We start from the raw sequence: 57,671 nt of genomic DNA, 5'->3' as shown, positions 1-57,671 counted from the left end.
TGCTGGCGAGCCCTGTGGCCTGGTACGCCATGAACCGATGGCTCGCTGATTTTGCCTATAAGATCGACATCGAGTGGTGGATGTTTGCTCTTGCGGGCATACTTGCCGTAGGGATTGCGCTACTGACTGTGAGTTTCCAAAGTATTCGTGCTGCCCTGATGAATCCGGTGAAATCGTTGAAAACGGAGTAGAAGGAGGAAAGGGAGGAGGGGAAGAGAGGGACGAAAAGATTTACGCATCCAACTTCTTGTCCCTTTCGTCGCTCTACTCCCCTTCCTCCCCTTTTTCCCCTTTCTCCTATCATGCTTCTTAACTACCTTAAAATCGCCTTTCGGAACCTGAGTCGCAATCAGCTGACCACGATACTCAATGTAGTCGGTTTATCGGTTGGGATTGCGGCCTGTCTGGTCATTTATCTGATCGTAGAGTTTGAACTGGGTTTTGACAAACGAGTGCCCGACAGCGAGCAGGTATATCGGCTCGTATCCAAATTCAAGTTCGGGGACGACTTTTACTACAATTCTGGCTTATCGACACCGATTCCGGAAGTGGTACGAACCAAACTGGCGGGCGTCAGAACTGTAGCTCCGTTTCATACAGGCAGTTTTCAGGTCGTTGACGTTCCCCGGCAGGGAGCAGAACCGCTTCAGGTTCGTGCCGGAAAGAACGAGCGGGATTGGATGGTTAGTACGAACGAAGCATTTTTCGAGATTCTGCCGCGCCAGTGGCTGGCCGGTTCGCCTAAAACATCGCTTTCGAAACCCGGCCAGGTTGTGCTTACCGAAAAGCAGGCCCGCTTGTATTTTGGCGACGCCAGCCCGGCTATTGTTGGTCGAACGTTGGTTGGAAAGCAATATAAAGATACCCTGCTGCTTACCGTTTCGGGGCTTGTCAAAGACCTTGATACGCCCAGTGATTTTGATTTTCAGGCATTTGTTTCGCTGGCTACCCAAACATCCAGCAAAAAACGGCGAGACAATCTGGGCTTCGACCAGTGGAACAATACCAACTCATCGTCGCAATGTCTGCTCAAACTGGCCCGCGGAACCGATCCCAAACGTTTTGGCGAGCAGGTTACTAAACTGGTAGCCGCCAACGTACCGCCCAGCGAAGATTCGGGCGACCGCTGGCTGTTGCTCCAACCCTTGTCCGACATTCATTTCAACGCCGATTATGCCAGTGGGCGTCCCATTGCCCATAAGCCTACCCTACTCATTCTGACATTAGTTGGTGGGTTTCTATTGTTGCTGGCCTGCATCAACTTCATCAATCTGGCAACAGCCCAATCGACACAGCGGGCCAAGGAAATTGGTATTCGTAAATCGCTGGGCAGCGAGCGGAGTCAACTAATGGCGCAATTTTTGGGCGAAACGCTGTTGCTTACGCTGTTGGCTGCCAGTCTGTCAACCCTGCTTTCACAGGGCGCTTTAGCCTATCTGGGCAAAATTGTCCCGAAAGGTGTCGTGCTTGACTATTCCCAGCCCAGTCTGTATCTGTTTCTATTGGGTATAGCCCTCTTTACGGCCTTACTGGCTGGTTTTTATCCAGGTGCGCTGCTGGCCCGCTTGTCGCCGATGGCTACCCTGCGGAATCAGACGAGTCAGGCAACGGGCAATGCTCTGTTGCGCAAAGGTTTGATTGTCGGGCAGTTTACGGTAGCGCAGGTGTTTATCATTGGGGCTTTACTGGTTGGGGAGCAACTCCGGTTTATGATCAACGCCGATCAGGGGTTCCAGCGCGAAGCCATCGTTACATTCCATACGCCGACCAGTTCATTTTTTAACGGTGATCATCACGATGTTCGGTTTGTGCTGGCTGATCGAATGCGTAAACTGGCTGGTATCGAGCAGGTAAGTCTGGCGAATCAGACACCCCTTTCGGGTGGCTATTCCACATCCACACTCGAATTTACAGGGAAGAAGGGCAAGTCGGAGGTGAATGTCTACCGCAAGGAAGTGGATACCAACTTCATTGCATTGTACGGACTAAAGCTGTTGGCAGGCCGAAATCTGATGGCTAGTGATACGGCTAATGAATTTGTTATCAACGAGACGCTGGCCCGGCATATGGGGTATCAAAAGCCGTCGCAGGCCGTTGGGAAGATGCTGGCCAAAATGCCGATTGTTGGGGTTATCCGGGATTTCAACCACCGTTCGCTACACAATACCATCCAGCCTACGGCGCTGATGAGCCAGAAAGCGAACCTGCATATCTTCAACGTGCGATTTAGCCGAAGTAGCGCCACGTCGTTCGACCAGACTCTGGCTCAAATCAAAACTCTATGGGTCAATACCTATCCGGGCGAGACTTTTGAACCCAAATTCGTCGATGAATCGATTGCTGATCTGTACGGCAACGAACGGGATCTCGGCAAATTGATTACGCTGGCAACGGGTATCGCTGTATTGATTAGCTGCCTGGGCCTATTTGGTCTCGTTACCTTTACAGCCGAGCGCCGAACAAAAGAAATCGGTATTCGCAAGGTATTGGGTGCCTCCGTCGCCAGCCTGGTCACCCTACTCTCGAAAGACTTTCTCGCACTCATCCTCATTGCCATCGTGATTGCCTCACCGTTGGCCTGGTGGAGCGTTCGTAAATGGCTGGATGGATTCGCCTACCACATCGACCTCTCCTGGGGTATGTTCATCCTGGCCGGACTGCTGGTCATCGGCATCGCGCTGATTACGGTAAGTTTTCAGTCGATTAGATCAGCCCTGATGAATCCGGTCAAATCACTGAAAAGGGAGTAAGGAGAATAAAGGGAAGAGAGGAAGAGAGGAAGAGAGGGGAAGAAAGGGAGGAGGGGGAATAAAGGGAGTAAGGGGAAGAGAGGGACGGAAGGATTACGCGTCCAACTTTTTTTCCCTTTCTTCCCTTTCTTCCCTCTCCTCCCTCTCTTCCCCTTACCCCCTCTCTTCCCCTTCTTCCCCTTCTTCCCTCTCTTCCCCTTCTTCCCTCTCTTCCCCCTTCTTCCCTTCCCTCCTCTCTTTCACCCAATCCAAATCCCGAATCTGACGGTTCAACCAGGTTACCCTTTTTAGCCCCTACGGCAACCATCTACCTTGCTGACTTAACTAATTTAAACAGCAGGTAACATGAACAGATTGTTTATGGGTACCCGATGGAAAGACTGGCTCTATCTGAGCTGGCTCATCGGGAGTGTTTTACTGACAACGGCCACTCAGGCACAATCGGTCAGTAAACAGATTATTGTCGATCAGTTTGGCTGGCGACCATCGGCGAAAAAGGTGGTGGTTTTTGCCAATCCCATAACGGGACAAAATGCCGGAACGCCGTATTCGCCCGGTAGTCAGTTTCAGGTACGTCGGTCGGCCGATCATGTCGCCGTATTTACGGGAAACGTGGTGCAATGGAATGGGGGCAACACGCATACCGACTCAGGCGACAAAGTCTGGCATGGTGACTTTTCGAGCCTGACGACGCCGGGAACGTACTACGTCTATGATCCGGCCACAAACCTTCGGTCGTATGATTTTGAGCTTCGGAACGACATTTACGCGGCTGCGCTCAAGGCATCGACCCGTACGTTCTACTACCAGCGGTCGGGAACGGGCATTCCGGCTCAGTATGGAGCCAACTGGACGCATGCGCCTGCACATATGCAGGATGCCAACGCCTTGCTGTACACGACGTCTGCGCAAGCGGGTACGCAACGAAACGTGACAGGAGGCTGGTACGATGCGGGTGACTATAACAAGTACATCCCGTTTTTGAACCACACACTCTGGAATCTGATGCTCGGTTTCGAACTACGTCCGTCGGCCTTTACGGACAATACCAATATCCCCGAATCAGGGAACGGCGTACCCGACATGCTGGATGAACTGAAGTGGGAACTGGACTGGATGCTGCGTATGCAGGAAAGCAACGGAGGAGTTCACAACCGCGTGACCGTGACCAGCTACGAAAACGGCACCGACGACCCATCGACCGACACTCAGCCCCGTTACTACACCAACGTAACGACCTGGGCAACGGCAACGTTTGCTGCCGTAATGGCCCATGCCGCCCGGCTGTATGGCAGCTACAACGGAGCTTATCCGAACTACGCCAACACCCTACGGTCAGCCGCCGAAAACGCCTGGAATTACCTCGAAGCCAATCCAACCATGCAGCCTGCTTCCGGCAAGGATGGCGCTTCGATGGCGGCTGCCGATGCGGGTTCTGATGTCCGCGACGACAAACGGCGACGGGTAGCTGCGGCTGCCGAACTGTTTGCCACCACTGGAACGAGCAAATACAAGTCGTTTTTTGAAGCCTCGTACAACGACGTTAACGGCACCAGCGAAAACAACTTCCACCCATTTTCGAGCAACTATCTGGATGCGTCGCTTTGCTGGGAGTTGAACCGGGCTTATTATGTTTATGCCAAAGCAGCCGGGGCCAATCCTTCCATTGTGTCGGAGATCAAAACCCGTTATCAGAACACGATGGACTGGTTTATCGAGTCGTATTATAACCAGAAGCTCGATCCATACCTCGGTTTTATGTGGAGCGGACATTACACCTGGGGGTCAAACCTGCAAAAAGCGCTCTGGGCCATGATTCCGATTCTATCCGTGGAACTGGGGGTTAATCCGGGCAAGGCCACTCTGTACAAGGAGATTGCCGAAGAATACCTGCACTATTTCCACGGTCGGAATCCCCTAGCCTGGATTTACCTGAGCAACATGGGCAGCCGGGGAGCCAATGCTGGGGGCGACAATAGCGTCGATGAGTTTTACCACAGTTGGTTTCGGGATGGGTCGGCGCGGTATGACGGAGCCTCGTCGCAGTATGGGCCACCACCGGGTTACATTGTGGGTGGACCGAATCAGAACTATTCTGGGTCAGCTACCCCACCGAAAGGACAGCCGCCGATGAAAGCCTATCGCAACTGGAACACATCGTATCCAGAACCCTCGTGGGAAATTTCTGAACCAGCTATTTACAACCAGGCAGGGTATACCTTCCTGGTCGCCTACTTCACCAGTGCATCGAGCGATACCCCACCTGCCTCGAACGTAACCGTAAGCAGCAACAGTCCGCTATGTCCGGGTCAGACATTGTTCCTAACTGTCAGTGGTGCACCCGCCGGATCGACTTACCAATGGAATGGCCCAAACGGCTTTAGCTCAACGATCGCCAATCCATCACTGACCAACGTGTCAACGACCGCCACAGGCACCTATTCGGTAACGGTAACCATTCCATCGGAAGCGCCCAGAATCCTGAGCGTGAACGTAACGGTTAATCCAACGCCAACGGCTGTAGCGTCAAGCAATACCCCCGTAGCCTCCGGGCAAACGCTGACGTTGAGTGCAGCCGATGCGGGAGCCGGAGCCAGCTATAGTTGGCAGGGGCCAAACAACTACAGCGCCAACAGCCCCAACCAGACTATTCCGAATGTGACTCCGGCAACGGCAGGAACCTATACACTCACCGTAGGACAAAATGGCTGTAGTACCACTACGACTACGGTTGTATCCGTTACCGGGACAACGCCAATCCCCTCAGGCAATTCGCTCATCATTTACGAAGATGTATTGCAAGCCGGGTGGTCCGACTGGTCGTGGAGTACAACCCGGAATTACAGCAACACAAGTCCGGTTTATAGTGGTGCGAAATCACTGGCTGTTCAGTACACGTCGGGTTGGGGAGCGTTGTATCTACATCCGAACGACGCCATTACGCTCAGCCCATACCCATACCTCACATTTTGGGTACACGGTGGCACAACGGGTGGGCATCGGATGCAGGTAGTTATCAACAGCAGTGGTTCGTATGAGTTCAGCACTACTGCCAACCAGTGGACGCAGGTGGTGGTCCCATTTGCCTCGTTCGGTAACCCAACCACATTGCGCGACATCTTCATTCAGGACGTAACGGGCAAAACGCTACCTGCATGGTACATCGACCAACTGATGTTAGCGGCTTCGACGAGCGATACATCCACTCCACCCGTCTCGGTCAGTGCCAGTAGCAATAGCCCGGTCTGTGCCGGTCAGTCGGTTAGTTTATCGGCCGTGACGGCGAATGTAACGAGTGGCGCTACATACAACTGGGTTGGCCCGAACGGGTTTACGGCATCGGTTGCGAATCCGACGGTACCTAATGCGACTACAGCCGACACGGGTTTGTATCGGTTAACGGTCGTGAGCAACGGGCAATCGTACACAGCCAGCGTTCCGGTCAGTGTATCGAACTGTTCTACCACACCCGATCCCAATGCGTACCTGATTTACGACGATGCGCTGAAAGCCAACTGGTATGACTGGTCATGGAGCACAACCCGCACCTACACCAATACCACACCTGTAAAAGTGGGGAGTCGGTCGCTGGCGGTTCAATACACGGCGGGATGGGGCGGGCTCTACCTGCACCCTGAAACCCCGGTCAATCTGTCGGCCTATACCTACCTGCAATTCTGGGTACACGGTGGCGCATCGGGTGGGCAGAAATTCGATGTAATGATCAACGACAATTACAAAACCTATTCGGTGCGACCTACTGTCAATAGCTGGACGCTGGTCAATGTGCCGCTGTCGGCACTTGGCAATCCTGCCACCTTGCGCGACCTGTATATTCAGGATACGGGCGGTGGGTTGAGCACCTACTACATCGATAATCTCCAACTGACAACCCGTACGGCATCGGCCCGGGTAGCTGCGTCCAAACCCGAATTCGAACCAACCGTAGGGCTCTTCCCGAATCCAGTGCGTGGTCAGCAACTCCATCTGCAACTGCTGTTTACTGGTTTTGCGGTCGACGAAGAGGTTACAGTCCGCCTTACGGATTTACAGGGCCATCCGCTTCACCAGCACCAGTTAACGCTAACAACACCGAATCAGGAATTAACGCTGAACAAGCTGGCACCCGGTCTGTATCTGGTAATGGTGCAGAGCCATTCAGCCCAGTTAACCAAAAAACTAGTGGTTGAGTAAGCCGTTACGGCATGCGCGCTCACTACCTGTCCGCAAACGAATGGGCAACCGTCCGTTTGCGGACACTTATGGCCAACAAACAAACATAAATACCTGACAATAAACCCCTTAATTTTATGGTACACCATTTGGGGCTATATAAACCAAAAGAAGATAAGCCAAGAAAGCAACCCTTGTTTCCTTCCTTGCTCTGCTATGCTAAAAAACTATTTCACCACGGCTCTTCGTGCGCTTCGACGCAACTGGAACTATACGGTTATTAATGTTCTGGGCTTAACGTTTGGGCTGGCCTGCTGCCTGATTCTGTTCCTGGCGATCCGGCATGAGCTGAGTTACGACCGACATAATACCAACGCCGACCATACGTATCGACTCGTTTCGTACAATAAAAAATCGGAAGATGAAGGGCGTAACGTAGGTATCCCCTTACCGGCCCTGGCGGCCCTACGCAACGACTTCCCCGAACTGAAGCATCAGGTCACGATGGCGTATGGCCTGTATGACGGTCTGGTCAAGGTGAACGACAAAAAAGCCAGCAAATTTCAGGAGCCTGGTGGTGTGATTGCCTTCATCGAGCCCGAATACTTCCATATTTTCGATTACCAGTGGCAGAAAGGCAATCCACAAACCGCCCTTAAAAATCCGAACACAGTGGTGCTTTCGGAAGCCATCGCGCATAAATACTTCGGTGATGCCGACCCCATGGGCAAAAGCATCCGGGTAGAGAATAAAATGGACTTTACCGTAACGGGCATTATCCAGAATCCACCCGTTACTACAAGTGTACCATTTGACGTGCTGTTGTCCTTTGCATCCCTTAAACAATACGGTGTCAACGGTGGGTGGGATGACTGGGGGTCTACATACAGTGGGGCACATATTTACCTGACGCTACCCAATCAGGTCACCTCAACGCAACTGGAAGCTCAGTTGGTCCCTTTCGTGAAAAAATACATGAAGCCTGAGGAGGCTAGTGAACTCCAATATGAGCTACAGCCGCTAACCAGTATCCATTCCGATACCCGCACGGAGAATGCAGCCGGGCGCACCGTGAGCAAGCAGATGATCTGGGCTATGGCGCTGATTGGCCTGTTTATCCTCTTTACAGCCTGCATTAACTTCATCAATCTGGCTACGGCACAAGCCATTCGACGGGCCAAAGAGGTGGGCGTTCGGAAAGTACTGGGCAGTTCGCGCATGCAGTTAGTACGCCAGTTTCTAAGCGAAACGGGGGTGCTTGCCGTATTGGCTATCGTCCTGGCGTTTGGGGTTGCTTCACAATCGTTGCCCTATGTGTCGGAACTGCTGGACATCAAAGCGGATGCGCTGACGCTGTTCGATCCTACGGTAATTGGCTTCGTTATTTTACTGGCTATTCTGACAACCTTACTGGCTGGTTTTTACCCGGCCTTAGTGCTGTCGGGCTATCAGCCGGTGCAGGCGTTGCGGAGTAAAATTAGTAGGGCAGGTAGCGGGCAGCTCACCCTGCGCAGGAGCCTGATCGTATTTCAGTTTGCCATTTCGCAGATACTGGTTATTGGCACCATCGTCGCCTATAGCCAGATGAAGTATTTCCGCTCGGCCGACCTGGGCTATAATAAAGAGGCTGTACTAACGGTCAACATCCCCGAACGTAAACCGGGGCAACTGGAGCAGCTTCAGTCCGAAATCGCCCAACTGCCGAACGTAAAATCACTGAGTTATGGCATTTCGATCCCATCGGCCGACGGGAACTGGTGGACAGGTATCCGCTACGAAAACGCCGACAAAGATGCTGACTTTGGTGTGGTAATGCGCTATGCCGATACGGCTTATTTCAGTACGTATGGCCTCAAACTGATTGCCGGACGGATGTATCAGCCCGGCGACACCGCGCGGGATTTAATCGTGAATGAGTCGCTGGTTAAAAAGCTGGGCCTCCGCAGCCCGCAACAGATTCTGGGCAAATACATTACCATTGCCGGAGGCAACAACCCCAGAAAACAGGTAGTGGGCGTCGTTCATGACTTTAACACCTTCTCATTGCACCAGGAAACGAACCCCTGCATACTGGCTCCCCGTCGTAGTGCGTATCATTCGCTGGGTATCAAGCTATCGACCCAACAGGGTGGTACAGAAGCCATCAGTCGCTTGATCCGTCAGGTCGAAACCAACTGGAGCGCCGTCTATCCCGACTTTATGTTCAACTACGAATTTCTGGACCAACGCCTGGCCGATTTTTACAAAGGCGAAGAGCGTTTCTTCTCCCTCTTTCGATTGCTGGCGGGTATAGCCATTTTCATTGGCTGTCTGGGCCTGTATGGTGTGGTGGCCTTCATGGCCGAATCCCGCACGAAAGAGATTGGCATTCGCAAAACGCTGGGGGCATCGACAGCGCATATTTTCGGCCTGTTCTCGGTCGATTTCGTTAAACTGGTCCTCGTCGCTTTGGTCATTGCCTCGCCAGTTGCCTGGTATATCATGACGAAGTGGCTATCCGACTTTCCATATAAGATCGACATCGAATGGTGGATGTTCGCCCTGGCTGGTGTGCTGGCGGTAGGCATTGCCCTCGTCACGGTCAGTTTCCAAAGTATAAAAGCAGCCCTGATGAATCCGGTGAAATCATTGAAAACGGAATAGAAGGAGGAAAGGGAAGAAGGGGACGAAAGGGAGAAAAAGACTTCCGTTCAACTCCTTCCTCCCTTTCGTCCCCTTCTTCCCTTTCCTCCTATCTTCCCATGCTTCAAAACTATTTAACCATTACCCTTCGAACGCTACTTCGCTACCGGACGTATAGCCTCCTGAACATTGTTGGGCTGGCGGTTGGCATGACCTGCGGCATCCTGATTTTTCTGGTCGTCGGTTTTCAGCTTAGCTTCGACACTTACCACCAGAAAGCAGACCGGACTTATCGAATCGTCACCGAACTATCGCATGAAAACGTCACCTATTCGCGGGGTACGCCGAAGGCGATGGCCGACGTGTTGCGTCGGGATTATCCGTTTATCGAAAATGTAGCCCGAATCAAACGGGTGCGGAGTTGCCTGCTCAGCTTACCGGATGCCAAAGGGAGCCTTCTCAAAAAATTCCAGGAAGACCGAACGGTTGGTTTCGTCGACCCGCAGTTGTTCAATGTTTTTGATTTTCAATGGCAGACGGGCAACCCAACGTCGTCACTGACCCGGCCCAACTCCGTCGTGTTGACCGAGAAATACGCCCATAAATACTTCGGAGACAGCAACCCGATTGGCCGAACGCTCCGGCTCGACAACCAGTTGAACCTGACCGTAACCGGCGTATTGAAAGACCACCCAACCGCTACGAACCTGAGCGATGAAGTATACATTTCCTATAGCACCGTTCCGAGTCTGAGCAAAGACGTTGCCGAGTCGTTCCAGAACTGGGAGAATCTCGACAGCGAAGAAATGACGTATGTCACTCTACCAGAAGGCACAGCCGTCAGTCGACTGGAGGCTGTTTTTCCGGCTCTTACTAAACAGCACTATACCGCAGAATCGGCCAAAATCTACCATTTTCACGCCCAGCCGCTAAACGACGTTCATTTCAACCTCAACTACGGCGGCCGAATGCAACGCCCTTTGCTCTATGCCTTAGGGGCGGTTGGGCTGTTTCTGCTCCTGGCAGCCTGCATCAACTTCATCAACATGGCTACCGCCCATGCCCTTCGACGGTCGAAAGAAGTGGGCGTGCGGAAAGCGATGGGCAGTACACGGGCTCAGTTGTTTGGGCAGTTTATGACCGAAACGGCCCTTATTACGCTGACTGCCGTAGCGGTGGCCCTGGGATTGGCTCAGACCAGTTTGCCGATGGTCAACAAAGCGATGGCTGTTTTCAATCCTGCCTTTTCGCTCACTACCCTCCTGCAACCAACCTATTTAGCCCTGTTTATGCTGCTGATTGGAGCTGTGATCGGGTTGGCGGGTTTTTACCCGTCGTTCATTTTGTCAGGCTTTAACCCCATAGCTGCCCTGCGCCGAACCATGACCACTTCACAGGTAGGCGGCATGTCGGTCCGGCGCGGGTTGGTGGTGGTTCAGTTTTTCATCACCCAACTGTTTGTCATCGGCGTACTGGTCATCATGGCGCAACTCCGGTATGTACGCACAATGGATCTGGGTTTTACCAGAGAAACCGTTCTGACCATTCCGGTTCCGAGCACCGATCCGCTCAAACAGGAGACGCTTCGGGATAAACTACGTCAGATTGGTGCTGTTCAGGATGTAGCTATCGGCAATGCCCCACCAGCCTCTTCCATGATCAACGAAACCTCGTTTACGTACGACAACCGAACGGAACCCGAAAAATTTGAAACCAAAACCAAAGTAGGCGACAGTCGCTACGTGCCGCTGTTCGATCTGAAACTGCTGGCAGGTCGTAATTTCCGAACCAACGACACCACGGCTCACGAAATCATTGTGAATGAGATGATGGTGAAACTGTTAGGACTCAAATCGACCGATGAAATCCTGGGCAAACAGATCAATGTTTGGGAAGCCAATCATACGATTGTCGGTGTAGTAAAGGATTTTCATGTCAACTCACTGCGAAGGGGTGTAACGCCAACAGTAATTTTTCAGAATTTCTCCGAAAACCGGATGGCGGCTTTGAAACTACGGTCTACCAACCTCCCCGAAACGGTGAAGCAGGTGGAAGCGGCCTGGAATGGTTTATTCCCGGAGCAGGTATTCCGGTATCAGTTTATGGATGAGATTCTGGACCGCTTTTATACTGCCGAAACCATCATGCTGAGTTTTGCGCAGGTATTCTCCCTGATCGCCATTCTGATTGGTTGCCTGGGTTTATATGGGCTGGTATCGTTCATGGCCGAGTCGAAAACAAAGGAGATCGGGGTTCGCAAAACACTGGGGGCCAGCACATTTCAAATTCTGTGGCTGTTTGGCCGGGAGTTTGGCCGCCTTATTTTGCTCGGTTTTGGGCTGGCAGCACCGTTGGGCTGGTGGCTGATGCGTGCCTGGTTGCAGGATTACACCTACCGGATTCAGTTAGAATGGTGGTTCTTTGGCATAACCATCCTGATTTCCACCCTTATTACGCTCATTACCGTTTCGTATCAGTCGCTTAAAGCAACATTCCAGAATCCGGTTACGTCTTTGCGGAGCGAATAGCCTAGGGCATGGGGATACGGGCATGGGGTATCTCCGGTGCCAAATCACTACACCCTATGCCCCTACCCCTATGCCCTTATTCCTATGCTCCTTAATTATCTCAAAATCGCCTGGCGGAATTTGCGCAAAGACAAATTCTACAGCCTTATCAACATTCTGGGTCTGACCATTGGGGTCACCTGTGGATTACTTCTTCTGCTCTACGTAACCGACGAGCTGAGCTACGATCGGTATCAGGCCAATGCTTCGCAGATTTACCGAATCGTTTCGCACATTACCGAGCCGGATAAAGTGAACCGCTGGAGTAGCACCCAACCGGCGCTGGCCCCTACGCTGAAGAAAGATTACCCATTCGTCAAGAATTACGTGCGGTTCTTCCCCTACGGGCGGATGATGTTTCGGCAGGGCGAGAAGCGGTTTTACGAAGAGAATGTCTATTCGGCCGACTCCACGGTGTTCGATGTATTCAGCTACAAGTTTGTCGAAGGCGATCCCAAGACGGCGCTGGACCAACCCGGTTGTGTAGTTCTGACACAAACAGCCGCCCAGAAATTTTTCGGGTCCAAAAGTGCGCTGGGACAATCCCTACAAACGAACGATACGACGTTTTATAAAGTGACGGGTGTACTGGAAGACATTCCCAAAAACTCACACTTTACTTTCAACGCGCTCCTGTCGACCGGCCAGAATGAACGGCAGGCGGCTACGGTCTGGGGTGGTTTTTACATTTACAGCTATCTGGTGCTGCCCGAACATTTCGATACCAACATACTGGTCAGCAAATTTCCGCAGGTATACGACAAATACATTGGGCCGATCTTCAAACGGATGGGCATCAAGGTGACCTACGAACTCCAACCCCTCACGCGTATCCACTTGTATTCGAACATGGAAGGCGAGTCGAACGGCAATATCGGGTATGTCTATACGTTCAGTGCGGTTGCCTTCTTTATGCTCCTGATTGCGAGTATCAACTACATGAATCTGGCAACGGCCCGTTCGGCCAAACGAGCCAAGGAGGTTGGCCTTCGGAAAGTGATGGGATCGCTACGGAGCAGACTGATGGCTCAATTTCTGACGGAGTCGGTGCTGATGACGGTACTGGCCTTGACTTCCAGCCTGATTCTGGTGTTGATTCTACTCCCCTTTTTCAATAGCGTTTCCGGTAAAGACATTCACTTTGTTGAGCTGTTGCGACCACAGTTTTTGCTGATAGCCCTGGCCATTGTTGTCTTTACGGGTTTTATCAGCGGCAGCTACCCAGCGTTTTACTTGTCGGCTTTCGAACCGGCGGCTGTGCTTAAAGGATCGTTCAATGCCAAAGGCGGTAGTTTCTTCCGAAAAGCATTGGTGGTGGCTCAGTTTTCGATCTCCCTCATCATGCTCATTTGCACCTGGATTGTGTATAAGCAGTTGAATTTCATGCGCAACCATGATCTGGGGTACGACCGCGAGCAGGTGTTGACCATCAACTATCAAGACCGACAGCCCCGGGAAAGCTTCTACTCTCTCAAAAACAATCTACTGACCAATCCAAATATTCGAGCGGTAGCTTCATCTTCTTCGCCAGCCAGCAACATCGGCGGGCGGGTTATTTTCACGGTCGAGTCGAATACGGGTCTGAAAGAGATGGGGTTCAAGCCTGTACAGGTCGATTATGATTATCTCCAGACGATGGGCATGAAAATCGTGCAAGGCCGCAATTTTTCAGAGAAAATCCCGGCCGATACGCTCAACTCCGTCATTGTGAATCAGGCTGCCGTACAACGGATGGGCTGGAAGGAGCCACTGGGCAAAAAAGTGCTTCTGGGTGGTCTGCCGCAAAATGGACAGCCAAGCCCTCCCACAGCCCAGGTGATCGGCGTCGTGAAAGACTTCCATCAGCAGTCGCTCTACAACCCGATCGAGCCGCTGATTATTCTGTGCCGTCGGGCCAACCCAGTAATTCACATCAAGATACAACCGCAGAATGTGGAGCAAACAATCGCCTTTATTGGTCAGAAATGGCGCGAAACCTATCCCGACAAACTGTTTGAATACCGCTTTCTGGATCAGGATTTTGCGTCGGCCTACGAAGCGGATGAACTATGGGGCCGCATTTTCACGGCGTTTTCGATGCTGACCATCCTGATTGCCTGTTTGGGACTGTTTGGACTGGCAACGTTTACCACCGAACAGCGGGTGAAAGAAATTGGTGTCCGAAAAGTGCTGGGCGCGTCGGTAGCGAGTGTGGTGGTGCTACTGTCGAAAGACTTTACGAAACTGGTGCTTTTCTCGTTCCCCATCGCCATTCCGATTGCCTGGTATTCGATGTACAAATGGCTGCAGAACTTCCCCTTCAAAACCGATATTGGTGTATGGGTTTTCGTAGCCGCCTGTGTACTCACCCTACTGATCTGCTGGGCTACGGTTATTTACCAAAGCCTGAAAGCCGCCATAACCAACCCCGTCAAAAGCTTGCGCAGCGAGTAGTCCGAACCGGGATTTATGGGATTTGACGGACCGACTTTGATTATGCCTTCGAAGAAGGCTGTTAAAAAAAATCAAAGTTGGTCCGTCAAATCCCATAAATCCCGGTTCGGACTGTCCGTAAACGACTACCAACCGTCCGTTTGCGGACAAGACCGTTTTGCACTAAAAAGGCAAAAACCCTGACAATAAGCAACATATAACACAGAAAACGATTTGGTCATGTATTTGTAGTATTAGCTGTTATCTTAACAAGAAACGCCGGTCATGATCAGGAACTACCTCAAAATTGCGTTGCGGAACCTTTGGAAGAACCGCCTGTTTAGTAGCCTCAACGTTATGGGTATGGGGATCGGGCTGGCTGCTGTCGGGCTGATGGGCTTGTATGTCATCCACGAGCTTAGCTACGACCGTTTTCATACCAATGCCGACCGCATTGTTCGGGTCGTTCACTATGCCAACTGGCCCGGTGGCAATCTGCAACTGGCGCCAACCTCCGCCCCGTTTGCCGACGCCCTGAAGACCGAATACCCCGACATTGAAAAAACAGTACGGATTCACCCCGAAGGGGGTGGCCAGATTACTTACAAGGATAAAAAACTGGACGTTGGCGACATTATGTTTGCCGATAAAACGGTCTTCGATGTCTTTTCCTTCCCGTTTCTGTACGGCGATCCAGCCCACGCTTTAGCGGAACCCCAGAGCATTGTACTGACGAAAAGTTTGGCCGAAAAGCTGTTTGGTGATGCCGCTAAAGCCGTTGGACAAACCATCGAGTTTAGCAACCATTTCCCCAACAAGGTAACGGGCGTTATCGACGACATTCCTTCCAATTCTCATTTGCAGTTTAGTGCCCTGCGTTCGCTGCCCGACAATTTCACCAACGGATGGCAAAACTTCGAGCTGTACACGTACCTGCTGCTAACCAAAGGCAGTGATTACAAAGCTCTGGAACCCAAACTGGCTTCTTTCTTTCCCAAATACCTCAAACGGGAAATGGGTGAGTTAACCTACCAGATGGAGTTACAGCCGATTACGTCGATTCACCTCCATTCGCATCTGGATTACGAAATTAGCCCTAATGGCAACAGCACCACCATCTATACCTTTGCCGTAGTAGCCGCGCTGATTTTACTGATTGCCGGTATCAATTACGTCAACCTTTACACCGCCCGTTCCATAAGCCGTACCCGCGAAGTAGGTGTTCGGAAAGCGATTGGCTCCCGGCGCGATCAGTTAATCAGCCAATTCCTGGCCGAGTCGATGCTGATGGCGTTTCTGGCTAGTCTGGTTGGGCTCTTACTGGCCAGAGTGGCCCTACCGCTGTTCAATGAGCTGGCGGGCAAATCGCTGTCGATAAGTCAATACGGCCCTGTGGTAACGGCTTTGGTCGTGGTGGTTTTCACCCTTTTGCTCGGGGTTGGCAGTGGTCTTTATCCAGCTTTCCTCCTCTCCGGCTTCCGGCCCGTTGTGGCCCTGAATGGCCGACTGGGTCTAAAACTTGGGGGCAGTCGGTTTCGTGAAGCACTGGTTGTTTTCCAGTTCGTTGCCGCTGTTGTTCTGATTGCCTGTTCGTGGGTAATTTACCGACAGATGGGCTATTTCCTGCATAAAGACCTGGGATTCAACAAAGACCAGGTATTAACCTTCCACCTCGACAACCAGGACGTTCGTAAACAGATTCAGTCGCTGAAAGAAGAGCTTCGGAAGAGCCCGCTAATTGAGCAGGTATCGGCGGCTACCAATCCGATTGGCAACAATAATATCGGCACCAATGGTATGTTTTTCGAACAGAACGGCACCATGCCAACGTCTACGCAGATCGTTCAAACGTTCCAGGTCGATGCCGACTATCTGAACACGATGCAGATCAAATTGCTGGAAGGCCGCAACTTTACGGAGTCGATCAGCGACGGGTTTGGTGCCGTGCTGGTTAACGAAACGCTGGTCAAAAAACTGGGCTGGCAGCATCCGCTGGGCAAACGGGTGAAGTATTTTCTGGGCAAAGATCAAACCGCCGAAGCACGGGTAGTGGGTGTTGTGAAGGACTTCCATACGTACTCGCTTCAGCATAAAATTGAGCCGCTGGTGCTGCAAATGCCCGCCCCTGACCAGAAAGACAATCTCTATGTACGCATTCGGCCCGCTAAAACGACCGAAGCTCTGGCTTACATCCAATCGGTTTATCAAAACTTTGACCCTGATGCGGAGCTAGATTTCCATTTTCTGGATGAGAATTTCTCCAGACAATATCAGGCTGAGCAGAAGCAGGGGCAGGTCTTGCTCACGTTTACCATACTGGCGGTACTGATTGCCTGCATGGGTTTGTTCGGCCTGGCCGCTTTTGCCGCCGAAGCCCGGACCAAAGAAATCGGGGTTCGGAAAGTTCTCGGCGCATCGGTAGCCAGTATTGTTGCCCTACTCAGCAAGGATTTCCTCAAACTGGTGGGCATTGCGATTCTGATTGCCACCCCGCTTGCCTGGTACGTAGCCAATCAATGGCTGCAAAGCTTTGCCTATAAGATTGACCTTGCGTGGTGGTTCTTCGCGCTGGCGGGCCTGATTGCCATTGTCATTGCGTTGGCCACCGTCAGTTTCCAGAGCGTAAAAGCCGCGTTGATGAATCCAGTCAAATCACTGAAAACGGAGTGAATGGCATAGGGGGTTGGGCATGGGGTAACTCCGACACCCTACCCCTCACCCCATGCCCCTTACCCCATGCCCAACCCCCTATGCCCTATGCTAACCAACTACGTCAAAATCGCTTTCCGAAATCTGCTGCGCAGTAAAGGGTTTTCGGCCATCAACATCGTTGGGCTGTCGATTGGTATGGCCAGCGCCATTCTGATTATTCTCTGGATTCAGCATGAACTGAGTTACGACCAGTTTCATGAAAAGAAAGACCGGATTTATGAAGCCTGGAATCGTTCGATATTCAGTAATAAACTGGAAAGCTGGAATACGACACCAAGGGTACTGGCGAAGACGCTTACCCACGATTTCCCGGAAATAGAACGCACCGCCCGCGTCGACTGGACCCAGGACATGCTCTTTACCGTTGGTGATAAACGATTGGTTGCGAAAGGCAACGTCGTTGATTCAACGTTTCTAAGCATGTTCAGTTTTCCCTTGCTTCGAGGCAATCCGACCACGGTGCTGAATGGTGCCAATACCCTTGTCGTTACGGAGAAGCTGGCGCAAAAGCTGTTCGGCAATGCCGACCCTATGGGTCGTACCGTGAAGCTGAACAATAAAGACTTCTTCACCATAACTGGTGTCTTGAAAGACCTGCCTACCAACACCCGATTCAACTTTGAGTATTTACTATCCTGGGCCTACAATCGGCAGAATGGCAACGACGACGAATATTGGGGCAATAACTCAACCCAAACCTACGTCGAGTTGAAACCGAAGGCTACACTGGCCTCCATCGAGCCTAAGTTAAAGTTGCTGCGTAAACAGTATGACAAAGACGACCCGAAAGGTGAATTTTTCCTCTACCCCATGAGCCGGTGGCGGCTGTACTCCAGTTTTACCCATGGAGTAGAAAACGGCGGCCTGATTGATTTTGTCAAGCTCTTTGGCCTCATCGCCGTCTTTATTCTGCTGATTGCCTGCATCAATTTCATGAACCTCAGCACGGCCCGCAGCGAGAAACGAGCCAAAGAGGTAGGCATTCGGAAAGCGTCGGGAGCGCAGCGCGGTTCATTGATTGCTCAGTTTCTGGGTGAGTCTATTTTAATTGCCTTTCTGGCGGGTATTGCCGCTCTTGGCATTGTACAGGCCAGTTTACCCGCCTTCAACACCCTGACCGACAAACTGCTGTCGGTTCCCTACAGCCAGGGATATGCCTGGGTCTTTTTTATGGGTTTTGTGCTGGTGGCCGGGTTGCTGGCGGGTTCATATCCAGCGTTTTTCCTCTCGTCCTTTAAACCCGTAAACGTGTTAAAAGGCCACTTCCGAAAGGTCAACGCGCTTATAACGCCCCGGAAAGTGCTGGTTGTTCTTCAGTTCACCTTCGCCGTCATGCTGATCATCAGCACCATTATTGTTCGTGAGCAGATTCAGTACGCCCGCGACCGGAATATCGGCTATGCCAAAGACAATCTAATTTACCACAGCCTGACGGGTGATATTGGCAAAAACTACGAACTCATCAAGAACGAGTTGATGGACGGTCAGATAGCCGTTTCGATCAGCAAAACCAGTGCCCCACTGACGCAGGGATGGAGCAACAGCTGGGGGTTCCAATGGGCCGGGAAAGCTAAAGATGATAAAACCATTATTGATCGGTACGTTGCCGACGACAAGCTGATTAAAACAACGGGACTGCAACTGGTACAGGGCCGCGACTTCGATCTGAAACAATACCCCAGCGATTCCACGGCGATGATTCTGAACGAGTCGGCCGTCAAGTTAATGGGTTTCAAAAAGCCCATCGGGCAGGTCGTACAAGACAACGGGCGCGACTGGCACGTGGTGGGGGTTATCAAAGATTTTATTCTTCAGTCGCCCTACTTTCCGACGAAACCGATGGCCATCGAAGGCAGTAAAGGCTGGCTCAGTATCATGCATATCAAACTGAATCCGGCCAATACAACCGAACAGAACCTGCGCAAAGCCGAGGCTATTTTCAAAAAATACAATCCCGAATATCCGTTCGACTACAAGTTTATCGATCTGGAATACGCCCGAAAATTCGATAACGAACAACGGATTGCTACCCTTTCGGGCCTGTTTGCGGGTCTGACCATCATTATTTCGTGCCTGGGCTTGATTGGTCTGGCAACGTTTACGGCCCAGCAACGCACCAAAGAAATTGGCATCCGCAAAGTACTGGGCGCATCTATACTGAGTGTAGTCGCCCTGCTTTCCAAAGACTTTGTGCGGCTGGTAGTCATCTCGATCCTGATTGCCTCACCGATAGCCTGGTACGCGATGGATAAATGGCTGGCCGACTATGAGTACAAAGTACAGATTCAGTGGTGGATGTTTGTGCTGGCGGGCCTGCTGGCCGTAGGGATTGCGTTGTTGACCGTCAGTTTCCAAAGCATAAAAGCAGCCTTGATCAATCCAGCTAAATCACTTAAAACGGAATAAATAGCAGAGGGCAGAGGGGTAAGGGCATGGGGTAAGGTGTCGGAGTGACCCTATGCCCTTACCCCTCTGCCCTCTGCCATTCCCCCCTTTTCCTATGCTTCGCTTCGCTATTCGTAATCTCCTAAAAACCAAGCTATTTGGCTTGCTGAATGTAACAGGTCTGGCTGTCGGCATGGCGGCATCGGTGCTTATTCTGCTGTGGGTCCAAAACGAGTTAAGTTTTGATAGCTATCACACGAAATCGGCCCGTACCTATCCGGTCATCACGCATAATCAGGTCAATAAAGAGGAAACCTGGCACTGGTCTACCACACCCCTCCCGCTGGCAGAACTAGCTAAGCAGTTGCCTGACGTGGAAACACTGACCCGCCTTTCCAAACCCTTCTGGAATGGGCTGACGATGAAAATCGGGGGCCAATTGATTCAGGAACCCAAAGTGGCCTGCGTCGATGAAAATTGGTTTTCAGTATTCGATTATTCACTTGTCGATGGGAGTCTGACCGATTTTAACCGCAACATGCGCAGCCTAGCCCTGGCCGAATCGAAGGCCACCAGGCTGTTCGGGTCGGCCAGAGCGGTTGGTCAGTTGGTTCGCATCGATACGTTGGATTATGTCGTTCGGGCGGTCTTTAAGGATAATCCCGTCAATTCGAGCTTTCAGTATGATTGTCTGATCCCTTTATCGGCGCACCTGTCGAACCCCAATACGTATAAAAACGAGAACAACTGGAACAATTTCAACTACGAAACCTACCTGGTTCTCCGCCCCGGAGCCGATGCCCGGAAAGTCAGTAAAAAACTGACCCAGCTTGTGCAGGTTGCCAAAGCCGACGAGAAAACAAAGAAACCCGATACAAGCATCACCCTCGAACTGGAATCCCTGAACGATATGCACTTCGATACTGTCGACCGATCCGGCAGCGAACAGGGCGACCGACGAACTGTGTATATCTTCTTCGGGCTGGCGCTGGCGATTCTGCTCATGGCCTGTATCAACTATGTGAATCTGACAACAGCCCGCGCCAGTATTCGGGCCAAAGAAGTGGGTGTCAAGAAAATCATCGGGGCAGGTCATTCACAATTATTTGCCCAGTTTATGCTGGAATCCATCCTGATGTGCACCGCAGCACTGGGCATTGCGCTGGTATTGACTTATAGCTTTCTGCCCGTATTTAATAGCCTGACGAACAAAACGTTTTCGATCAACTTTGGCAGTATCTCGCTATGGGCTGTTCTGATGGGTACGGCCTTGACGGCAATCATTCTGACGGGCATTTACCCAGCCATGTTGCTGTCTTCATTCCAGCCGGTCCGGGCCATACGAGGTCTCAATGTGCTGGGGTCTTCTAACAGCCTGTTTCGCAAAAGTTTAGTGGTTGTCCAGTTTAGCATTTCCATTGCATTCCTGATTGCCACGCTGGTCGTTTACTATCAAATCAAGTTCATTCGCACAACAAAACTGGGTTACGATCGCGACCATATTCTGTCTCTTACTATTCCCTGGAACGTTCAGCCGAAAGTTGATCCGCTGGTTATGAAAAGTCGGTTGCTCCAACAGTCCAGCATTAAGGAAGCGACCATTGCCAGCCAGAACATCGTCGAAATCAAAAGTGCGCACAGCGGCAGCCTCGACTGGGATGGCCGCCCAGCCGATTTTCAGCCCACCGTCGGTCAGATCTCGGTCGAGCCTTCGTACCAGAAAGTTTTCAACCTGAAAATGGCCGAAGGGCGCTGGTTCGCTGAAAATAATACGGCCGACGAGCAAAATGTTATTCTGAACGAAGCTGCTGTCCGCAAATTCAAGCTACGAAAACCCGTCGTTGGGCAGCGATTCCATTTTCAGGATTTGAAGGGTGTGGTAATGGGCGTCGTTAGGGACTTCCACTTCAAAAGCCTGCACGAAGAGATTAGCCCACTGGTGCTATTCAACAAATCGGGCTGGCGCAGTGGCATTTACGTAAAAATTGTACCAAGCAAGGAGGCTGATGCTATTAAAGCCATTCAGCGAATCTGGACTGAGCTGGTACCAAGCCGCCCGCTGGAGTATACGTTTCTGGACGAAACCTTCGACCGGCTCTACAAGACCGAAGCGCGTACCGCCACCCTGTTTAATGCCTTTGCGTTGGTTGCCGTCCTGATCTCCTGCCTGGGGTTGTTCGGCCTGGCTACGTTTACGGCCGAAATGCGGACGAAAGAAATTGGAATCCGAAAAGTGCTGGGCGCATCGGTGGTCAGTCTGATGACGCTGCTATCGACCGACTTCCTCAAACTGGTTCTGATCGCAATCGTAGTAGCCATTCCCATCGGTTACTATTTCATGCATAGCTGGCTTCAGTCCTTCGCCTATAAAATTGACCTTGCCTGGTGGCTCTTTGCTTTAGCGGGCTTGTTGGCTGTGATCGTTGCTCTGCTCACCATCAGTTTTCAAAGCGCCAAAGCCGCGCTGACCAACCCCGTGAAGAGTTTACGGAACGAGTAAGCAGTGGGGAAAGGGGTAACACCCTCTCCCCTACCCCCATACCCTATGCCCCTTCGCCCCTTTGTCCACTGGCGTACAATGTTTTGTCCGAAATCGGACAAGCAATTTCTTCATATATAGCGAACAAATTGAAAAACAAACAGATACAGACTTGGCACGATGATAGAGGGGAGTAATTTTACTTAACTTTTTCCTGATATTCATTTCTGCCGATTCATGAAAACGCTGTTTACGCTGGTATTGGTTGCGGTTAGCTTTGGTGCGATAGCACAACGGTCGTCGAGCAAACATGTATCGACCGATGGTCGGCATTTGCGTATTCGTATCGATATGCAGGAGTCTGGACATTCGCTCCATTACAACCGCTCGTTCGATGTATCGGAGATGGACAAGAGTGAAGTAAAAGCTCTGGAAAACAGCATCATCGATTCGCTGGAACGCGCCTTTAGCGAGCCAGCCGTAGCCGTTTCTACAAATCATAAACGGGATAGCTGGAGCAGGGACAGATCGTATAAATCCGATTATTCGCCAGCCCAGCAGGCATCCTACGATGAGCAGCGGGTAGCCTATTCCAGAAATTCAGAAGAGAAGGAAAAAATGTATGAGTTTTCTACCGAAGCCAAATCCAACCCTTCTTTTTCGCCCAGCGAGGTATCACCCCTGTCAGTGAAAGTTCAGGAAGACAAGGAAAATGGTCGGCTCTGGATGCAGTATACGTTCATGAAAGACGGCGAAGAGCTTATCATTGAACGGACGGCCAATATAGTTGGCAAGAGCGAACGCGAAAAACAAGCCATCATCCGGGAAACCGAACGCAGCTTCGGCATCAAAACGGGAAATCAATAAAAGGAGAAAAGGGAGGAAGGACGAAAGGGACGAAGGGAGATAAGGCTGCTAATGCTTTACTCCTTTCCTCCCTTTCGTCCTTCCTCCCTTTTCTCATGTCGGGCGGCAATCAAGTGTAAACAAATAGAGAATTAGTTAATATCTAATTTTTTATTTACTTTACTTCGTTTCTTTATTCCGCCCACTTCCCATGTTCCGTAACTATCTCAGAATCACGATCCGTAACCTTAAACGCAACTTTCGATACGTTATCATCAACGTGCTGGGGCTTAGCATTGGGGTTGGTTTCGGGATACTGGCTTTTCTGAATTACCAATACGCCCATACCTTCGATACCTGGCATAGAAACTACGCCCGAATTGTTCGGATCGAAAGCGTAAAAGCAGACAATAAAGCACTTTATGGTACATGCCCATCGCCACTGGCTACGGATGCCCAGCAACTTTCGGGTGTCGAAGCAGCCCTGCGATTTGAGGCCCGTCGGGCGGTAGTTAAATCCGGCGAAAATACCTTCAACGAAATCCTGCATTTTGCCGACCTCAATTTCTTTCGCGTGTTTGACTTTCGGGTTCTCAAAGGTTCGGTCGATTTTTCCGATCCATCGAGTGTCTTGATTTCGAGCGAAATCGCTACGAAATATTTCGGCAGTCAGAATCCAATTGGTAAAGAAATTATTGTTTACGCCGATCAGCCGATCAAAAAAGTACTGACCGTTCGGGGTGTAATCGATAGCCAGCAAAAGCAGTCCAGTATCCGATTCGACTTTTTGACGAACCTTTCCAACCAGTTCGACAACAATAAACCCGTTGATTATACCAACTGGGCATATCGGGCCGATGCCGTATTTCTGCTTCTGAAGCATCCCTCCGACCGAGCCGCTGTTGAAACCTCCCTGGCTAATTTTGTACCCCGCCAGCAATCGGCTGACCCTGACTGGAAAATCAGTCGGTTTGTCGTTGAACCGTTTGCCACGGTAGCCCTTTCCGGCCGCAATCTGCGCAACAATAGCTTGTACCCCTCTTTACCTCCTGCGGCTGTTTGGGGAACAGTAGCCATGGCGATTATGATTCTGCTGACGGCAGCCCTCAATTTTGCCAACATGACCATTGCCGTCTGCAACGGACGACTGCGCGAAATAGGCGTCCGGAAAGTCTTGGGAGGGACACAGAGTCAATTGGTGGTGCAATTATTGACCGAATCGAGTGTGATCTGTGCCCTATCGATTTTGCTGGGCATGCTCCTGGCTTATCCGATTGTGAGCTGGTACAACCATATGTGGTCGTATCTGGAACTGAACATCGATTATTCCCAGCCTACAGTACTTACTTTTCTGCTTGGTTTATTAATTTTTGTTACGCTCCTGGCGGGTTCATATCCAGCGTTTTACGTGAGCGCCTTCCGCCCAACTCATATTTTCCGGGGGGCTTTACGTTTTGGGGGTTCGGGGCTTTTCTCCCGCGTTATGATGGGTATGCAGATTGCCATTTCTCTTACGGCGGTGGTAACCGGGCTCAGCTTCGAGCGAAACGCCGAGTTCAATCGGACCGCCGATGTAGGTTATGACCGACAAAATGTAATCGGGGCCTATGTGTATGATGAATCGACCTGGCGGGTTTTCAAAACCGCTGCCCAGTCGATTCCGAACATTGAGGCCGTTGGTGGTACGCAGCATCTGCCCGGTTTTAGCTACAGCATGACCAACTTCAACCTGAATAGTGAGTCGCACGAAAGTATGCTGTACAATGTGGGCGATGATTTTCTGAGAATGCTCCAGATTCAGCTTCGGGATGGTCAGCCTTTGCTACCGCTTCAGGGCGACCAACCCGCGCAAACGGTATTGGTCAACGAAACCTTTGTCCGCGAATTCGGCGAAGGGAAACCGCTTATCGGCCAATCCATCCAACTTGATTCAACCACCTACCAGATTGGGGGAGTCGTACGCGATTTTATGACCAACACGCCGTTTCGCCCCATTTCTTCGGCCATCATTCGGCCTGTACCACCCAGTCGGTTCGTTTATTTCATTGCCCGCGTGAAAGCCGAACATCAAAAGCAGGTATTTGCCGAACTCGAAAAGACCTGGAAACGGCTATTCCCTTACAAACCGTTTGATGGTGTTTACCTCAACAATGCGCTGGCAGAAGCCGAATCGGTGTCGACTAGTATTGCTGAAACTATGGGCGTTTTCTCGTTGGTAACGGTATTACTGGCTATTTCGGGCCTGTTCTCGCTGATTTCGCTCAACGTCCTGAAACGGATGCGCGAGGTAGCGGTTCGGCGAGTATTGGGCGCTACTGGAGCCCAGGTAGGCTGGGTACTGCATAAAAACTACCTCTGGATTCTGGCCATTGCCACGGTGGTTGGTTGTTCGCTCGGCTACTACATGGCAATCATGCTCATGAACAGCGTATTCAAAATCAACAATGGGGTGTCGACCGTCGCAATTATCCTCTCTGCTGTGGCTGTACTGACCATCGCTTTTTCGACCATCCTGCTCAAACTCTGGCAAACTCTACAGCTAAATCCGGTCGATGCGTTGAAGGCGGAATAGCAGAGGGCAGAGGGGTAAGGGCATTGGGGGAAGGGCAGGGGGTGTTGAGCAAAGGCCACCCTCTGCCCTTCCCCCAATGCCCTTTGCTAAAAAAATTTTCACTTTCTCTGTAACCTTGCTCAACTTCCGCAGTTTCCAGTCCAAAACCCACTAAACGCAACAGCAAAACGGTTTGAACGCGCTGACAGACAACGCACTCATGCTGCAGGTAAAAGCAGGCAATCTGGACACGATGGGCTTACTCTTCGAGCGATACCATCGGCCCCTGTTCGGCTTCCTGTTCCATATGACCAACCAGCGGGAGGCTAGTGAAGACATGCTGCAAACGGTGTTTTACCGGATGCTGAAATACCGGCATACCTTCACGGGCGATGGCGAGTTCAGAAGCTGGATGTACCACCTGGCCCGAAATGTTCTGGTCGATCACAGCAAACAGAATAAACAAAGCTCGCAGCAGTATGACCTGGCCGATGTGGCGGAGCGAATCAGTGGCGGACCAATGGCTGACGAACGGTTCCAGAAAGAACAGGAACTCGACACACTGAACCGGGCCATGGCCAAACTGAGTCCTGACAACCGCGAAGTGCTGGTGCTGAGCCGCTATCAGGAATTGAAGTACGAAGAAATTGCCCGGGTACTCAACACCACAGAAGGTGCGATAAAAGTGCGGGTACACCGGGCGATGGCTGAGTTAAAAAAAATTTATCTGACTCTTGAGAATGGAAAAACTGCCTATAAACTGTGAACAAACGCAGGAACAATTCAGCGAATGGCTCAGCAACCAACTACCCGAAGGGGAACGAGCCATTATGGAAGCGCACCTGGCAGACTGTTCAGCCTGCCGGGAAGATGCCGAATCGACTCAGCAACTCTGGCAGATGATGGGCAAATCGCCCTCGCCTGAACCTAGTACGGCTGCACGCGTACGGTTCCAGGCCATGCTCGAAACCTACAAGGATACCGCAATTACTGAAAAGGAAAGTGTGCTGGATAACCTGCTGGCCAAACTTCGCCAACTCTGGACACCTCAGTACGCCATGCGACTGGCGTATAGTGTAGCCCTGCTGGGTGTCGGCATAGCGGCCGGGTACTGGTTTCAGCGATCCAATACGCCTACGGTAGCCTATCAGCAACAGGTTGATACGCTGTCGCGGCAGGTGGAGCAGATGCGCCAGATGATGATGCTCTCGCTGCTCGAAAATCCGGCAGCTTCCGAACGGCTCCGGGCCGTGAGTTATACGGAAGAGATCAATGAGGTCGACGATAAAGTGATCGACGCCCTGCTGACAACCTTAAACAACGACTCAAACGTGAACGTACGGCTGGTGACACTCGAAGCACTGGCGAAACTGGCCGACAATCCGAAAGCCAGAGAAGGACTCGTGCAATCCATTGCCCAGCAGGATTCACCCCTGGTGCAGTCGGCGCTGGCGGATGTGATGGTGAAATTGCAGGAGAAACGATCCATCAAACCCCTTCGGCAACTGCTCCGCGACGATAACCTGAACCACATGGTCAAAGGTAAAATCGAACAAAGTATTCGGGAGTTATCCTGATTGTAATGCGGGTGGAAACCCGCAACTCTATCTAGAATCGCGGGTTTCCACCCGCATTACCAAAACCATAAATCCAAACAATACTATGCAACTGTTTATGATCCCCGTTTTGGCGGGGCTGGTGTTCTCTTGTGCCCAAACACCGGCCAGTGCCCAGGAAGCCAAAGAGCATATCCGTAAAGAATTTACGGTGTCGAAAGGCTCCAGCAATGTATTTGCCCTGTACAACATCAATGGCTACGTGAAAGTCGAAGGGTATTCAGGCGACAAGGTTATCGTGGAAGTCGACAAAGCGATCACGGCCAAAACCAGTGCCGATCTGGAAATTGGCAAGAAAGAATTCCAACTCGGTTTCGATCAGAAAGGCGACAGCGTTCTGGTCTACATTGCCGAACCGTTCGACTCCCGGCCCCGACGACAACGGAACAACAACCGCTGGAATAACGACCGGGATATTGAGTACGACTTCAACCTTGATTTCACGGTGAAAGTACCCAATCACATGAACCTGGTCGTCTCGACGGTGAACCGGGGCGAAGTGACGGTGAACGATGTGAGCGGTACCGTAAAAGCCCGGAACGTGAATGGAGCCATCACCTTAACCAACATCAAAGGCACCACCGACGCCAACACGGTGAACGGAGCCGTCGATATCAAGTACGTGGGTAATCCTCCCGAAAACTCGTTTTATCACACCATCAACGGAGATATTCGGGTAACCTATCAACCCAATTTATCGGCCGATCTTCAGTTCAAGAGTATGCACGGAAGTTTTTACACTGACTTTCCCAATGCCGAAGCCTTACCCATGGAGGCTGTTAAAAGTGAACAGAAAACCGGCAGTGGCACCGTCTATAAACTCAACAAAACCACAGCAATCCGCATTGGCAGTGGTGGCAAAACCTTCAAGTTTGAAACATTAAACGGAAGCATTTACATTAAAAAACAATCCTGATGAAAACGATTAAAGTAACCTTTTGTGCACTCTTGCTGAGCGTGCTCACCGTAACCTCTCTAGTGGCGCAGAACGACGTAAAAGAACAACTGGTTGTTCCGCTGAGCGACCCTGGCAAGCCCGGTACACTGCGCGTGAACCTGATCAATGGTTCGATCAACGTGGTCGGTTATAGTGGCAAAGACGTAGTGGTCGATATTGTAGCCACTGGTAATCGACGGGGCCGAAATGATGATGGTGACCGGGATCGAAACCGGGATCGCGACCAGGGCGCATCGGCCGGTATGAAACGCATCAACGCCGGAAATCCGCTCGATATCAGTGCCCGCGAAAAGAACAACACCGTAAACATAGAAGCCAACTCGATCAATCAACCTATTGATCTGACCATTAAAGTGCCTCAGCAATTCAACCTGCGCATCGGTACGGTCAATCACGGCGAAATCTCGGTCGATAATGTCTCGGGCGAACTGGAAGTGAATAACGTAAACGGTGCTATTGAACTGACGAATGTATCCGGCTCGGCGGTGGCCAACACGGTAAACGGCGTCGTAAAAGCAAGCTTTAAAAGCGTAAACGCCGACACGCCGATGGCATTTTCAACCCTCAACGGTAATGTCGATGTAACGTTCCCGGCGAATGCGAAAATGAACGTAAAGCTGAAATCAGATCGGGGCGACATGTACAGCGACTTTGATATTGATGTGGACAAAACTCAGTCGAAAGTGAACCGGACCAATCAGAACGGTATGTATCGGGTAAGTATCGACGATTGGGTACAGGGCAAAATCAACGGAGGTGGCCGTGAGATCATGATGAAAAACATGAACGGCAACATTTACATCCGCAAGGCCAAGTAAATCATTCAATCTCATCAGCAGGTGTCTCATGCGTCCCCAATCGCTTCTCATCACGTTCTGTTTGTCGGCTTTGGTCATCAACTGGTCATCTGGGCAAACCACTACTACCAAAGTCAGCTCCGCAATGGCTATCCAGCAACTGGGGTCTGCCTTCGTTCAGGCGAAAGGGCATATGGGATTATCGATTGGGATTATCCGAAACGGGAAAACTGCTTTCTACAATTTTGGTACGGTGGAGAAAGGAAAAAACCTGACACCTACACAGAACACGATTTATGAAATTGGCTCCATCAGTAAAACCTTTGGTAGCCTGCTGCTGGCAAAGGCTGTCCTTGAAAAACGGGTTCGGTTAGACGATGATATCCGACACTATCTTGACGGTGACTATCCGAACCTCGCTTATCAGGGGCAGCCCATCCGGCTCGTCAATTTGACCAATTGGACATCCGAATTACCGGACAATTTCCCCGACCATGCCGATGCCTATAAACAGATCAATCCCGACTCTGTTCCGTTCCGGATTGTCAATGAGTTACGTGCGTATACAAAGCAGGACTTTTTCAACGATTTACATGCGGTAACGCTCAAAGCAGCGCCCGGCCACAATCCACGCCATAGTAATGTGGCCGCCCAACTGCTGAGTTATATTCTGGAGAAGGTGTACAAACTACCTTTCGATGAACTGGTAAAAACCCGCATCGAGCAGCCCCTCCAAATGCACAGCACGTTTGGTCTGTCAGCATCAACCCCCTTCGCTATTGGCTACAACGGTAATGGTATTCGAATGCCGGCCTTTACCATGAAAGCTATGCAGGCTGCTGGCGGCCTTCGATACAGTTCGGCTGATTTATTGAACTATACAGCGTACCAGTTAGCCGAAACCGATAAGGCTGTACAACTGAGCCATCAACTCACTTGGGGCAATGTCGACAATCTGGCATTTGGCCTGAACTGGTTTCTGCACAAGACCATCGATAGCAAACGGCAATTGGAGCATTCGGGCGGCACATTCGGATTTGCCAGTTACTGCGACCTGTATCCTGATCAGAAAACCGGTATCGTATTGCTGGCCAACGACGGAGGTCAATCGACCCAAAATCAACTGGGTGAGCTATCTAAACAAATCATGGATGCCCTCTATGGCGAACCGCCTGTCTTGATGGCTCTGACGAATGAACTAAAAAAACGAGGGTATGCACAGGCAATTTCAGTGGTGAACGATGTCCGAAAAAAATACCCAGAACTCCACCTAACTGAAGATTATGTAAATGAGTGGGGCTACAAACTGGTCGGACAAGGGAAGCTTCAGGAAGCCATCGAGATGTTCAAACTGAACGTCAGCTTATACCCGAATGCCTGGAATACCTACGACAGTCTGGCCGAAACCTACGAGCGCATCGGAAACCGTAAACTGGCCATTGAAAACTACAAACAGTCACTGGCGCTGAATCCCCAAAACGGTAACGCAACGGAGTTTTTCAAAAAAATCGGTGAGTCTACTGAAAAGTAGTTTAGGAAAGTAAGCGTTTGAAACAACGAAACTCAGCTACTCATGCAACCTCTTTGGATCGAATGGCATCTTGCTTTTGATACAACCCCTAATCCCGCTCAATCCCATGAACGTCTGGCTCACGTCTGTTTTTTTGCTTGTTACCCTGGTAGCCGAACCTGTTCATCCGAAACGCCTACCCATAGTGGTCAGGCTACCCGAAAAAGCGTCGACCGACAATCCGCTGGCTACCTCTGTCGATTCACTCGTTGAACAAGCTGCTCAGCAGTTCATGCGGATGCCTCAGGCGGTTGGTCTATCGATAGGCATTGTTAAAGATGGACAGACATTTGTGTACAATTACGGCACTACCGAACGGGGTCGACATCAACTCCCGACCAGCCAGACCATTTACCCGATTGCGTCCATCACCAAGACATTCACCGGGTCGCTGCTGGCTCAGGCCGTGGTGGAGGGCAAAGTAAAACTCGACGACGACGTTCGTACCTACTTGACTGGCAATTACCCAAACCTGGCTTACCAGGGCCACCCCATCCGGCTCGTTCACCTGATTAATCATCGGTCAGGCTTACCTTTCCTCCTACCCAATAAACCTGAAGCCTTTACCAATACCAACACACCCGCGTCGGCTGTGGCTATGGAACTCATGCGTCCGTACAGCCGCGCCGATTTTTATGCCGATCTGCATCAGATCAAACTGGACACCGTTCCGGGCGTTGCGTTCAAGTATTCGAATACGGGCGCTCAATTGCTGGGGTATATTTTAGAACGCGTGTACGGTCAATCGTTCGAGCAACTTGTACAGGAAAAGCTGGCTCAGCCTCTTTCTATGACCGATACGAAAATCACGCTAACCACGTCGGCCCAGACCCGTATGGCCAAAGGCTACGATTGCGAAGGTATCCTGATGCCTGACAGCCCCGATGAACTCCAGGCCGCTGGAGCCTTAAAATCGACCGTTGCCGATATGCTGAAATACATTCAGTGGCACATGGCCGAACAATCGCTTACGACTAAACTGACCCATCAGCCCACCTGGAGCAATGGTCGACAATACGCATCGGGCTTAAATTGGCAAATGCTGAAATCGGCCGAAAATCGGGTGATCTGGCAGGACGGCAACATTCCAGGTTTCAGCAGTTTATGCGCCAGCTACCCCGAGCAACATATGGGTATCGTCGTTTTTGCAAACGAGTGCGACCGTACTACCGCATCCCGCATCAAAGCCCTAACCAATCAGATCATCAATACGCTGGACGACCAGGCCATTCTACTGCCGAATTAATTTTTCGGCAACAATTCATCTTCAAATCGTGATTGTCCGCAACCGAACTAAACACGTCCGGTTTCGGACGTAGCCCCTTCGTTAACTTTAGTTAACTATTTAATAGACAGAAGATTAAAAGCAATGGTATAATATTTGAGCGAACGTTACCCAATCTAGACGAACGGGTATACGATGCTCAGCAATTATCTAAAAATAGCGCTTCGAAATCTCTGGCGGAATAAGCTATACACCAGTCTGAATGTAGGCGGGTTAGCGATTGGGCTGGCAGCCTGTCTGCTCATGGTATTGTATGTCGATCATGAGTTTTCGTACGATCGGTTTCATCCCAACGCTAGCCGGATTGCCCGCGTCACCAGCGTGATGAAAACGCCCGAGTCGCCCTTGTCCATAGCGGCCAGCCCGCTACAGTTAGGACTCACACTGAAGCGCGACTACCCCGAAGTAGAAACAGCCGTTCGGTTTTTAATGACGGGCGCTACCGTTCGCACCAAGAGCCAATTGGCCGAGCAAACGGATGTGTACTATGCCGACAACGACGTTTTCTCGGTTTTCAACTATCCATTATTAGCTGGCAATCCTAAAACCGCCCTATTGAATCCGAACTGTGCGGTCGTTACCGAACGGTTTGCCAACCGATTCTTCGGGCGGACGGATGTATTGTCGCAGTCGGTTCAGATTAACAAGGAAACCTACCAGATTACGGGTGTAATGGCCGATCTGCCCAGCAATTCCGATCTGCCCATTAGTGCGCTTCTCTCCGTAAAACCACCCAAAACAACCAGTTGGCTCGAAGAGGATTTTCCGGCCTATACGTATGTGCTGTTCAAACAGGAGCCGAATCTGGCCGATTTTGCCAAAAAGCTAGACCTATTAGCGAAGAAATACATCGACCCGGAACTAAAAAAAGCGGGGGCCGAGAATTATTCCATTACCTTTCCGATCGAGCGGTTAGAGGATGTGCATTACAGCCAGGACAAGCTGGAAGATACGCCCAAAGGGTCGAAACAATACAGTTATCTGTTTGCCTTTCTGGCCGTATTTGTGCTGGCAATTGCCCTACTCAATTACATCAATCTTGTAACGGCCAAAGCAACCGAACGGGCCAAAGAAGTAGGGATTCGCAAAGCCAGTGGTGCCCATTATGGCCAGTTGGTTCGCCAGTTTCTGTTTGAATCGTTCCTGCTGAGCGGCCTTGCCATAGCCTGTGCCTTAGTCCTACTACAACTCACAATCCCCATCTTCAACGAGCAACTGACTATTCAGTTACAGCTCGATTCGCTTAACGCCATACCCCTGATCGGCCTTACGTGGGTCGTTGTAACGCTGCTGGGCGGCTTATACCCAGCCTTCGTCCTATCCGGCTATCGTCCGGTCGATGTGCTGAAAGGCCGACTAGCCAGCTACGGGCAGGGGCTTTGGTTCCGAAAATCCATTATCGTATTTCAGTTTGTGCTGGCGGTCGGTATGATTGCCGGAGTACTGGTCGTTCATCGGCAAATGGATTATCTGCGCCATTACGATGTTGGCTTCACCCGTGATCAGATTCTCAGCCTGTACTTACCCGACGATTCGACAACACGGGCAGGCGCTCCGGCCCTGGCCAACAGCCTTAAACAGCGTTCCGAAGTTGGGGGGGTAACCCTGGGCTCCGGCCTGGCAGATGGCCCAATGGCGATGGCTTCGACTACGATCCAGTCGGGCGGTAAAAAACGCGAACTGATGGCCAACTACATGTTCATCGACGAAACGTTTGTACCCCTGCTGAATATCCGACTGAAAGCTGGGCGCAATCTATCTACGCAGTACAAAACGGATCTAAAAGGTGGTTTTCTGGTCAACGAGGCTTTTGTAAAAATGGCGGGCTGGAAAGAGGGCGTCGGGCAGGCAATGGAAGGCTTTGGGCATAAAGGCGAGGTGGTTGGCGTACTGAAAAACTTCAATTACCGCTCACTGCACAACCCCATTGAGCCGCTGATTCTCATTTACCGTACTTCCCTGATCAACAATGTGATGGTGCGCGTCAAACCCAGCGACTTGTCGGTGGTCAAAACGATTTGGCAGCAACACTACCCAAACTACCCGTTCGACTATAGTTTTCTGGATGCGTCGTTCGATGCCAAGTACCGGAAAGACCAGTTGATGATTCTGGTATTCAACTGCTTTGCCGGACTGACGATTCTGGTTTCCTGTCTGGGTTTGTTTGGCCTGGTTGCCTTTACGACCGAACGTCGAACCAAGGAAATTGGCGTTCGTAAAGTGCTGGGCGCGTCGGTTACTAATATTGTTACGCTACTCACCAACGATTTCCTGAAGTTGATTGGCGTAGCTATCCTGATTGCCAGTCCGCTGGCGTGGTGGGCTGCTGATCGCTGGTTACAGGCGTTTGCGTATAAAACCGATCTGTCGTGGTGGGTATTTGCCCTGGCTGGTGTATTGTCCATTACGATTGCTGTACTAACTATCAGTTTCCAAAGTATAAAAGCGGCCCTGATGAATCCTGTCAAATCACTGAAAACAGAATAGAAGGAGGAAAGGGAAGAGGGGGACGAAAGGGAGAAAAAGACTCCCGTTCAGCTCCTTCCTCCCTTTCCTCCCCTTCTTCCCTTTCCTCCTATCTTCCCATGCTCCAAAACTTCCTTAAAACGGCCTTTCGCAATCTCTGGAAACACAAGCTGTTTACCTTTATCAACATCTTTGGTCTGGCGTCGGGTATGCTGGTGTGTATGCTGGCGATGATCGACATCAAAGGAGCGTTTGACTACGACACCTTTCATCCAAACGCTGACCGAACGTACCGGATTCTTACCGATGTCACGACGACCAGCAACGACAAACAGGGATTTGCTACCTCGCCCCTACCCCTGGCAGAAACCATAAAACGGCAATACGCTTTTGTAGACCAGGTCACCCGAGTCATTCGTAAGTATGGCGACTTTACGGCTAATCGGAAACAATTGCCGGTAGTATATAGCGCCGTTGACCCTGACTTTTTCTCGATTTTCGGATTTCAACTGGCAAAAGGGCAGGCCGCTATGGCTCCCAAAACCGCTGTACTCACCCCCAAAACGGCTGAACGTTTTTTCGGTACTGAAAATCCGGTTGGCAAACGGATCGATCACCCCGAATTAGGCGCATTGACCATTTCGGGTATTTTGGCCGAACCACCCACGAAGACACACCTGGATTTCGATGTACTGATTTCAACAGCCTCTCTTTCCGGTTCGGATTGGAATCGGTTGCGCACCGACTGGAAGCAATATACGCATGGCTATACGTACGTCTCGCTCAAACCCGGCACCCCGGCCGAGGCCCTTACGAATATACTGCCCGCACTCGCTACTCAGGTAACCAGAGGTCTGCACTTTGCCAATGAAAAAGGATATACATTCCGGTCTCAGTCGCTGGCAACGCTATCACCATCGCGGGAAGAGTTGATGATGAGCACGTATGAGCCTTCGGCGGGTAAGCTGGAAACCGAAATGATTGTGGGTTTACTAACCCTGCTGCTGGCTTCTTTCAACTACATCAACCTGACGTTAGCCCGCTCGTTAAGCCGGGCCCGTGAAGTGGGCATTCGAAAAGTAGCCGGAGCCCTGCGCTGGCAACTGATGGGGCAGTTTATGGCCGAATCAGCGATCCTGTCGGTTTTTGGACTTGGTTTAGCCTATGGCATGCTGCAACTGGTAAAACCCATGCCTTTTGTACAGCAATGGCTCATTGGTGGTATCGAGTGGGAGCAGGATATCCGGGTGTGGATTGTGTTCATCCTCTTCAGTCTGATCACGGGTATGCTGGCAGGGCTATTGCCTGCTCGTGTGCTCTCGGGGTTTCAACCGGCTCAGGTGCTTCGGAGCCAAACGGGTCTGCGTGTATTTCGGGGAATCAGCCTTCGCAAGTCGTTGATTGTGGTTCAGTTTTCGATTTCGTTGATTGCCATGATCGCCTTGCTGGGGATGGCTCGTCAGCAGCATTTCATGGGTACGGCCGATTATGGATTTAATCGTAAAAACGTACTGACTATTCCTCTCAATGGGCTATCGGCCAATCGACTAGCCGATAACCTGAATCGACTAGCTGGTGTAGAGCACGTAAGCGCTACTGTCGCTCGGCTGGGCGATCATGGCGGTCAGGGGCAAATGGTGTACCGCCAGCGAACTGGGGGTGATTCAGCAGCAACAGACATTTTCTCAACGGATGCCAATCTCCTCTCAACGGTTGGCTTGACGCTGCTGGCGGGTCAGAATATGCCCGTATCGGTATCCGACTCAGCATCCCATCTGGTTTTGATTAATGAAGAAGCTGTTCGGATGTTCAAGCTGGGCGAACCAGGAGCCGCTGTAGGTCAAACGCTCTGGCTGAACGACAGTACCGATGTTCAGATCGCGGGCGTTGTGAAAGATTTTCAATTTACTACGCTCGCCATGAAGATACATCCGCTCATGCTTCGCTACCAACCAGCCCAATTTCGGTATCTGAACGTAAAAGTGGCCGACGGCAACCCCGAAGCGGTTAAAGCTAGCATTGCTCAGACCTGGAAACACCTGAAACCGTACGAACCGTTTGAAGGCGTCTGGTACGACACCTATCTACTTGATCGTCATAGTCATACTGACGACATTTCATTCATGGGCTTATTGATTGGTTTTGCGTTATCGATTGCCTGCCTGGGTCTGTTGGGTATGGTCACGTATACGACCCAGCTACGTACCAAAGAAGTGGGTATTCGCAAAGTGATGGGTGCCCGTATCGATCAGGTGATCTGGCTGTTGTCGTGGGATTTTCTCAAGCTATTACTGATTGCCGGAGCCATTGCCCTACCCATCGGGTATCTGAGTACCAGTTTCTTTCTAATGTCTTTCGCTTATCACGTTACCATCGGGATAGGCACCCTGAGCCTCTGCTTCGGCACAATGCTAATGCTGGGAGGATTAACGATTGGCTGGCGCACCTACCGAACGGCGTTGACCAATCCGACCGATAGTTTACGAGCTGAATAGCAAGGGGCATGGGTGTTGGGCATGGGGTAATTCCTCTGCCCAACACCTTCTGCTCTTTACCGAATAAACTTTAACCATATTCCTTTTCCTAACACTATGTCTTACATCGCTATACCTATTTCTTCGATGCCTGGGAAGCAGGAAATCGAAATCGACGTAACCATCAATGGACAAAAGCAGGCATTGCATTACCGCGTCGAACTCTTCTACTGGAGTGACTGCCTGGTTCCTACCTTCGACCGGGTCGAATGCATCCGACAACTGCTCTCAACCTATGACCAGGACTGGACGCTCTATTACATCGGTTCGCCCACCGATGAGTTTGTACCGATCACCTTTGTCAAGAAAGAAGACCTGGCCAAACAGCGAACCCTGCTGATGAGCCGATAAGATAACCTGATAAGTTGCTAATAGAATGATGAATCAAAAAGAGCCAGTCAACTTGACTGGCTCTTTTTTTAGCTTGGCGGTTTACTCGAACTACTTGTAAATCGCCAGTGCCTCGAACGTAGCGGGTACGGGTTTTGGCGTACTTGGGTTCGAATTGATCTCATTTTGTGGGTAGATAAATCGCCACGGAAGTTGCGTACCACTATTCGGCGTCAGTTTGATTCCGTAGGCTTCAGTTCGAGTCCGACGTTCATCGTTCCAGCCAATGTGTTGGCCGTAGAACGAAACGTAGCGTTCCTGCAGAATCTCCCGAAGCAGAGCATTATCGGCCGTGATACCATCGGCATTTTCGATCCCACCAGCCGCAAAATCAGCCGCTACATACGGATCATATTTATAGGCACCCGCCGTCAGATAAGCCGCATTGATGTTGCCACCCGTATTGAGCCAAGCCCGGTACGCGTTCAGATGCCCCAGCGCCGTAGCAAATCCTTTGCCCGACCGGAGAGCCGCTTCGGCCAGCGTCAGGCTGTTTTCCTGATACGTAATCAGCGGGAAACTGGCGCTTTGCGCGAAGAAACCCGTTGTTCCGGTTGTATTCGGCTCTATTTTACCAGGGCTATTCACACCCACTTCTAGGTAATAAAACTTAAACCGGGCTGTCTCAATCGTTTTCGAATTTCCCCGATACCGGGCACTGGCAGGATTCAGCAAGGTCGTGTTATAGGCCCCCACAGCGTTTATATCGCCCGTTCGTGAACTAGCCAGAAACGACCAGTATTGGTTCTGATTTACGTTGGCCGTGTTACCATGGGGCGCATATAATGAATTGGCAAACACACTGATTCCACTCTGAGCGGCTGTGTAGGCTTCGTCATACTTCTTGAGGTCGGTCAGCAGACGTGCTTTCAGCGTATAGGCCACCTGCGTCCATTTTGTTGCATCACCCCCAAAGTGAATATCTTCGGTCGTCACCGTACCCACACCCGACTTCAGGTCGGCAATGGCCTCTTCCAGCGACGCCAGCAGCTTGGTATAAACGGTTGCCTGGGCTTCAAAGGCAGGGTTCGGGTAAGCAGCGTTATCACCCGCCTGATCGAAGGGAATGTCGCCCCACAGTTCCGTTCCCGTAGCCAGTGCATTGGCCCGCAGGATTTTAGCAATGGCAACCATTTTGCGGTTCCCCAGTGCCGTGGCCTGTGCAATGGTCAGCAGCGCATTGGCGTTGGTTGCCTGGTACACCAGATTCCAGTCGCCGTCGTAAATACCCGCCGACACGTTGTAATTATAATAATCCAGCCACTGCCGATCGGCTCCGGACGCATAGCCCGACCAGATGGTAGTCAATCGGCTGGCCATGCCTTCCTGCGTAGCCATGTTGGCAATTTCGGTCCCGGTCAGCAACAGACTGGCGGTCGATTTGGTTGGGTTGTTTGGGTCAACGTTCAGGTTTTCGACAATCGACGAACAAGCGAATAACTGAAGGCCAAACACAAGGGCAAAAACTGATCTATAAAGTCGTTTCATAATAGCGGTTGCTGCGTGGCTTTTAGTAATTGATTTTTATACTGAACAGCAAAGACTTCGTATTCGGGCTGTTGAAATAATCCTGTCCGCGCGAGTTGCTGGCCCCGTTCAGAGCCGTTTCGGGGTCGATACCCACCATTTTTGTCCACAGAACCGGATTCCGGCCCGTTACCGTAATATCAATCGACTGCAACTTGCTTTTCTGACGGAACTTGGGCGAGCTGATGGAATACCCCAACGAAAGTTCGCGAATACGGGTCCAGCTCGCATCGGTGATAAACTGTTCGACCAGCGTACTGAAACCGCCCCCAATGGATGTATAATACGACTGATCGAGCAATACAGGGCCTGCACCAAAATCCTGAATATTTCCCCGAACCGTGCTTCCGGCAGCAATCGTTTTGCCCGCATAGTTCTTCAGGTCCTGCGTCAGTGTCACCTCATTCCCTACATCGGCATGGGTACCAAAGTTGTAAAGTACACCTCGGGTGCCATTGTAGAAATCACCTCCCTGGAATGTCTCAAAAAGTACATTCAGCGAGATTTTCTTGTACGTCAGGTTCGTACCAAAACCACCCCGATAATCCGGGTTTGGATCGCCAATAACGCCAAACTGTGAAGCCACCTGTGGAAACCCATTGGCATTTAGATTGAGTGAGCCATCATCTTTCCGAAGATAGGTCCCTCCATAGAGCGCCGACATGGCATAACCCACTTTCGCAACAGTACTGGCGGTAGTACTGAAACCGCCCAGCGTAATGATGTCCGTTCCGGCCAGGTTGGTTACCCGGTTTACATTCCGACTCAGGTTACCAAACACATTCCAGTTGAAGCCACTCTTATTCAGCAGGTTATAGTTAAACTCCACTTCCCAGCCCTTGTTGGTCATCGATCCGGCATTGGTATATTTGGAGGTATAGCCCGTTGACCCCGCCACGGCTACGTTGAGCAACAGATCGGTAATCTCGTTCTGATAATAGGTAAAGCCAGCTGTCAGCCGGTTGTTCAGAAAGCGAAGGTCGGTACCCAGCTCCCATTCGGTTTTCCGTTCGGGTTGCAGAAAAGGATCTCCCTGAGTAGCACTGCGCACATAGGCCCCATTGCCGTAGCCAGCGCCACTAAGGGTGTTGGCCCAACTGCTAAACGACGCGTTTACGTAGGTTGTGGTGTTCCGGTAGGCATCGGGTTGTACCCCCACTGTACCGTATGAAGCCCGCAGTTTACCAAACGACAGGACAGGATTGTCACGAAACACGGGAAGCTGGGTAAACTGCCAGGCCACATCGGCCGATGGATAATAGAACGTCGATTTTGTCTGACTCCCGAAAGTCGACCCCGACTCTCCGGCCAGCGAAGCATTGACATAGAGCTGGTTATAAAAACCGAGGTTCAAAGTCGAATACAGACGGGCCATCCGGCGGTGCGTGGTTGTCCGGTATGGGGCATCGTTCGACACCAGCGAATTGCCAAAATTGGCGGGCGCATCGGGAATGATGAACGTGTTCATGGTACCGCCCAGATTGAGGTATTTCCGGTCGTTGAGGTTGAACCCTACGATCAGGGTGCTCGTAATGTTTTTGCCAAAATCCTTAAATATGCGCCCGATCAGGTCACCGTTCATTTCCGATTCTTTATAGATGTTCTCCTCATAACTTCCCAAACCGCTGTTGGAAGCCGAGTTGACCGGATAGTTGGTAATGCGGTGATCGGTGTTGGCATCAATACCACCCCGCACGGTTATATCGAACCAGGTAGCGGGGGTAATGAGCAGTTCGGAACTCATAATGAAGCGATCTACTTCCGAAAAGTTGGTCAACTCATTGATCGCCCACATCGGGTCGTTATAGATCGGGTTTGCCAATGCCCCCAAGTAGTTTCGGTACGCCCGCTGCCGGTTCGGTATCGCACTGGCCGTTGGCGACGCAAAATAGTTTCCTTTATAATCGCGGCTATCGAAATCGGGCGGGGTGCGGAGGTAACCAATGTACAGGCCGTTTACGCTATTGCTTCGCTGAATCCGGTTCGAAGTCGTTCGGGCGTAGGTGGCATTCGTCGATGATTTAATCACATCGTTGAACCGGCGTTCAGAGTTGAATCGAAGCGTTGTCCGGTTATAATCACTTTGGCCGTTGATGATCCCTTTTTGCCGCAGATCCCCAAAGCTCAGGTAAAAATTTCCTTTTTCGTTCCCGCCACTGATCGACAGGTTGTTATCGACATACGTACCCGTTCTGAAAACTACATCTTTCCGTATGTCGTTGTAGGTTTCTTTCGAGTTTTTGGTGATGATGGGGTAGTATGTTTTGCCCGAATAAGCCTCAAAACGAGCCCCGTTCATATTCACCACATCGTCGCCCCCGGCCCGATTGGCGATTTTATCGCCCCACGAATTGGCAACCGTTGGGTTATACACACCATCCGACCCCTGGCCATAATTGCTTTGCAGGGGGTGCAGCAGATTGGGCTTATCGAACGAAACGGTAGAACTAAACGAGATATTGACCTTATCGCTGTTGGCTCCTTTTTTGGTTGTGATCACAATTACCCCGTTGGCCGCCCGCGAACCCCACAAAGCCGCTGCCGAAGCGCCTTTCAGAATCTGCATCGACGCAATGTCTTCCGGGTTGATGTCGTTCAAACGCGATTGCTGGGTTACCCCGGCCGCGCCATCTCCCAGGGTCGAGTTGCTGATGGGAATCCCATCCACAATAACCAGCGGCTGGGTAGAGCCCGTAATGGTATTCTGCCCCCGAATCTGGATGTAGGAACCAGCCCCTGGGTCACCGGCCGACTTGGTAATCTGAACGCCAGCCGCTTTGCCCGACATACCGTTGATGACCCCCGTTTCGCCCGACCGAACGATGTCTTTTGCTTCGATTTTGGAAGCTGTAGCGCCCCGTTTGTCGGCGTTTTCCTTAAACCCTAACGCACTCACAATCACCTCATCGAGCGAGGTTTCGTCGTGCTGTAACCGAACCGAAATAGAGGTCTGATTCCCCACCGTTACCTCGGCGGTTTTCATCCCAATAAATGAATAAATCAGTACCGCGTTTTTGAACAGATTATCGGGAATGGCAATGGAATACGTTCCTTCTGCGTTTGTTGATGCCCCAATGGTTGTGCCTTTGATCACTACGTTTACACCGGGAAGTCCTGAGTTATCTTCGCCGGAAGTGACCGTACCTTTTATAACCCGACTCTGCGCAAGAAGCTGAAGGGGTATACAAAAGGCAAAAAGTACGATAAGTAGTAGTTGTTTGTGCTGCATTTCACTCCATGATTAGGTTAAAAAGAACACCTACGCCAGTGACTGACTGGTGCTAATGGAAAAAGAACAGGCGCTTTATTACGTGGAAAGAAATCCGGACAAGGCAGGTGGTATTGCGACCTTTTCCAGGTATACTCAGAGACTTATTGATGCTGGCCAGGCATTAAAAAATTTCCTGTTGTCAGGTCATTTTTAATCCAAATATAATTCCAATAAAAACAATAAATCAATAGTAAATTTCCAATTACTATATTTATTCACAATTATATTCTATTATATGCCTTAATATTTAAAATTTAATTTTATATTCTTTAATTATTTCAAAATAAAATTCGAATCAGGCTAAAAATAAGATATCCTTGGTAAGTATTTTCACACCATAACCACCTGATTTTTAAACTTTACTATATTTATCTATGCGTATAAATAACTAGGGTTTAGTAGTTTTCTAAGAAGGCAGTTGTATGATTTTGTATCTGGCCGTAAGCAAACGTGCTGTTTTTGTCCGTGAATGAACAACCAGATGTCCGCTGTCGGACAGAGGCAATACAACAGAAAAACACAAACCCCTATACCTCAGATCTTTATACAAATTGGCATACCCATTGAAAGATCTCTACTAACCGGACGGCCAACGCCCGACGGGTATGAACAACAGCTAATGCAACCTTCGTAAGAGAAACATCATCTTTGATACAGCGAAATCAAAATCAATCGTATGAAACGGAATCAATTCTTCTTAACACTCCTCGGCGCAGCAACCCTCTCGCTGACAACCCTTGCCAATCGTCCGGCCGACGACCAGACTCCTTACCAGACCAAAACCTTTTCGGGCAATATCAATACCGTTCGGGCCGAAACCTCCGGCGGTAGCCTGACCGTAGAGGGCGGCTCAGGAAAAGAGGTAAAAGTAGAAATGTATGTACGCGGCAATAACGGAAATGGAAATCTGGATAAAGCCGAAATTGAAGAGCGGCTTAGAGACTACGACATCTCCATTACGCAGGAAGGCAATACGGTAGTGGCCACCGCCAAACGCCGGAACAACGACCGTGACTGGAAACGGTCACTCAGCATTGGTTTCAAATTCTATACCCCCCGCAACATGGCTACTGACCTGCGCACCTCAGGAGGCAGCATTCACCTGGCGGCCCTAAACGGTACGCAGAAATTCCGTACCAGCGGGGGTAGCCTGCACATGAGCGATGTAGATGGCGACATCAACGGCCAGACCTCCGGTGGCAGCATCCATCTCGACGGCTGTCAGGCAACTGGATCCGGCGAAATCGCTCTGCAAACCTCCGGTGGCTCCATCGAAGCGAAATCGTCATCGGGCAAAATGCGGCTACAAACCTCAGGCGGCAGCATTCGCCTGACCGATCTGAAAGGCCCTATCGATGCCCAAACCAGCGGGGGCAGCGTAAACGGCGAAGATATTGAAGGCGACATCAAAGCAGGCACATCGGGCGGCTCAGTTCGTCTGGACAACATCGTGGGCAGCATCGATGCCAGCACCAGTGCCGGTGGGGTTGACGTGAGCATCAGCAAACTGACCGGCCCGGTTCGTCTGTCGACCAGTGCGGGTAGCGTTCGTGTACGAATGCCGCTCGATAAAGGCATTAGCTTAAACCTGAGTGGCAATCACATCAAAATTCCGCTGAACAACTTCAGTGGTGATACGGACCGCAATCGTATTAAAGGCACCCTCAACGGAGGGGGTATTCCGGTTACACTCTCCGCCACGGCAGGTAACGTGTATGTGAACCAGTAAGGGCTATATGATGTATGATATAGGATGTATGGCTTATAAGCGCCCGAACATCCTATATCATACATCATATATACTATGAACGCTTCTTTTTTCGACCGCCGACTTTTGCTAAACGTGGTCCTGACGCTGATCGGGAGCGCGTTTTTATTGTATTGCATTCGGGTTGCCATAGCGGCCCACCTTCCCTATCTGGTCGCTACCATTCTGGCAACGGGTCTGGGGTTTCTGGAACCCCGCAAAGGCTGGTTTCTGGCCATCGTCCAGGCATCATCGATCTGGCTTGTTTACACCTTCTTTCTCGAACACCCCACCAATTCCTTCCATATCGAACTGGAGAATTTCGGACTATACGGCTCCATGATTCTGACGTTTGTGGGTAGTTTTATCGGTAGCCGCCTAAAGCGCGTCTTTGACCGGGGCGATAACAAACCTCGCTGATAAAGTTTTTGGTTATCTTTGATAAAAATCAGTCATGGACTCTCTCGTATTTCATATTGACGCAGACAAAGCAGGGCCCAACTTGCTGGAGAGCATTAAAGCTTATTACGGCAACCGTCGAGTTCAGGTAATTGTAAAACCTGAAGAAACAACCGAGGAATTGATAGCCCGAAATGAAGCAGCTACGTATGAATATGCCCTCCCTTACGAAGACCTGGCCCGACTCGCAAATGCATTAGACAATGATGAATCTGTCGATGTATTGGCGGAAGTGACTAAGTTTAAGGTCACCAAATGAGGACAACGCGCATTCAGCCCGAAGCCCTCGAACATCTATCCGAATGGGCAGCCTTTGAGCCTAAAATCTTAAAACGTATTTTCCGAATTATTGAGGAATGTTGCCGTACACCTTTTGAGGGAATCGGAAAGCCAGAACCACTAAAAGGTGATCGAAGTGGATTCTGGTCACGTCGAATTACCGACGAGCATCGGATTATTTATGCAGTTACTGATACCGATATAATTGTCCACTCGCTTCGCGGACATTATGATGATTAATAGTTACACTAGCCTGAAAAATCAGCTATGTCACACTACATATAAATTGGTGAATGAGGATATAAAGGCACATGCATCATTACAGGGATTGACGGGTTATCAGCTTTATACTGTTTATACCTCTCCAGCATATGCTTCTCCTCGGCAGTCAGCTTGTATCCCAGATTAAAGTTGATATGCCCAAGAATTTGCAGTTCATCCAGTACATCAACAATATTTTTGAATGTTGCCTGTTCCGTGGGCTTAATCAGCACAATGGCCCCATAATCGTGATTCAGGCTGATACTCAATAGCTGCTTTCTGATCCCCTCAATGGAATAATCAGTTTCTAAAAACTCCGCATTCGAGCCATCAGGTCGATACGTCAGAAAGCCAATTCGATTGTTAGCCAAAAGGAATATGTGTGCATCTGGTTTCGGGCGTTCATCCCAATAACACATACTACCCCCACGAACAGAGGTGGTCATCATGCCAGGCTGCTGTACCGTCTTGATCAGCATAAAGAAGGTTAATAGCAAAAAGGCGAGGTCGACAAAAGGGGTAAAATCAACGTGGATCGGTGTAGAGGTTCGGCGGAAAGTCATAGCGGTAGTCGTTTACCCGATGGATGCAGACAAGTAGTCAATTCCATAATCTGCCTATGGTTTCTTACCTTCTCTGGTATACACTTTACCCTTAATTACAGACATGGCTACCTATGAACGCCTTACCAATTGGCTGACTATATTGCTGCTTATACTGCTCACTATGTTTTCCATCGCCGGAGCCCTATGGTTGCCCAACCCAATAGCGATTCATTACAATCTACATGGCCAGCCCGATCGATGGGGTAGCCCGGCAACTTTACTGATCTTACCCGTTATTGCTTTCTTGGTTATCGGTATACTATGGGCTTCTCAAAAAATCCATCCCGACTTTATGAACTTTCCTGGCCCCCGTACACCGGAGAATATAGCCCGTCAGCTCGGAAATATTCGGCTAATGACTGCCAGCATGCGTCTGTTCGTTGCCAGTCTGTTTCTGGTGATACAAGGTCAGTCCATTTGGGCTAAATTCTACAATCAGGATCAACTCATCGGATGGACAATTCCCAGTATGATTGGGTTGCTAACCGTAGTGGTTAGCTTCTTTGTTTGGCGAGCTTATAAACTGGTTCCGAAAGAGTGAACTAAGTTTCTTCATACCTTTGGTATATGTTTCGTCTTCCTCATAAACCGCCCTTTGCCTCGCTGGAACCTTCATTCGAAGGCGACCTTTATTTCGATGAATCTCCCGAACACACCGCCCAGCGTTTACTCTACGCAACGGATGCCTCGGTCTATCAGGAAATGCCCATAGCGGTGGCCTTACCCAAGTCGGTCGCCGACATTAAACGGCTCCTGCGATTTGCGCAACAACATGGCCTGGGATTGATCCCCCGTGCCGCCGGAACCTCACTTGCCGGTCAGGTTGTAGGTAGCGGTATTGTGGTCGATATTTCTAAATACTTCGGAACCATTCAGGAAGTCAATGCCGCCGAGCGATGGGTTCGTGTACAACCCGGCGTTATCCGCGACGACCTGAACGCCTTTCTGAAACCGCATGGGCTGCTCTTTGGCCCCGAAACCAGTACAGCCAGCCGGGCTATGATTGGCGGTATGATTGGCAACAACTCCTGTGGCCTTCACTCCATCGTCTGGGGCACCACGCGCGATCATCTGCTCGAAGTTCGGGCCGTTCTGAGCGACGGTGCGGAAGTCACATTTGGCCCATTGACACAGGAGCAGTTCGACGCCAAATGCCGGGGCGAACATGTAGTCAGCCCACTCGAACAGCGCCTTTACGTACAATTCCGCGACTGGCTTTCCAAACCCGAAGTCCGGCAACACATTCGCGAAGGCTATCCAAAACCCACCGTCACCCGCCGGAATACGGGCTATGCACTGGATGCCCTTTTAAAATTTTGGGAGGAAAGGGAGGATGGACAAGAGGGAGGAAAGAACGATTCCCTTTTCTCCCACTCCTCCCCTTCGTCCCTTTCCTCTCCCCTTTTCAACTTTGCCAACCTCATTGCGGGTTCGGAAGGTACGCTCTGTTTCATAGTCGAAGCCAAGCTGAATCTGCTACCCTTACCTCCCAAAGAAACGGCACTGGTTTGTGCTCATTTTGCAACGATCCGTCAGTCACTGGAAGCCAATCTGGTGGCACTAGCGCATCAGTGTTCGGCTTCGGAGCTGGTCGATGATTACATTCTGCAACTGACCAAAACCAACATCGAACAAACCAAAAACCGGGCGTTTGTAGAGGGCGATCCCAAAGCGATTCTGATGGTCGAGTTTTTCGATGACACCAAAGAAGGCGTCAGCCTGAAGGCCAGCGCGTTTGTTACTGACCTCAGGGAAAAAGGACTGGGCTACACCTACCCGATTCTGTTCGATGACGAAACCAAGAAGCCCTGGGCGTTACGCAAAGCCGGTCTGAGCATCATGTACAATATTCCGGGCGACGAAAAACCGGCCAACGTGATCGAAGATACGGCTGTCGATGTACGTGACCTGCCCGATTATATCGATGAACTGGACCGGATGGCCTGGGAGAACCATGGGCTGAAACTCGAATATTCGGCCCATGCCGGAGCGGGCGAAATTCATGCGTTGCCACTCATCAACCTAAAATCGTCGGAAGGCCGGGCCAACTTCAGGGCGCTGCTGATGGATACAGCCCAGCTGGTCAAAAAATACGGGGGTTCCTTATCGGGGGAGCATGGCGACGGTCGGCTCCGGGGTGAATTCATTGCGTATATGCTTGGCCCCGAAAACTACCAGTTGTGCAAAGAGGTCAAGACCCTTTGGGACCCGCACAATACCTTCAACCCTGGCAAAGTTATCGACCCGCCCCCCATGAACGAGTCGTTGCGGGCGGAAGCCGATGTGGTGATTTCACAGCCTAAAACGGTATTCGACTTTTCGAAAGATGGCGGCCTACTCGAACTGGCCGAAAAATGCTCCGGTTCGGGCGACTGCCGTAAAACCGAAATTTCGGGTGGCACCATGTGCCCAAGCTACATGGCTACCCGACGCGAACGGGATACGACCCGCGCCCGTGCCAACATTCTCCGGCATTTTTACAGCAGCCAATCGGCCCCAACCGAACTCGACTACGAAGCGGCCAAAGAAGTACTTGACCTGTGTCTGTCGTGCAAAGGCTGTAAGGCCGAATGCCCGTCGAGTGTCGATATGGCCCGGATGAAGGCCGAATTTACCCAACAGCATTATCATGAAAAAGGCGTTCCATTACGGGCTAGACTCGTCGGCAACTTCACCAAACTGATGTCGCTGGCCAGTATCGCCCCCTGGGCTTACAACGCCATTTATAACGCCCCTGCTCTCCGCCGGGTCGCCAATCAGCTCGTCGGTTTCCACCCCGACCGAACGATGCCCCACCTATCCAGCACGACGCTGAAGCAATGGGTAAGGAGTAGAGGGCAAAGGGCCAATGTGGCTGCCCAATCCACGCCCCATGCCCAGCGCCCTATGCTTTTCTGTGATGAGTTCACCAATTTCAACGACGTAGAAGTTGGGCAAAAAGCGATTCAGTTGCTGGAACGGCTGGGCTATACGGTCACTATTCCCGACCATGCCGAGAGTGGCCGAACGTATTTGTCGAAAGGGTTGGTCGATGAAGCCCGTAAGCTCGCTATTCGGAATGTAACGCTGTTGAAAGACCAGATCACCGACCAGACGCCCCTGATCGGTCTGGAACCATCGGCCATTCTGACCTTCCGCGACGAATACCCCGATCTGGTACCTGCCGAGTTGAAAGCCGATGCCCAGCGTATTGCCAAAAACGTTTTTCTATTTGAGGAATGGCTGGCCCAGGAAGTTGACGCCGGTCGAGTAAACAAGAGTGTATTCACTACCGAAGCCCGGCTGGTAAAAGTACACGGGCATTGCCATCAAAAAGCCCTTTCTTCAATGGTTCCGGTGAAAAAGGTGCTTTCCTTACCTCCAAACTACAACGTACAACTCATTCCTTCCGGTTGCTGTGGAATGGCCGGGTCGTTTGGGTACGAAGCGGAACATTATGAGCTGTCGATGCAAATCGGTGAACTCGTTCTTTTCCCTGCTGTTCGAAAAGCCGAAGATGCGATCATTTCGGCAGCCGGTACAAGTTGCCGCCATCAGATCAAGGACGGCACTGGCCGGAAAGCTCAGCACCCCGCCGAGATTTTATTTGATGCGCTTATGTAACCCATTGGTACGGTAACGCGGGTAAGCTCTTTGCGTTACCATACCACAAAACTTTTTACGTTTCCATTAGTTCTCTTTAAACCTAAAACATTCACAGTTCTCATGGAAAACTCAAATTCATCAGCCCTCAGCGACGGCGCTCAACAGGCTAATCTGGTATCGAACGAAAATGCGGAAGCGATGTTTGGTGCGGATCAGGGGGAAACAAATATGGTCAAACTCGTCGACGGTAAACTGACCCCCATCGGTGATACCGACGATGACGTTGTGGACGAACAACTTCGCAATCGCTATAGCTCCGACGAAGAACGAACCGTCCAGGGTGATCCATTGCGAGGTAAAACCTACGAAAATTCCGAAGCCTCGTTGCATGTAGGCGAAGGTGTTGACGAAGCTGTTTTACCAAACGACCCAATTGCGGTTGCCGACATCACGGGAAATCCAGATGCGGGATCTACGGTAGCCACAGGCTTATCGTCGGAAGATGAATCACCGAATACGACCAGCACAGACTCGAAAACTACATCGACCAACTCGTTTGCTGGCTGGAATTATATGGGCGGCAACCAGCCCCTAGACGGAACGTCTGTCCAAAATATGATTCCCCCAACCCCCGGAACACCCGACCCAACGCAGCCGATTCCGCCAACGCCCGGTGTACCGCCGGAAACGCCCCCTACCCCGCCGACACCCGGTCCCGAAATTCCGGACCTGCCGGATACTCCTAAACCAGCGGTGCCAGACATACGGAATGAGGTTAATTCGTTGAGCACATTCACCGCTGCGGTAGCGGCTCCGGCAGAACCTAGGTCGATTAATGCCGAAAAAGGTACGCAATACGAGGGAATCCATGAGGATATAGCCGAAGCAGCAAAAGCCGTTCCGGGTACGGAGGAAGGTATGGAAGATGCACCCGACACGGGCGACTCGGCCCGGCCTTACGATGTAAACGCCAAAGATCCAGCTCAGAATCAACCAGGCGAACGACCTGAAGAAGGCCGGGAAGCAGAGAAGCTCCCCCGGGAAATGGCCGACGAAAGCAGTATTGCCGCGCAGGATATGATTTCCGGACCCGACCGTTCTGATCAGAAATCGACCGAAGGTCTCGACCGCAAATACAACGATCTGGACGCCACCCGCGACATGGCGACCTAGTGATTGAATACTCCTGAATCAAAAAGCGTCCAAAACAGTGAACGATTCCTGTCTTGGGCGCTTTCTGATTTAAGGAATCTTAATGAATGGCTATTCGGCAAGCTTACGTTTCACCGTTCGCACAAACTCTTCGGTTACGCTGGCGAAATTGGCGATTTCAGCATCGGTAAATTTCTCGGCCAACAAAAGATTCCTGACTACTTCAATGCTCTTTTGCTCAATACCTCGCCCAATACCTTTTTCTAAGCCTTGTTCAATGCCTTGTTCGATACCTTTCTCAATACCTTTTTCTAAGCCCTCTTCGTAAACCTCTTCGCGGGCTTCCTCTTTGGCTAACATTTTGATTGTGTCGATGATACCCATAGCTCTCTGCGTTCCGGTTAGTAGCTCAATCGCCTTATCAAAGTTACGATTTATGTCTGGATCACCAATGTAGACAAATGTCTTTAGAAAGAACAGAAAACGGCGAATTTGCTCACTGTCATATTGCTGGCTTCGAATCAACGCTTTGGCAATCGTCAGCCGCTGTTCACCCAGCTCTTTTTCAGGAATCTTACCTAACAACAACGCTTTCTGGGCAGCCAGTACAATGAGGGCAAACGGATTATCCATTGCCAGTAACTCACTCTCCGAATGATCGAGAATATGGTAGGCGTTGTATTTGTAGGTGATCTCAGTTCCTAAAAAGCTTTTGTGGTACAGATCTGGTCTAGGTTGAGTTTTACCCCCAGTAAACACCGCCAGGGCAACAATATCCACTCCATACCGATCATAAATACGGTACCAGTACTGCAACATCCGGTGCGCAAATCCGCGCGTATCATCACCCTGAATTTCCAGATGTACTAAAATCCATTCTTCAGTACCATCCAGCAACCAGGCTTTAACCAGCATATCAACAAACCGAGAACCGCCCTGCTTTTCCAGTTCGGGAAAGAGTTCGCTCAGTTCTTTATCCATGAACTCAAACCCTCGGTTCATGTCGAATAACTCGTCGGCCTCCGAAAAGAAAAATCGTAATAAATCAGGAAATGCCTCCTCAAAAGCGCTTTTTAATAAGATGTCATTCTTTCTACGCATCTGGCAAAGATAGAATTCACATAACAGGCTCAAAACATATAGTTAAAATTCACCATTTCAGTTACTTTTATCTCAAAATTCTAAACTCCATGAAACGATTACTGCTTCTCAGTGTACTGTTTTGCCCATTAGCATTCACAGCCCCTCCCAAATGGACTTCACTATTCGACGGAAAAACGATAAAAGGCTGGCATAGCTACCATAAAGATGGCGTGGTAGGCTGGTATGTCGAAGACGGAGCCATGACCCCCGATGGTACAGGTGGTGACCTGGTTACCGATAAAGAATATGAAAACTTCGAGCTGGAGTTTGAGTTCAAAATCCCCAAAGGCAGCAACAGCGGTGTGGTGTATAAAATCATCGACAGCCCAGATATTAAATCAACCTATATGTCGGGACCAGAGTATCAGGTGATCGACGACAAAGGGTATCTGGATGGCGATGGAAAACCCTACAAATTAAAAGATACACAGTTAACCGGTGCCAATTACGACATGATTCCTCCTGCCGATATGAATGTGGCAAAAGCACCCGGTGAATGGAACAAAGGCCGTATCGTTGTCAACAAAAACCATGTAGAGCACTTCCTGAACGGCAAAAAATTGGTCGATTATGAGTACGGCTCCGACAACTGGAAAGCCCTGGTTGCGAAAAGTAAGTTTGCCAACTGGCCGTATGCAACCCCTCACGCTAAAGGCAAAATTGCCCTCCAGAACCACAGCCCCAAAGAGCGCGTCTGGTACCGGAATATCCAGATTCGGGAATTATAATCGTAGTCATTTGCCTTCGGCGTCAAGGGTTGTCATTCATGGTCATTAGGTAGCCTTCCAATACATGACAATCTTTGATGCCGAAGGCAAATGACCACGAATGACTAACGAAACGGGCTCATTTCCCATTTTTCCAGTCATTCAATTTCCTGCGCAAAGCCTCAACAGCGTTTATCTTGTTATTGATGCCATTGACGATCAAATTCAAATAGGGTTTCTGCGGTGAATCCGTTGGCCGTGCAACGGTCAGAAACGCACTGGAGGCTGTTCGCTCAACGCATCGCCTATCCCCTTCCCATTTTGCCCCCGCTTCCAGTGCCCGCATGAGTATCCCAGCCATAGGAAGTTCAGAGAATAGACATTTTTAGGTAACTAACGACTCCGTATGCGTATCACCAATCTACTTGAAGGCCAACACGAGTTAATAGGGTAACAGGCTGCGATTCTTTCCTTTTGGTTTTTATGATTCATCTTATTGAACAGGCGCACCATCATTCGGCCAATACAGCCATCCTGGCTAATGGTCAAGCCTATACCTACACACAACTGCTTGACGATTCGGCAGCATTTAGCCAGCAACTGCTCAATGGCCAGACCGACCTTTCCGAAACACGCGTCGCGTTTATGGTCGAACCTGGCTACGACTATGTGCGGGTGCAGTGGGGCATCTGGCGGGCGGGCGGAATCGCGGTGCCACTTTGCATTACGTACCCATCCGCTTCGCTACAATATGTGATCGATGATACGGGTGCCAGCATCGTAGTAGCCTCTGCCCGATATGCATCTATTCTTCAACCCCTCGTCGAAGCCCGAAAGCTGCGTTTTGTCGAGTTGAGTCAGCCGGAAACCTATCCGACTGTTGAGCTACCCGATATTGATCCGCAGCGGGGAGCGATGATTCTATATACTAGTGGCACCACAAACCTGCCGAAAGGTGTGGTCAGCACCCATGCCAATCTGGAAGCGCAGATGAGTACGCTTATTGAAGCCTGGGAATGGCAACCAACCGACCACATACTCTGCGTATTGCCGCTGCATCATGTACATGGCATTGTCAATGTGATTGGCTGTGCCCTTTGGGCCGGAGCGTGCTGTGAATTTCTGCCGGAGTTTTCAGCAACCGCCGTCTTCAACGCTTTTCAGCAGGGAGCCATCAACCTGTTTATGGCCGTACCAACCATTTATTTTAAACTGATTGCGCACTGGGAAACGCTACCAGCCAACGAACAGCAAGCCCTCACAAACACCATGCGGTCGTTCCGGCTGATGGTTTCGGGTTCGGCAGCCTTACCCGTTACGGTTATGGAAAAATGGGAACGGGTCAGTGGTCATGTGTTACTGGAACGCTACGGCATGACCGAAATTGGCATGGCGATCAGTAATCCGTACCGGGGCAAACGCGTACCGGGTCATATCGGTCAGCCGTTGCCGGGGGTTGGCGTTCGCTTAGTGGATGAAGACAACAATCCGGTTGCCGACAGTCAACCCGGCGAAATACAGGTAAAGGGCCCAACCGTGTTCCGCGAGTATTGGCAGCGACCACAGGCTACGCAGGACGCTTTTACCCTAGACGGCTGGTTCCGTACGGGCGATGTGGCTGTTCTTGACGACGGGAGTTATAAAATTCTTGGACGCAGTTCCATCGACATCATCAAGTCGGGTGGGTACAAGCTGTCGGCGCTTGAAATCGAAGAGGTCTTACGAACCCATCCGGCCATTGGCGACTGCGGGGTTATCGGCTTGCCCGACGAAGAATGGGGCGAAATTGTAGGCGCAGTACTGGTAACGAAAGAACCGATTGACCTAACGGACCTGAACCAGTGGATGCGTACACAAATGGCGGCTTACAAAGTACCGCGTCATTACCGAATCGTAGCCGAACTACCCCGCAATGCCATGGGCAAAGTGACGAAGAACGACTTAAAACAAATTTTCTGACCAATGGATTTTCTGACCGCCTTTCCGTACTGGTTCATTATCGTGATCATGATTCTCAACGCCATTGCCGTGCAGTTTATGAACATCGACATCCGAAATGAAGATAAAAAGGAGGAAAGGGAATAAGGGGAAGAGAGGGAGAAAGGATTATACCTTTCCTGCCTTTCTTCCCCTTATTCCCTTTCCTCCCTTCTCCTCCCCTTACTCCCCTCTCCTATGACCTACTTCTCAGAACATGCTACGGTGCTACTTTGCATGGTAGTTTACCTGATCTCCCTCATCACCTTTGGCTGGTACCTGCAGCGGCAGGCCAGCAAAACCGTGGGCGAATACTACGTAGCCGATCGCCGGATACCCGGCTGGGTGGTATCGCTGGCGTTCTTTTCCACCTTTGTCAGCACCAACACCTACATCGGTCAGGCGGGCGAATCGTTCCGGTATGGGCTATCCTGGACCTGGGTGGGCGTTTTCTGGGCGGTATTCTGCATCATTTCCTGGCAGATTTTAGGGCCACGGATGCGGAATCAGAGCATCCGGCTGAAGTCGTTTACGGTGCCCGACTATTTTCAGTTGCGCTACCAGAGTCAGCTTTCGCGCAGCATCCGGGTGTTGTCGGCCGTGATTATTCTGTTTGCTACTGTCTGGTACATGACCGGTATTGCTAAAGGGTGTGCTCACCTGCTCCAGTCGCTGCTGGATATTCCGTATGCGTATGGAGCGGCTTTTATGCTGTTCTTCACCTGCTTTTATACCATTGCGGGCGGTATGTACGGCATTATGTGGACCGACGCCGTTCAGGGTATTCTGATGTTCATTGTGGCCATTATCATGCTGTCGCTGCCGTTCATCTACGTGGGTGGGTATGATGCGTTGATGGCTAAAATCGCGGTTGTCGATCATGTATCCAAGAAAGGAACACCTATCGGCAATGGCCTGGTAACGTTTGGACAACTGACCTCATTTACCTACATCGTGGGGATTGGGCTGTCAATTGGCATGAAACAGATTTCCGAACCTAAGCTACTGATCCGGTTCTACACCGTGAAAGATAAGGCCGGGATGAAGTTTGCCATGACCTGGACGCCCATTTTCATGGGGGTTTCGCTCGTATGCGTTATGGGGCTGGGAGCATTGGTACACGGCATGGTCAGCAGTGAAGAAGCAGCCCAACTCATCAACAATACCGACGAAGTGGTGGGCTTTATGCTCAAGAAATTCAATAATCCCCTGATTAGTGGTATCTGCCTGATGGGACTATTTGCGGCTGGGATGGCAGCTCTGGCGTCGGTTACGTTGGTCGTGGGAACTACCCTTGTGAAAGACATCTGGAACGTCTGGAAACCGATGCCCGTCGAGAAAATTATCCCCCGGACAAAGGTGGTTATGCTACTCTACTGCATCATCGTGTATTATTTCACCATCTTCCCACCTGCCGATGTGGTCGAATTGTCCGCCTTTGCCGGTTCGGTCTATGTAGCCAGTTTCTTCCCAACTATTTTTGGCGGATTATATTTCCGCTGGGGAACCGATCTGGGTGCCGTTGCATCCATGCTGGCGGGTATCGTGGTCAATATTCTCTGGCGATTTGGCGTCCGAACCCGTTACGAGAGCCTGGGCGATATTCATGAAGTATTCCCGGCCTTTCTGGCTTCGTTTGTGGCCTATATACTGGTGAGCCAGCTAACGGCCCAACGAAAACCGACACCAGAGCATCTGACTACGGTTTTCGGTGAAGCACCCAAGCTTGACTTTGTCCAGTCTATCAATCGGTAGAACCGATTTTCGTTAGCGATACATGAATCATAAATCACCCGGCAGATAACCACCGGGGATTTACCAAACCAACCTATCGATGCGATGGACCGTACTGATTAGTATGATGATGATTGATTAAGATCTGTGTAAATCATCATCATACTAATCAGTACGGTCCATCGCTACGGTTCTATCAGTTTATTCATCTTTGCTTCGTAATATGCCGGAATCACGACAAAAAATCGGGCGGTGTATAGCTGCTTCCAGTCGTAATGTGTTAAGGCCCCCGTCAGATCGGCCTGGTACTGGCTGATCAATGCCTTGTTGCCCGACAGCAGTACAATCCAGCAGGCCCATAGAGGCTCCCGCATGTGTTTGTCTTCGTACACGCGAGCGGGCGACAGTTTGGCCCATTCGCGTCCCTGCTGAAGCGCCAGTTCCAGCGTCGTAGCAATATCGGGCTGGGGTTTCCAAAAGTCATTCAGTGATCGCCAGTTTTCGTTGAAACCAATTGTGTGCTGGTTATCGAAGTGTTTATACCGAGACAGATGCAGAGCGGCTTTTTCGGCGGTTCGGTTCAGTCCCTGCCGAAATTTTTCACGAATGGCTGGCGCCTGTTCCAGTTCGATCAGCGCCTTCAGATTGGCCTGGGATATCCCCGTAATCCAGAATTCGTTTTCGGTAGCGTTCCCTTTGTCGGGATTGGCTGTTTCGTACGGAATTCCCTGGGCGCACAATTCCAACCGGGTCATTGAATCGCCTTCAGGTATTTCATTCAGTCGTCGGTAATACCCATCCAGCCATTTTTTGTCTTGCGTTAGATCATACAACGCCCGATAGATGAACACCAATCGAGCCGAAATTCGGCAGCCTTTGTCAGTCAGGTTGCCACGAAAACCATAGCCTTCGCGGTCGCAGGGAAGTTTCCAGTCTGCTTTTTCAAGGGCATTACCTACTTTTTCGACCAATTGAATAAGCTTCTGCTGCTCGGCCCGATCGGGGATTCCACTTTTGATGTACCGCCACATGCCGTAAAACCACGGCCCAGTCTGATCGTCTGACCCGGCAACATGATGGCTCTGGCCATCCTCCGCAACTCCCCGCGCAATAAACCCCGGTACATGCCCAATGGTAGCCAGCCGAACCAGTCCATCGGCTATGTTACGAGCCTCAAGTGCATCTTCCCGCTTCCGACTGATCTTCCAGCGATTGCATAAGCCCTCGATGTAAATACCATTGAAAAAGGCCCCATTTTCTATCGGTGAAAACCAGGATAAGCCGTTTGGTTTATCGGTTTTACATTCTTCAGCCGTCGGAATAAAGATAGTCCCATCCCGCCCTGCGTAGTCGTATAGGATTCCATACTTCGGGCTGATAAATCGCCGATTTAGCTCCTGACGCGCCCGCTCGATCTGCTGTTCAAGGGCAGAAGGGGCGGTTATAGATGGCTTTGATTGAGCGTAAACCGCCGAAGTGCAGCACAGGCAACCCATCAAGAGCCAGTAATAAAAAATGCTTTTCATGGAGTTTGTTCAAAATTTGAGCATATGATTTTGTCATGCTGACGAAGGAAGCATCTTAACGTATCCTGATGCATGATTGATGAAGCTTTAAGATGCTTCCTTCGTCAGCATGACAAAATTCTTATCGTGATTTCTCCATCTTCTGAAGCCGAAACCAAACGGCTTCAGCGGGAAAGAACTGCGAGTAATACAGCTTATCGTATTGAAAATGCCCAATGGCCCCCAGTATCTCGTCCCGGTATTGGTCCATAAGCGATTTATCCGGCGCTAAGGTGACGATCCACGACATCCAGAGCGGCTCCCGCACAAAACCCAGTTCCTGATTCCGGCGCGGAGACAGCTTCACCAACTCGGCTAGTTGCGTAGCTGAAACATCCAGAGCTTCCTGTTCACTGTGTTGCGGTTTCCACCATCGGTTCAGTTGCCGCCAGTCGTGCAAATAGGGTTTCAGGTCATGGTTGTCCAACTGATGCCAGCGGCTAATGTCGGCAGCAGCACTACGGGCGCTAGCGTTCAGCCCCTGTTCATACGCCTGCTTCATAGCCGGGTCGGTTTCCATTTCCCAGAGCGCCCGCACATCCACGG

39 protein-coding genes (2 of these 39 cut by a window edge) are annotated in these 57,671 nt (G+C 50.7%); 32 read left to right on the top strand and 7 right to left on the bottom strand.

The genetic code is table 11. The features are described from left to right. The 20 genes from B153_RS0100695 to B153_RS0100595 all read left to right on the top strand — a co-directional run. Positions 1 to 191, top strand: the 3' portion of a protein-coding gene (locus tag B153_RS0100695) for an ABC transporter permease (protein ID WP_020594724.1). The gene continues 2,233 nt to the left of window position 1, outside the view; 191 of the gene's 2,424 nt are visible here — the last part of the coding sequence; its start codon lies off the left edge, out of view; the stop codon is at positions 189 to 191. 111 nt (positions 192 to 302) lie between these two features. Continuing rightward, a complete protein-coding gene (locus B153_RS0100690; RefSeq protein WP_020594723.1) occupies positions 303 to 2,750 on the top strand; it encodes an ABC transporter permease in 2,448 nt (815 codons plus the stop codon). Positions 2,751 to 3,095: 345 nt separating this feature from the next. After that, a complete protein-coding gene (locus B153_RS0100680) occupies positions 3,096 to 6,944 on the top strand; it encodes a glycoside hydrolase family 9 protein (RefSeq protein ID WP_083928151.1) in 3,849 nt (1,282 codons plus the stop codon). A 195-nt stretch (positions 6,945 to 7,139) separates the two neighbouring features. Then, positions 7,140 to 9,566 carry an ABC transporter permease gene (locus tag B153_RS0100675; protein WP_020594720.1) on the top strand — a complete coding sequence of 809 codons (2,427 nt, stop codon included), beginning with the start codon at positions 7,140 to 7,142 and terminating at the stop codon, positions 9,564 to 9,566. Positions 9,567 to 9,664: 98 nt separating this feature from the next. Further along, on the top strand, positions 9,665 to 12,073 hold the full coding sequence (locus B153_RS0100670) for an ABC transporter permease (RefSeq protein ID WP_020594719.1): 2,409 nt from the start codon (positions 9,665 to 9,667) through the stop codon (positions 12,071 to 12,073). An 84-nt stretch (positions 12,074 to 12,157) separates the two neighbouring features. After that, positions 12,158 to 14,545, top strand: a complete 2,388-nt coding sequence (locus B153_RS0100665; RefSeq protein WP_020594718.1) for an ABC transporter permease — start codon at positions 12,158 to 12,160, stop codon at positions 14,543 to 14,545. A 264-nt stretch (positions 14,546 to 14,809) separates the two neighbouring features. After that, positions 14,810 to 17,194: an ABC transporter permease gene (locus B153_RS0100660; RefSeq protein ID WP_020594717.1), complete on the top strand. Its 2,385-nt coding sequence runs from the start codon at positions 14,810 to 14,812 to the stop codon at positions 17,192 to 17,194. Positions 17,195 to 17,281: 87 nt separating this feature from the next. Continuing rightward, positions 17,282 to 19,642, top strand: a complete 2,361-nt coding sequence (locus B153_RS0100655; protein WP_020594716.1) for an ABC transporter permease — start codon at positions 17,282 to 17,284, stop codon at positions 19,640 to 19,642. Positions 19,643 to 19,736: 94 nt separating this feature from the next. After that, positions 19,737 to 22,121 carry an ABC transporter permease gene (locus tag B153_RS0100650; protein ID WP_020594715.1) on the top strand — a complete coding sequence of 795 codons (2,385 nt, stop codon included), beginning with the start codon at positions 19,737 to 19,739 and terminating at the stop codon, positions 22,119 to 22,121. 216 nt (positions 22,122 to 22,337) lie between these two features. After that, complete coding sequence (locus B153_RS0100645) at positions 22,338 to 22,967, top strand: hypothetical protein (RefSeq protein WP_020594714.1); 630 nt, start codon at positions 22,338 to 22,340, stop codon at positions 22,965 to 22,967. 190 nt (positions 22,968 to 23,157) lie between these two features. After that, the gene (locus tag B153_RS0100640; RefSeq protein WP_020594713.1) at positions 23,158 to 25,518 is read left to right on the top strand and encodes an ABC transporter permease; all 2,361 of its coding nucleotides are present in this window, start codon (positions 23,158 to 23,160) and stop codon (positions 25,516 to 25,518) included. 199 nt (positions 25,519 to 25,717) lie between these two features. Next, entirely contained in the window at positions 25,718 to 26,263 is a 546-nt protein-coding gene (locus B153_RS0100635) for an RNA polymerase sigma factor (protein ID WP_020594712.1), read from the top strand. Then, positions 26,238 to 27,074, top strand: a complete 837-nt coding sequence (locus B153_RS0100630; RefSeq protein ID WP_020594711.1) for a zf-HC2 domain-containing protein — start codon at positions 26,238 to 26,240, stop codon at positions 27,072 to 27,074. The genes B153_RS0100635 and B153_RS0100630 overlap by 26 nt, the downstream gene beginning before the upstream one ends. Positions 27,075 to 27,159: 85 nt before the next feature. Beyond that, positions 27,160 to 28,029 (top strand): DUF4097 family beta strand repeat-containing protein, encoded by an 870-nt coding sequence (locus B153_RS0100625; RefSeq protein ID WP_020594710.1) that lies wholly within the window; start codon positions 27,160 to 27,162, stop codon positions 28,027 to 28,029. Continuing rightward, the gene (locus B153_RS0100620; RefSeq protein ID WP_020594709.1) at positions 28,029 to 28,889 is read left to right on the top strand and encodes a DUF4097 family beta strand repeat-containing protein; all 861 of its coding nucleotides are present in this window, start codon (positions 28,029 to 28,031) and stop codon (positions 28,887 to 28,889) included. Before B153_RS0100625 ends, B153_RS0100620 begins: the two co-directional genes overlap by 1 nt. 28 nt (positions 28,890 to 28,917) lie before the next feature. After that, positions 28,918 to 30,399 carry a serine hydrolase gene (locus B153_RS0100615; RefSeq protein ID WP_020594708.1) on the top strand — a complete coding sequence of 494 codons (1,482 nt, stop codon included), beginning with the start codon at positions 28,918 to 28,920 and terminating at the stop codon, positions 30,397 to 30,399. Between the two features lie 106 nt (positions 30,400 to 30,505). After that, positions 30,506 to 31,684, top strand: a complete 1,179-nt coding sequence (locus B153_RS0100610; protein WP_020594707.1) for a serine hydrolase domain-containing protein — start codon at positions 30,506 to 30,508, stop codon at positions 31,682 to 31,684. A 174-nt stretch (positions 31,685 to 31,858) separates the two neighbouring features. Continuing rightward, entirely contained in the window at positions 31,859 to 34,210 is a 2,352-nt protein-coding gene (locus tag B153_RS0100605; RefSeq protein WP_020594706.1) for an ABC transporter permease, read from the top strand. A 98-nt stretch (positions 34,211 to 34,308) separates the two neighbouring features. Then, positions 34,309 to 36,684 (top strand): ABC transporter permease, encoded by a 2,376-nt coding sequence (locus B153_RS0100600; protein WP_020594705.1) that lies wholly within the window; start codon positions 34,309 to 34,311, stop codon positions 36,682 to 36,684. 96 nt (positions 36,685 to 36,780) lie between these two features. After that, a complete protein-coding gene (locus B153_RS0100595) occupies positions 36,781 to 37,074 on the top strand; it encodes a hypothetical protein (protein ID WP_026261813.1) in 294 nt (97 codons plus the stop codon). A 90-nt stretch (positions 37,075 to 37,164) separates the two neighbouring features. Here B153_RS0100595 and B153_RS0100590 read toward each other — a convergent pair whose 3' ends face one another. Together B153_RS0100590 and B153_RS0100585 are read right to left on the bottom strand one after the other, a co-directional pair. After that, positions 37,165 to 38,601 (bottom strand): SusD/RagB family nutrient-binding outer membrane lipoprotein, encoded by a 1,437-nt coding sequence (locus B153_RS0100590; protein WP_020594703.1) that lies wholly within the window; start codon positions 38,599 to 38,601, stop codon positions 37,165 to 37,167. Between the two features lie 22 nt (positions 38,602 to 38,623). Continuing rightward, positions 38,624 to 41,869 carry a SusC/RagA family TonB-linked outer membrane protein gene (locus tag B153_RS0100585; protein WP_020594702.1) on the bottom strand — a complete coding sequence of 1,082 codons (3,246 nt, stop codon included), beginning with the start codon at positions 41,867 to 41,869 and terminating at the stop codon, positions 38,624 to 38,626. Between the two features lie 55 nt (positions 41,870 to 41,924). Here B153_RS0100585 and B153_RS38150 point away from each other — a divergent pair, with 55 nt between their 5' ends. The 5 genes from B153_RS38150 (at position 41,925) to B153_RS37125 (ending at position 44,636) form a co-directional block, all read left to right on the top strand. Then, on the top strand, positions 41,925 to 42,065 hold the full coding sequence (locus B153_RS38150; RefSeq protein WP_020594701.1) for a hypothetical protein: 141 nt from the start codon (positions 41,925 to 41,927) through the stop codon (positions 42,063 to 42,065). Between the two features lie 522 nt (positions 42,066 to 42,587). Next, a complete protein-coding gene (locus B153_RS0100575; RefSeq protein WP_020594700.1) occupies positions 42,588 to 43,640 on the top strand; it encodes a DUF4097 family beta strand repeat-containing protein in 1,053 nt (350 codons plus the stop codon). A 75-nt stretch (positions 43,641 to 43,715) separates the two neighbouring features. After that, positions 43,716 to 44,078, top strand: coding sequence for a hypothetical protein (locus tag B153_RS0100570; protein WP_020594699.1), 363 nt, complete (start codon positions 43,716 to 43,718; stop codon positions 44,076 to 44,078). Between the two features lie 34 nt (positions 44,079 to 44,112). Further along, a complete protein-coding gene (locus tag B153_RS0100565) occupies positions 44,113 to 44,376 on the top strand; it encodes a hypothetical protein (protein WP_020594698.1) in 264 nt (87 codons plus the stop codon). Next, positions 44,373 to 44,636 (top strand): Txe/YoeB family addiction module toxin, encoded by a 264-nt coding sequence (locus tag B153_RS37125; protein ID WP_083928149.1) that lies wholly within the window; start codon positions 44,373 to 44,375, stop codon positions 44,634 to 44,636. Before B153_RS0100565 ends, B153_RS37125 begins: the two co-directional genes overlap by 4 nt. Before the next feature lie 35 nt (positions 44,637 to 44,671). On the opposite strand, the gene B153_RS0100560 is transcribed toward B153_RS37125, so the two are convergent. Continuing rightward, complete coding sequence (locus B153_RS0100560) at positions 44,672 to 45,220, bottom strand: ExbD/TolR family protein (protein ID WP_020594697.1); 549 nt, start codon at positions 45,218 to 45,220, stop codon at positions 44,672 to 44,674. A 103-nt stretch (positions 45,221 to 45,323) separates the two neighbouring features. On the opposite strand from B153_RS0100560, the gene B153_RS36425 reads away from it, so the two are divergent. From B153_RS36425 to B153_RS0100545, 3 genes are all read left to right on the top strand, one after another. Next, the gene (locus tag B153_RS36425; protein ID WP_020594696.1) at positions 45,324 to 45,803 is read left to right on the top strand and encodes a DUF1648 domain-containing protein; all 480 of its coding nucleotides are present in this window, start codon (positions 45,324 to 45,326) and stop codon (positions 45,801 to 45,803) included. A 26-nt stretch (positions 45,804 to 45,829) separates the two neighbouring features. Continuing rightward, entirely contained in the window at positions 45,830 to 48,865 is a 3,036-nt protein-coding gene (locus tag B153_RS0100550; protein WP_020594695.1) for an FAD-binding and (Fe-S)-binding domain-containing protein, read from the top strand. A 102-nt stretch (positions 48,866 to 48,967) separates the two neighbouring features. Continuing rightward, the gene (locus B153_RS0100545; protein WP_020594694.1) at positions 48,968 to 50,020 is read left to right on the top strand and encodes a hypothetical protein; all 1,053 of its coding nucleotides are present in this window, start codon (positions 48,968 to 48,970) and stop codon (positions 50,018 to 50,020) included. Between the two features lie 90 nt (positions 50,021 to 50,110). Here the strand turns inward: B153_RS0100545 and B153_RS0100540 are convergent, their stop codons facing one another. Further along, positions 50,111 to 51,100 (bottom strand): RpnC/YadD family protein, encoded by a 990-nt coding sequence (locus B153_RS0100540; protein ID WP_020594693.1) that lies wholly within the window; start codon positions 51,098 to 51,100, stop codon positions 50,111 to 50,113. Between the two features lie 89 nt (positions 51,101 to 51,189). Between B153_RS0100540 and B153_RS0100535 the strand changes: the two genes are divergently transcribed. Next, positions 51,190 to 51,870, top strand: coding sequence for a 3-keto-disaccharide hydrolase (locus tag B153_RS0100535; RefSeq protein WP_020594692.1), 681 nt, complete (start codon positions 51,190 to 51,192; stop codon positions 51,868 to 51,870). 118 nt (positions 51,871 to 51,988) lie between these two features. On the opposite strand, the gene B153_RS0100530 is transcribed toward B153_RS0100535, so the two are convergent. After that, positions 51,989 to 52,210 carry a hypothetical protein gene (locus B153_RS0100530; RefSeq protein WP_020594691.1) on the bottom strand — a complete coding sequence of 74 codons (222 nt, stop codon included), beginning with the start codon at positions 52,208 to 52,210 and terminating at the stop codon, positions 51,989 to 51,991. A gap of 122 nt (positions 52,211 to 52,332) precedes the next feature. On the opposite strand from B153_RS0100530, the gene B153_RS0100525 reads away from it, so the two are divergent. The 3 genes from B153_RS0100525 to B153_RS0100515 all read left to right on the top strand — a co-directional run bounded on the left by B153_RS0100525 (position 52,333) and on the right by B153_RS0100515 (position 55,581). Beyond that, positions 52,333 to 53,808: an acyl-CoA synthetase gene (locus B153_RS0100525; protein WP_020594690.1), complete on the top strand. Its 1,476-nt coding sequence runs from the start codon at positions 52,333 to 52,335 to the stop codon at positions 53,806 to 53,808. Positions 53,809 to 53,811: 3 nt separating this feature from the next. Continuing rightward, on the top strand, positions 53,812 to 53,934 hold the full coding sequence (locus tag B153_RS38665) for a hypothetical protein (RefSeq protein ID WP_020594689.1): 123 nt from the start codon (positions 53,812 to 53,814) through the stop codon (positions 53,932 to 53,934). Positions 53,935 to 54,024: 90 nt separating this feature from the next. Beyond that, positions 54,025 to 55,581 (top strand): sodium:solute symporter family protein, encoded by a 1,557-nt coding sequence (locus B153_RS0100515; RefSeq protein ID WP_245564810.1) that lies wholly within the window; start codon positions 54,025 to 54,027, stop codon positions 55,579 to 55,581. A 164-nt stretch (positions 55,582 to 55,745) separates the two neighbouring features. On the opposite strand, the gene B153_RS0100510 is transcribed toward B153_RS0100515, so the two are convergent. After that, positions 55,746 to 57,086, bottom strand: a complete 1,341-nt coding sequence (locus B153_RS0100510) for a hypothetical protein (RefSeq protein ID WP_020594687.1) — start codon at positions 57,084 to 57,086, stop codon at positions 55,746 to 55,748. A 121-nt stretch (positions 57,087 to 57,207) separates the two neighbouring features. Next, positions 57,208 to 57,671: the final stretch of a hypothetical protein gene (locus B153_RS0100505; protein ID WP_020594686.1), read on the bottom strand. It continues 871 nt past the right edge of the window; only the last 464 of its 1,335 coding nucleotides appear in the window; its start codon lies beyond the right edge, outside the window; it ends in the stop codon at positions 57,208 to 57,210.

Origin of the sequence: Spirosoma panaciterrae DSM 21099, from assembly GCF_000374025.1 — a bacterium.
Taxonomy (GTDB): Bacteria; Bacteroidota; Bacteroidia; order Cytophagales; family Spirosomataceae; genus Spirosoma; species Spirosoma panaciterrae.
The sequence above is the reverse complement of the archived record's forward strand: the minus strand, read 5'-3'. Positions and strand labels throughout refer to the sequence as shown.

Bases quoted from the DNA above. Each gene is read 5' to 3' on its own strand.
- B153_RS0100690 (WP_020594723.1), top strand. From the start codon at position 303: ATGCTTCTTAACTACCTTAAAATCGCCTTTCGGAACCTGAGTCGCAAT.
- B153_RS0100680 (WP_083928151.1), top strand. From the start codon at position 3,096: ATGAACAGATTGTTTATGGGTACCCGATGGAAAGACTGGCTCTATCTG.
- B153_RS0100675 (WP_020594720.1), top strand. From the start codon at position 7,140: ATGCTAAAAAACTATTTCACCACGGCTCTTCGTGCGCTTCGACGCAAC.
- B153_RS0100670 (WP_020594719.1), top strand. From the start codon at position 9,665: ATGCTTCAAAACTATTTAACCATTACCCTTCGAACGCTACTTCGCTAC.
- B153_RS0100665 (WP_020594718.1), top strand. From the start codon at position 12,158: ATGCTCCTTAATTATCTCAAAATCGCCTGGCGGAATTTGCGCAAAGAC.
- B153_RS0100660 (WP_020594717.1), top strand. From the start codon at position 14,810: ATGATCAGGAACTACCTCAAAATTGCGTTGCGGAACCTTTGGAAGAAC.
- B153_RS0100655 (WP_020594716.1), top strand. From the start codon at position 17,282: ATGCTAACCAACTACGTCAAAATCGCTTTCCGAAATCTGCTGCGCAGT.
- B153_RS0100650 (WP_020594715.1), top strand. From the start codon at position 19,737: ATGCTTCGCTTCGCTATTCGTAATCTCCTAAAAACCAAGCTATTTGGC.
- B153_RS0100645 (WP_020594714.1), top strand. From the start codon at position 22,338: ATGAAAACGCTGTTTACGCTGGTATTGGTTGCGGTTAGCTTTGGTGCG.
- B153_RS0100640 (WP_020594713.1), top strand. From the start codon at position 23,158: ATGTTCCGTAACTATCTCAGAATCACGATCCGTAACCTTAAACGCAAC.
- B153_RS0100635 (WP_020594712.1), top strand. From the start codon at position 25,718: ATGCTGCAGGTAAAAGCAGGCAATCTGGACACGATGGGCTTACTCTTC.
- B153_RS0100630 (WP_020594711.1), top strand. From the start codon at position 26,238: ATGGAAAAACTGCCTATAAACTGTGAACAAACGCAGGAACAATTCAGC.
- B153_RS0100625 (WP_020594710.1), top strand. From the start codon at position 27,160: ATGCAACTGTTTATGATCCCCGTTTTGGCGGGGCTGGTGTTCTCTTGT.
- B153_RS0100620 (WP_020594709.1), top strand. From the start codon at position 28,029: ATGAAAACGATTAAAGTAACCTTTTGTGCACTCTTGCTGAGCGTGCTC.
- B153_RS0100615 (WP_020594708.1), top strand. From the start codon at position 28,918: ATGCGTCCCCAATCGCTTCTCATCACGTTCTGTTTGTCGGCTTTGGTC.
- B153_RS0100610 (WP_020594707.1), top strand. From the start codon at position 30,506: ATGAACGTCTGGCTCACGTCTGTTTTTTTGCTTGTTACCCTGGTAGCC.
- B153_RS0100605 (WP_020594706.1), top strand. From the start codon at position 31,859: ATGCTCAGCAATTATCTAAAAATAGCGCTTCGAAATCTCTGGCGGAAT.
- B153_RS0100600 (WP_020594705.1), top strand. From the start codon at position 34,309: ATGCTCCAAAACTTCCTTAAAACGGCCTTTCGCAATCTCTGGAAACAC.
- B153_RS0100595 (WP_026261813.1), top strand. From the start codon at position 36,781: ATGTCTTACATCGCTATACCTATTTCTTCGATGCCTGGGAAGCAGGAA.
- B153_RS0100590 (WP_020594703.1), bottom strand. From the start codon at position 38,601: ATGAAACGACTTTATAGATCAGTTTTTGCCCTTGTGTTTGGCCTTCAG.
- B153_RS0100585 (WP_020594702.1), bottom strand. From the start codon at position 41,869: ATGCAGCACAAACAACTACTACTTATCGTACTTTTTGCCTTTTGTATA.
- B153_RS38150 (WP_020594701.1), top strand. From the start codon at position 41,925: ATGGAAAAAGAACAGGCGCTTTATTACGTGGAAAGAAATCCGGACAAG.
- B153_RS0100575 (WP_020594700.1), top strand. From the start codon at position 42,588: ATGAAACGGAATCAATTCTTCTTAACACTCCTCGGCGCAGCAACCCTC.
- B153_RS0100570 (WP_020594699.1), top strand. From the start codon at position 43,716: ATGAACGCTTCTTTTTTCGACCGCCGACTTTTGCTAAACGTGGTCCTG.
- B153_RS0100565 (WP_020594698.1), top strand. From the start codon at position 44,113: ATGGACTCTCTCGTATTTCATATTGACGCAGACAAAGCAGGGCCCAAC.
- B153_RS37125 (WP_083928149.1), top strand. From the start codon at position 44,373: ATGAGGACAACGCGCATTCAGCCCGAAGCCCTCGAACATCTATCCGAA.
- B153_RS0100560 (WP_020594697.1), bottom strand. From the start codon at position 45,220: ATGACTTTCCGCCGAACCTCTACACCGATCCACGTTGATTTTACCCCT.
- B153_RS36425 (WP_020594696.1), top strand. From the start codon at position 45,324: ATGGCTACCTATGAACGCCTTACCAATTGGCTGACTATATTGCTGCTT.
- B153_RS0100550 (WP_020594695.1), top strand. From the start codon at position 45,830: ATGTTTCGTCTTCCTCATAAACCGCCCTTTGCCTCGCTGGAACCTTCA.
- B153_RS0100545 (WP_020594694.1), top strand. From the start codon at position 48,968: ATGGAAAACTCAAATTCATCAGCCCTCAGCGACGGCGCTCAACAGGCT.
- B153_RS0100540 (WP_020594693.1), bottom strand. From the start codon at position 51,100: ATGCGTAGAAAGAATGACATCTTATTAAAAAGCGCTTTTGAGGAGGCA.
- B153_RS0100535 (WP_020594692.1), top strand. From the start codon at position 51,190: ATGAAACGATTACTGCTTCTCAGTGTACTGTTTTGCCCATTAGCATTC.
- B153_RS0100530 (WP_020594691.1), bottom strand. From the start codon at position 52,210: ATGGCTGGGATACTCATGCGGGCACTGGAAGCGGGGGCAAAATGGGAA.
- B153_RS0100525 (WP_020594690.1), top strand. From the start codon at position 52,333: ATGATTCATCTTATTGAACAGGCGCACCATCATTCGGCCAATACAGCC.
- B153_RS38665 (WP_020594689.1), top strand. From the start codon at position 53,812: ATGGATTTTCTGACCGCCTTTCCGTACTGGTTCATTATCGTGATCATG.
- B153_RS0100515 (WP_245564810.1), top strand. From the start codon at position 54,025: ATGACCTACTTCTCAGAACATGCTACGGTGCTACTTTGCATGGTAGTT.
- B153_RS0100510 (WP_020594687.1), bottom strand. From the start codon at position 57,086: ATGAAAAGCATTTTTTATTACTGGCTCTTGATGGGTTGCCTGTGCTGC.